At 63.0% G+C, this 57,671-nt stretch carries 45 protein-coding genes (1 of these 45 running past the window's edge); 14 read left to right on the top strand and 31 right to left on the bottom strand.

Going from position 1 to position 57,671, the window contains the following annotated elements:
- Together CKW37_RS22365 and CKW37_RS22360 are read left to right on the top strand one after the other, a co-directional pair.
- Positions 1 to 42, top strand: the end of a protein-coding gene (locus CKW37_RS22365; RefSeq protein ID WP_095158443.1) for a LysR family transcriptional regulator. 852 nt of this gene lie to the left of the window's left edge; the window shows 42 of its 894 coding nt (coding positions 853–894); the start codon falls outside the window, past its left edge; the stop codon is at positions 40 to 42.
- Positions 39 to 995 carry a site-specific integrase gene (locus CKW37_RS22360; RefSeq protein ID WP_095158442.1) on the top strand — a complete coding sequence of 319 codons (957 nt, stop codon included), beginning with the start codon at positions 39 to 41 and terminating at the stop codon, positions 993 to 995. The genes CKW37_RS22365 and CKW37_RS22360 overlap by 4 nt, the downstream gene beginning before the upstream one ends.
- A 1-nt stretch (position 996) precedes the next feature.
- On the opposite strand, the gene CKW37_RS22355 is transcribed toward CKW37_RS22360, so the two are convergent.
- Together CKW37_RS22355 and CKW37_RS22350 are read right to left on the bottom strand one after the other, a co-directional pair.
- Positions 997 to 2,136, bottom strand: coding sequence for a glycerate kinase (locus CKW37_RS22355; protein ID WP_095158441.1), 1,140 nt, complete (start codon positions 2,134 to 2,136; stop codon positions 997 to 999).
- A 170-nt stretch (positions 2,137 to 2,306) separates the two neighbouring features.
- Positions 2,307 to 3,404 (bottom strand): sugar diacid recognition domain-containing protein, encoded by a 1,098-nt coding sequence (locus CKW37_RS22350; protein WP_095158440.1) that lies wholly within the window; start codon positions 3,402 to 3,404, stop codon positions 2,307 to 2,309.
- A 161-nt stretch (positions 3,405 to 3,565) separates the two neighbouring features.
- On the opposite strand from CKW37_RS22350, the gene CKW37_RS22345 reads away from it, so the two are divergent.
- Complete coding sequence (locus CKW37_RS22345) at positions 3,566 to 4,894, top strand: MFS transporter (RefSeq protein ID WP_095158439.1); 1,329 nt, start codon at positions 3,566 to 3,568, stop codon at positions 4,892 to 4,894.
- Between the two features lie 122 nt (positions 4,895 to 5,016).
- Positions 5,017 to 6,024, top strand: coding sequence for an aldo/keto reductase (locus tag CKW37_RS22340; RefSeq protein WP_095158438.1), 1,008 nt, complete (start codon positions 5,017 to 5,019; stop codon positions 6,022 to 6,024).
- Here the strand turns inward: CKW37_RS22340 and nahK are convergent.
- From nahK to CKW37_RS22325, 3 genes are all read right to left on the bottom strand, one after another.
- Complete coding sequence (gene nahK, locus CKW37_RS22335) at positions 6,002 to 8,647, bottom strand: hybrid sensor histidine kinase/response regulator NahK/ErcS' (protein ID WP_095158437.1); 2,646 nt, start codon at positions 8,645 to 8,647, stop codon at positions 6,002 to 6,004. The two genes, CKW37_RS22340 and nahK, sit on opposite strands and share 23 nt — an antisense overlap.
- Entirely contained in the window at positions 8,577 to 9,740 is a 1,164-nt protein-coding gene (gene nosP, locus CKW37_RS22330; RefSeq protein ID WP_095158533.1) for a nitric oxide-sensing protein NosP, read from the bottom strand. Before nosP ends, nahK begins: the two co-directional genes overlap by 71 nt.
- A 193-nt stretch (positions 9,741 to 9,933) precedes the next feature.
- Positions 9,934 to 11,115, bottom strand: coding sequence for a porin (locus tag CKW37_RS22325; protein WP_095158436.1), 1,182 nt, complete (start codon positions 11,113 to 11,115; stop codon positions 9,934 to 9,936).
- Between the two features lie 340 nt (positions 11,116 to 11,455).
- Here CKW37_RS22325 and CKW37_RS22320 point away from each other — a divergent pair, with 340 nt between their 5' ends.
- Both CKW37_RS22320 and CKW37_RS22315 read left to right on the top strand, forming a co-directional pair.
- Positions 11,456 to 12,541 carry an enoyl-CoA hydratase/isomerase family protein gene (locus CKW37_RS22320; RefSeq protein ID WP_095158435.1) on the top strand — a complete coding sequence of 362 codons (1,086 nt, stop codon included), beginning with the start codon at positions 11,456 to 11,458 and terminating at the stop codon, positions 12,539 to 12,541.
- A gap of 16 nt (positions 12,542 to 12,557) precedes the next feature.
- Positions 12,558 to 13,709 carry an acyl-CoA dehydrogenase family protein gene (locus CKW37_RS22315; RefSeq protein ID WP_095158434.1) on the top strand — a complete coding sequence of 384 codons (1,152 nt, stop codon included), beginning with the start codon at positions 12,558 to 12,560 and terminating at the stop codon, positions 13,707 to 13,709.
- A 141-nt stretch (positions 13,710 to 13,850) separates the two neighbouring features.
- Here the strand turns inward: CKW37_RS22315 and CKW37_RS22310 are convergent, their stop codons facing one another.
- The 15 genes from CKW37_RS22310 to CKW37_RS22235 form a co-directional block, all read right to left on the bottom strand.
- Complete coding sequence (locus tag CKW37_RS22310; protein ID WP_095158433.1) at positions 13,851 to 14,729, bottom strand: SDR family oxidoreductase; 879 nt, start codon at positions 14,727 to 14,729, stop codon at positions 13,851 to 13,853.
- A 16-nt stretch (positions 14,730 to 14,745) separates the two neighbouring features.
- The gene (locus CKW37_RS22305) at positions 14,746 to 15,897 is read right to left on the bottom strand and encodes an acetyl-CoA C-acetyltransferase (RefSeq protein WP_095158432.1); all 1,152 of its coding nucleotides are present in this window, start codon (positions 15,895 to 15,897) and stop codon (positions 14,746 to 14,748) included.
- A 3-nt stretch (positions 15,898 to 15,900) separates the two neighbouring features.
- On the bottom strand, positions 15,901 to 16,959 hold the full coding sequence (locus CKW37_RS22300; RefSeq protein ID WP_095158431.1) for an acyl-CoA dehydrogenase family protein: 1,059 nt from the start codon (positions 16,957 to 16,959) through the stop codon (positions 15,901 to 15,903).
- A gap of 9 nt (positions 16,960 to 16,968) precedes the next feature.
- Positions 16,969 to 18,132, bottom strand: coding sequence for an acyl-CoA dehydrogenase family protein (locus tag CKW37_RS22295; protein ID WP_095158430.1), 1,164 nt, complete (start codon positions 18,130 to 18,132; stop codon positions 16,969 to 16,971).
- 9 nt (positions 18,133 to 18,141) lie between these two features.
- Entirely contained in the window at positions 18,142 to 18,894 is a 753-nt protein-coding gene (locus tag CKW37_RS22290) for an enoyl-CoA hydratase family protein (RefSeq protein WP_095158429.1), read from the bottom strand.
- Complete coding sequence (locus CKW37_RS22285) at positions 18,891 to 20,006, bottom strand: nitronate monooxygenase family protein (RefSeq protein WP_095158428.1); 1,116 nt, start codon at positions 20,004 to 20,006, stop codon at positions 18,891 to 18,893. The genes CKW37_RS22290 and CKW37_RS22285 overlap by 4 nt, the downstream gene beginning before the upstream one ends.
- Positions 20,003 to 20,920, bottom strand: a complete 918-nt coding sequence (locus CKW37_RS22280; RefSeq protein WP_095158427.1) for an enoyl-CoA hydratase — start codon at positions 20,918 to 20,920, stop codon at positions 20,003 to 20,005. The genes CKW37_RS22285 and CKW37_RS22280 overlap by 4 nt, the downstream gene beginning before the upstream one ends.
- Before the next feature lie 15 nt (positions 20,921 to 20,935).
- Positions 20,936 to 21,733, bottom strand: coding sequence for a CoA-transferase subunit beta (locus tag CKW37_RS22275; RefSeq protein ID WP_095158426.1), 798 nt, complete (start codon positions 21,731 to 21,733; stop codon positions 20,936 to 20,938).
- A 12-nt stretch (positions 21,734 to 21,745) separates the two neighbouring features.
- Complete coding sequence (locus tag CKW37_RS22270; RefSeq protein ID WP_095158425.1) at positions 21,746 to 22,621, bottom strand: CoA transferase subunit A; 876 nt, start codon at positions 22,619 to 22,621, stop codon at positions 21,746 to 21,748.
- 1 nt (position 22,622) lies between these two features.
- Positions 22,623 to 23,519, bottom strand: coding sequence for a VOC family protein (locus CKW37_RS22265; RefSeq protein ID WP_095158424.1), 897 nt, complete (start codon positions 23,517 to 23,519; stop codon positions 22,623 to 22,625).
- 101 nt (positions 23,520 to 23,620) lie between these two features.
- Complete coding sequence (locus CKW37_RS22260) at positions 23,621 to 24,388, bottom strand: TSUP family transporter (protein WP_095158423.1); 768 nt, start codon at positions 24,386 to 24,388, stop codon at positions 23,621 to 23,623.
- A 51-nt stretch (positions 24,389 to 24,439) separates the two neighbouring features.
- Positions 24,440 to 24,907 (bottom strand): hypothetical protein, encoded by a 468-nt coding sequence (locus CKW37_RS22255; protein WP_095158422.1) that lies wholly within the window; start codon positions 24,905 to 24,907, stop codon positions 24,440 to 24,442.
- Between the two features lie 622 nt (positions 24,908 to 25,529).
- On the bottom strand, positions 25,530 to 29,882 hold the full coding sequence (locus CKW37_RS22250; protein WP_095158421.1) for an RHS repeat-associated core domain-containing protein: 4,353 nt from the start codon (positions 29,880 to 29,882) through the stop codon (positions 25,530 to 25,532).
- Complete coding sequence (locus CKW37_RS22245) at positions 29,879 to 33,922, bottom strand: hypothetical protein (RefSeq protein WP_143502115.1); 4,044 nt, start codon at positions 33,920 to 33,922, stop codon at positions 29,879 to 29,881. The genes CKW37_RS22250 and CKW37_RS22245 overlap by 4 nt, the downstream gene beginning before the upstream one ends.
- A gap of 125 nt (positions 33,923 to 34,047) precedes the next feature.
- The gene (locus tag CKW37_RS22235) at positions 34,048 to 36,351 is read right to left on the bottom strand and encodes a M66 family metalloprotease (protein ID WP_095158418.1); all 2,304 of its coding nucleotides are present in this window, start codon (positions 36,349 to 36,351) and stop codon (positions 34,048 to 34,050) included.
- 504 nt (positions 36,352 to 36,855) lie between these two features.
- Between CKW37_RS22235 and CKW37_RS22230 the strand changes: the two genes are divergently transcribed.
- Entirely contained in the window at positions 36,856 to 38,022 is a 1,167-nt protein-coding gene (locus CKW37_RS22230) for an acyl-CoA dehydrogenase family protein (protein WP_095158417.1), read from the top strand.
- The gene (locus CKW37_RS22225) at positions 38,019 to 39,206 is read left to right on the top strand and encodes an acyl-CoA dehydrogenase family protein (protein ID WP_095158416.1); all 1,188 of its coding nucleotides are present in this window, start codon (positions 38,019 to 38,021) and stop codon (positions 39,204 to 39,206) included. The genes CKW37_RS22230 and CKW37_RS22225 overlap by 4 nt, the downstream gene beginning before the upstream one ends.
- A 194-nt stretch (positions 39,207 to 39,400) precedes the next feature.
- On the opposite strand, the gene CKW37_RS22220 is transcribed toward CKW37_RS22225, so the two are convergent.
- The 4 genes from CKW37_RS22220 to CKW37_RS22205 all read right to left on the bottom strand — a co-directional run bounded on the left by CKW37_RS22220 (position 39,401) and on the right by CKW37_RS22205 (position 42,818).
- Positions 39,401 to 40,000 (bottom strand): hypothetical protein, encoded by a 600-nt coding sequence (locus tag CKW37_RS22220; RefSeq protein ID WP_143502113.1) that lies wholly within the window; start codon positions 39,998 to 40,000, stop codon positions 39,401 to 39,403.
- Positions 40,001 to 40,668: 668 nt separating this feature from the next.
- Positions 40,669 to 41,304: a nuclear transport factor 2 family protein gene (locus CKW37_RS22215; protein ID WP_095158414.1), complete on the bottom strand. Its 636-nt coding sequence runs from the start codon at positions 41,302 to 41,304 to the stop codon at positions 40,669 to 40,671.
- The gene (locus tag CKW37_RS22210; RefSeq protein ID WP_095158413.1) at positions 41,301 to 42,074 is read right to left on the bottom strand and encodes an SDR family NAD(P)-dependent oxidoreductase; all 774 of its coding nucleotides are present in this window, start codon (positions 42,072 to 42,074) and stop codon (positions 41,301 to 41,303) included. The genes CKW37_RS22215 and CKW37_RS22210 overlap by 4 nt, the downstream gene beginning before the upstream one ends.
- Before the next feature lie 9 nt (positions 42,075 to 42,083).
- Complete coding sequence (locus CKW37_RS22205) at positions 42,084 to 42,818, bottom strand: SDR family NAD(P)-dependent oxidoreductase (RefSeq protein WP_095158412.1); 735 nt, start codon at positions 42,816 to 42,818, stop codon at positions 42,084 to 42,086.
- A 257-nt stretch (positions 42,819 to 43,075) separates the two neighbouring features.
- On the opposite strand from CKW37_RS22205, the gene CKW37_RS22200 reads away from it, so the two are divergent.
- Entirely contained in the window at positions 43,076 to 43,909 is an 834-nt protein-coding gene (locus CKW37_RS22200; protein ID WP_095158411.1) for an alpha/beta fold hydrolase, read from the top strand.
- Between the two features lie 137 nt (positions 43,910 to 44,046).
- Positions 44,047 to 45,033, top strand: a complete 987-nt coding sequence (locus CKW37_RS22195; RefSeq protein ID WP_095158410.1) for a ribonuclease T(2) — start codon at positions 44,047 to 44,049, stop codon at positions 45,031 to 45,033.
- A 328-nt stretch (positions 45,034 to 45,361) separates the two neighbouring features.
- Here CKW37_RS22195 and CKW37_RS22190 read toward each other — a convergent pair whose 3' ends face one another.
- From CKW37_RS22190 to CKW37_RS22165, 6 genes are all read right to left on the bottom strand, one after another.
- Positions 45,362 to 46,591, bottom strand: coding sequence for an NADH:flavin oxidoreductase (locus CKW37_RS22190; RefSeq protein WP_095158409.1), 1,230 nt, complete (start codon positions 46,589 to 46,591; stop codon positions 45,362 to 45,364).
- Between the two features lie 61 nt (positions 46,592 to 46,652).
- Positions 46,653 to 48,305 carry a DUF1302 domain-containing protein gene (locus CKW37_RS22185; protein ID WP_095158408.1) on the bottom strand — a complete coding sequence of 551 codons (1,653 nt, stop codon included), beginning with the start codon at positions 48,303 to 48,305 and terminating at the stop codon, positions 46,653 to 46,655.
- Between the two features lie 87 nt (positions 48,306 to 48,392).
- On the bottom strand, positions 48,393 to 50,000 hold the full coding sequence (locus CKW37_RS22180; protein WP_256587841.1) for a FadD3 family acyl-CoA ligase: 1,608 nt from the start codon (positions 49,998 to 50,000) through the stop codon (positions 48,393 to 48,395).
- Between the two features lie 14 nt (positions 50,001 to 50,014).
- Entirely contained in the window at positions 50,015 to 51,037 is a 1,023-nt protein-coding gene (locus CKW37_RS22175; protein ID WP_095158407.1) for a ferredoxin--NADP reductase, read from the bottom strand.
- Between the two features lie 65 nt (positions 51,038 to 51,102).
- Positions 51,103 to 52,290, bottom strand: a complete 1,188-nt coding sequence (locus CKW37_RS22170; protein ID WP_095158406.1) for an acyl-CoA dehydrogenase family protein — start codon at positions 52,288 to 52,290, stop codon at positions 51,103 to 51,105.
- A 437-nt stretch (positions 52,291 to 52,727) separates the two neighbouring features.
- The gene (locus tag CKW37_RS22165; protein WP_095158405.1) at positions 52,728 to 53,183 is read right to left on the bottom strand and encodes a transposase; all 456 of its coding nucleotides are present in this window, start codon (positions 53,181 to 53,183) and stop codon (positions 52,728 to 52,730) included.
- Between the two features lie 173 nt (positions 53,184 to 53,356).
- On the opposite strand from CKW37_RS22165, the gene CKW37_RS22160 reads away from it, so the two are divergent.
- From CKW37_RS22160 to dmpG, 4 genes are all read left to right on the top strand, one after another.
- Complete coding sequence (locus CKW37_RS22160; RefSeq protein WP_095158404.1) at positions 53,357 to 54,130, top strand: glucose 1-dehydrogenase; 774 nt, start codon at positions 53,357 to 53,359, stop codon at positions 54,128 to 54,130.
- 77 nt (positions 54,131 to 54,207) lie between these two features.
- Positions 54,208 to 54,999 carry a fumarylacetoacetate hydrolase family protein gene (locus tag CKW37_RS22155; protein ID WP_095158403.1) on the top strand — a complete coding sequence of 264 codons (792 nt, stop codon included), beginning with the start codon at positions 54,208 to 54,210 and terminating at the stop codon, positions 54,997 to 54,999.
- 22 nt (positions 55,000 to 55,021) lie between these two features.
- Positions 55,022 to 55,945, top strand: a complete 924-nt coding sequence (locus CKW37_RS22150) for an acetaldehyde dehydrogenase (acetylating) (protein WP_095158402.1) — start codon at positions 55,022 to 55,024, stop codon at positions 55,943 to 55,945.
- 10 nt (positions 55,946 to 55,955) lie between these two features.
- Positions 55,956 to 56,978: a 4-hydroxy-2-oxovalerate aldolase gene (gene dmpG / locus CKW37_RS22145; protein ID WP_095158401.1), complete on the top strand. Its 1,023-nt coding sequence runs from the start codon at positions 55,956 to 55,958 to the stop codon at positions 56,976 to 56,978.
- 94 nt (positions 56,979 to 57,072) lie between these two features.
- Here dmpG and CKW37_RS22140 read toward each other — a convergent pair.
- Positions 57,073 to 57,671: autotransporter domain-containing protein (locus CKW37_RS22140; protein WP_143502111.1), on the bottom strand; the 599-nt coding region annotated here is incomplete at its 5' end.

Raw genomic sequence — 57,671 nt, 5'->3', positions numbered from 1 at the left:
TTTCTGACTATCCTTCGTGAATTCCGCGAGACCGCCCCATGAACACGATCGACCAGTACCTGCAAGCCGCCGTCCGCGACAATACCCGTCGCAGCTACCGCTCGGCCATCGAACACTTCGAGGTGACCTGGGGCGGCTTTCTGCCCGCCACCGCCGACAGCATCGCCCGCTACCTGGCGGATTTCGCCGGCGAACACTCCATCAACACCCTGCGCCAGCGCCTTGCCGCGCTGGGGCAGTGGCATGTCAGCCAGGGCTTTCCCGACCCGACCAAGGCGCCGCTGGTGCGGCAGATGCTCAAGGGTATTCGCGCCCTGCACCCGGCACAGGAACGCCAGGCCGCGCCGCTGACCCTGGACCATCTGCAACGCACCATCAGCCACCTGCAACAGTGCGCCGAACAGGCCCAGCGCGATCAGGCGTTGCCAGCGCTGCTGCGCGCCCGACGGGATGCGGCGTTATTGCTGATCGGGTTCTGGCGCGGCTTTCGTGGCGATGAGTTGGCGCGCTTGCGCGTCGAGCACATCCAGGCCCAGGCCGGCGGCGGCATGTTGCTGTACCTGGCGCAGAGCAAGGGCGATCGCCAGGGACGCGGCGTCACCCACCGCATGCCGGCGCTGAAAAGCCTGTGTCCGGTGCAGGCGTACCTGGAATGGATTCGCGTGGCGGGAATCGCCCGTGGGCCGGTGTTCCGCAAGCTCGACCGCTGGGGCAACCTCGGTGAAGAAGCACTGAACAGCGGCAGCCTGATCGCGCTGTTGCGGCGGATCTTCGAAGGTGCCGGGCTGCCCGCCGAAACCTACAGCGCCCACTCGTTGCGGCGCGGCTTCGCCACCTGGGCCAGCAGCAACGGCTGGGACACCAAGGCGCTGATGAGCCATGTCGGCTGGCGCGACATGAAATCGGCGCTGCGTTATGTCGACGCCAGCGCCTCGTTCGGCGAGCTTGAGCTGTCAGCGCCGGTGATCCCGGCGCTGAGCCAGTTGCCGGACTGAATCAACCGCGCCGAGCGCTGTTCCACAAGCGGATGATGTCGCCCGCCCGGGCCGCCAGCAGCGGCGCGGCGTTGGCGCAGGCCTGTTGCAGGGTCATCGGACCGTTGGTGACGGCAAAAGCGGCGTCGATGCCGTGGCCATACAGTTCCTGATAGCCCTCGCCGAGGGTGCCGGCGATCACCACCACCGGTACGCCGTGGCGGCGGGCGATGCGGGCCACGCCGAACGGCGTCTTGCCGCGCAGGGTCTGGGCGTCGAAACGGCCTTCACCGGTGATGACCAGGTCGGCGCCCTGCACCGCCTGCTCCAAGCCCGCCAGTTCGGCGACCACTTCGATGCCCGGCCGGAACTGCGCGTCGAGAAATGCCTTGGCAGCGAAGCCCATGCCACCAGCGGCGCCGCAACCGGGGAAGTCCCGCACATCGCGGCCCAGCAGTTGCGCGCAGTGATCGGCAAAATGGCCGAGGGCGTGATCCAGCAGTTCGACCTGCTCGGGGTTGGCGCCCTTTTGCGGACCGAAGATCGCCGAGGCACCGTTGCTGCCGCACAGCGGGTTATCGACGTCCGCCGCCACTTCCAGGCGCACACCGGCCAGGCGCGGATCGAGGCCGCTGGCATCCAGGCGAGCGACCTGCGACAACGCCAGACCACCCTCCTCCAGCTCGCTGCCCTGAGCATCGAAGGTGCGCAGGCCGAGGGCGCGGAGCATGCCGCTGCCAGCGTCGTTGGTGGCGCTACCGCCGATGGCCAGGATGATCCGCTCGGCGCCGGCATCCAGCGCCGCGCCGATCAACTGGCCGGTGCCGAAGGTGCTGGTGCGGCAGGCGTCGCGTTGTTCCAGGGTCAGCAATTGCAGGCCGCTGGCCTGGGCCATCTCGATGATCGCGGTGCGGCTGTCGGCCAGCCAGCCCCAGTGCGCGCTGACCTCAAAGCCCAGCGGGCCGCGAACATTCAGCGCGCGCTGCTCACCGTGGCAGGCGGCAACGATGGCGTCCATGGTGCCTTCGCCGCCGTCGGCCATCGGGCAGCAAATCAGTTGTGAGTCCGGCAGCACCGCGGCGATGCCCTCGGCAATGGCGGCGGCGACCCCTTCGGCGCTGAGGCTGTCCTTGAACGAGTCAGGGGCGATGACGATTTTCATGAGGAACTCCTTTTGCAGATGCCTGCATGCTGCCAGTTGCCGCAGTGGCGGGCCTCGGTCGAGTGCACAAGATCGGCGGTGGTTGTTTGGTCAGTTGGACAACAGCCGCTGCCTGAGGTGTAGGAGCGAGCTTGCTCGCGATCCGCCAACACCCTGACAAGCCCCCCTGCTTACTCCGCCGCCAACAACTGCAACCCCAGATACAAACTCAACATCCCTTCGAGCCGCAACGGGTCCACCCCGCTCAACTCGCCGATCCGCTCCAGCCGGTAACGCAGGCTGTTGCGGTGAATGCCCAGCGCTTCGGCGCAGGCCTGGCTCTGACCGTCATGGGCACACCAGGCGCGCAGGGTGGCGAGCAACTGGCCGCTGACGTCCTTGACGCGGATGCGCTGCAAGGGTTCCAGCAGTTCATCCAGAGCGTCATCCTGGCGATGGCGCCAGAGCAATGCCGGCAAGCGGAAACGGGCCAACGTCAGCAGGCGCTCATCAGGCACGACGTCTTGCCCGTAGGCCAGCAGGTCGCGCACGCGGCGGTAACCTCGGCGCAGTTTGTCCACGCCATCGGCGACGCCGCCCACTGCCAGGCGCTGTACCTGCCAGCCCTGGCCCTGGAGCTTTTCCAGCAGCCGCGCTTCATCCAGCACCAGCGTCGCCGGGCGGCACCAGAGCAGCGATTGCCGCGCCGGGCTTACGCACCAACTGTCCGGGTAACGCTGCATCAGCCACACCGACAGCGCTTCCGCGCCCGGACCTTCGTCCAGTTCGAACAGGCAGGGAATCCGCGGCAGTTGCGGTTTCAGGCCCAGTTGCCGGGCTTCGTCCACCAGCCGCGGCGCGTCGCCGCTGCCGCCCAGCAACAAGGCCAGCAGGTCGTCGCAGCGCTGGCGACGCCATTGCTGTTCGACTTGCAGGTGACGCTGGGCCAGGAGCATTTCCGCGGTCATCCGCACCAGTTCGGCGTAGGTGCGCAGTTGCTGCGGCTCGCCGGTGATGCCGAGCACGCCGATCAGCCGGCCATCGAGCATCAGCGGCAGGTTGACCCCCGGCTGCACGCCCTTGAGGCATTTGGCGGCTACGCTGTCGATTTCGACGATGCGTTCGTTGGCCAGCACCAGTTGCGCGCCTTCGTGACGGGTGTTGATGCGCTGGCGCTCGCCACTGCCGAGGATCAGGCCCTGGCTGTCCATGACATTGACGTTGTGGGGCAGAATCGCCATCGCCCGGTCGACGATGTCCTGCGCCAGGTCATGGTCCAGTTCGAACATGCGCGGTTCCTTGAAGGTCTACAGGTTGGTCGGCAGCACAGCAGTGCGCCGTAAATGCTGTGCAAAAGCACAAAGACAGGGCTCCTGCGCTGGTCGAGACTTCGTTGAAGCGCCCGCCTCGCCGCGGGATGCCGCACAACCATAACAACAGAGAGAGAATCATGTCATCCAGCCCTGCCTCTGACCACGGCCACGACATCAACCGCGACGCGCTGTACCGGCGCATCACCCTGCGGCTGATCCCCTTCATCTTCATCTGCTACCTGTTCAACTACCTCGACCGGGTCAACGTTGGCTTCGCCAAGTTGCAGATGCTCGATGCCCTGAATTTCAGCGAAACCATCTACGGCCTCGGCGCCGGGATCTTCTTCATCGGTTATGTGCTCTGCGGCCTGCCCAGCAACCTGGCGCTGAACCGTTTTGGCCCGCGGCGCTGGATCGCGCTGATGATGATCACCTGGGGCACGCTGTCGACCTGCCTGTTGTTCGTCACCACGCCGACCGAGTTCTATGTGCTGCGCCTGTTCACCGGCGCCGCTGAAGCCGGGTTTTTCCCGGGTATCGTGCTGTACCTCTCGCAGTGGTTCCCGGCCCAGCGCCGCGGCCGCATCATGGCCCTGTTCATGTCGGCGATCCCGGTGTCGGGGCTGCTTGGCGGGCCGTTCTCGGGCTGGATCCTCAACCATTTCGCCGCAGGCCAGGGCGGCCTCGCCGGCTGGCAGTGGATGTTCCTGATCCAGGGCCTGCCGACCGTGGCGCTGGGCTGCATGGCGGTGTTCCTGCTCAGTGACGGCTTCACCAAGGCCGGCTGGCTCAGCCCGGCCGAGCGCCAGGCGGTGGCCGCCGACCTGCAGCAGGACGCGGCGAACAAGCCGGGCACGGTCAGCGATGGCCTGATGTCGGTGCTGACCAACCCGCTGATCTGGACCTTCGGTTTCGTCTACTTCTGCATCCAGAGCGGTGTCTACGCGATCAACTTCTGGCTGCCGTCGATCATCAAGAGCCTCGGTTTCAGCGATGCCCTGCTGATCGGCTGGCTGAGCGCCATTCCGTACCTGCTGGCCGGCGTATTCATGTTGCTGGTGGGCCGCTCGGCGGACCTGCGCAATGAGCGGCGCTGGCATCTGGTGGTGCCGATGCTGATGGGCGCCATCGGCCTGCTGATCGCGGTGAACTTCGCCCATAACCCGGTCATCGCCATCCTCGGCCTGAGCATCGCCACCATGGGTGCCCTCACCGGCCTGCCGATGTTCTGGCCGATGCCCACCGCCCTGCTCAGCGCCGGCACGGCCGTTGCGGGCCTGGCGATCATCAACTCGGTCGGGCAGATGGCCGGTTTCCTCAGCCCGTACCTGGTGGGCTGGATCAAGGACCAGACGGGCTCGACCGATGCGGCGCTGTATTCGCTGGCGGGATTGATCGTGTTTGGCAGCCTGGTGGCGTTGCGGGTGTCGCGGAATCGGCAAGGGGCGGCGGTTACTGCCCGGTAGGGTTTGATCCAGGAGAGCCTCATCGCCGGCAAGACCGGCTCCCACGGGTAGGGAGCTGGCTTGCCAGCGATGCTTTTCCCCCTGTACAACACCCCTTCCATACCGCGAAGGGGCTTTCGATCATGATCTACCGTCCTCTCGGCCGCAGTGGCCTGCAAGTCTCCGCCCTGACCCTGGGCAGCATGATGTTCGGCGAGCAGACCCGTACCGAGGATTCTCTGCGCATCATCGACAAAGCCTGGGACCAGGGTGTCAATTTCATCGACACGGCGGACGTCTATAACGCCGGCCGCTCGGAAGAAATCGTCGGCGAAGGCATCGCCCGCCACCGCCACGACTGGGTCCTCGCCACCAAGGTCGGCTATGGCCCGGCAGACGGCGTGCCGAACCGCAGCGGGCTGTCGCGCAAGCATATCTTCAACGCCATCGAAGCCAGCCTGACCCGCCTCGGCACCGATTACCTGGACATCTATTACCTGCACCGCGAAGACCACGCCACGCCGCTGGACATCACCGTCTCGGCCATCGGCGATCTACTGCGCCAGGGCAAGATCCGTCATTGGGGCGTGTCCAACTTCCGTGGCTGGCGCATCGCTGAAATCTGCAACCTGGCCGAGCGTCTCGGCGTACCGAAGCCGGTGGTCAGCCAGCCGCTGTACAACATCGTCAATCGCCAGGTCGAGACCGAGCAACTGGCCGCGGCGGCGTTTCATGGTCTCGGCGTGGTGCCGTTCAGTCCGTTGGCCCGCGGCGTGCTCAGCGGCAAGTACGCGCCCAATGCCGAACCCGAGGCCGGCAGCCGCGCGGCGCGGCAGGACAAGCGCATCCTCGAAGTGGAATGGCGGGCTGAATCCCTGGCCATCGCCCAGAAAATCCAGGCCTACACCCAGGCCAAAGGCGTCGGCATCGTCGAGTTCGCCATCGCCTGGGTGCTGAACAACCAGTCGGTCAGTTCAGCGATCGTCGGCCCGCGCACCGAAGCCCAGTGGGACACCTACGGCGGCGCGCTGGAGGTGAAGATCAGCGCCGAGGACGAAGCCTTCATCGATTCGCTGGTCACTCCGGGCCACCCGTCGACCCACGGTTTCAATGACGTCGCCCACTTCGTCAGTGGACGCCTGCCACGCTGAGCTCGTTGCCCAGCAGGTGACTGATCGCGGCCTTGAGTTTCATTGGCCGCACCGGTTTGTGCATCAGGGTGTGGCCCAGTTCACGCACCTGCTGTTTGAGTTCGTTGCTGTAGTTGGCGGTGATCATCAGTGCCGGCAAGGGTGAAACCCGCCGCGCATTGATCGCCGCCACCGCTTCCAGGCCGTTGCGGTCGTGGTCCAGGTGGTAATCCACGATCAGCAGCCCGGCTTCGGCTTCGTCCGCCGGTAATTGTCCGGCCAGGTCTTCCTCGTTCAACGCCGTACTGACCCGGCAGCCCCATTGCTCCAGCAAGGTGCGCATGCCGGCACAGATGGCCGCGTCGTTATCCAGCACCCAAATCCGCGCGCCTTCCAGACGCTCCAGCAGCGGCATCACCTCCGGCACCGGCTCCCGGGCCCGTGGCACCTGGCGGCTGAGCGGCACCTCGATGGAAAACACCGAGCCCTTGCCCGGCGTCGAGCGCACCTGGATACGGTGGCCGAGAATCCCGGCGATTTTCTCGACGATGGCCAGGCCCAGGCCGAGGCCACGGTCCTGGTCCGGACGCTGGGAATCGCCGCGCTTGAACTCCTGGAAAATCTCTTCGCGCTTGTCCAGCGGAATGCCGATGCCGGTGTCCCAGACTTCGATCCACAAGCGCCGTCCGCGCCGCCGGCAGCCCAGCAGCAGGCGGCCTTGCGGGGTGTAGCGAATGGCGTTGCTGAGCAGGTTGCGCAGGATCCGCGCCAGTAGCTGGATATCGCTGCGCACCCGCAGGCCGGTCGGCACATAGTGCAGGCGCAGGCCCTCGCTGGCGGCGGTGGCGGCGTATTCGGCAGCGAGGTTGTCGAGCAGGTCGCTGACGGCAAAGGTGGCGACATCGGCCTTGATCACCCCGGCATCCAGCTTGGAGATGTCCACCAGGGTGCCCAGCAGCGATTCCACATCATCCAGCGCGTTGCTGACGTTGCGCACCAGCGCCGGGCTGTTGCTCTGCTCCTGCAACGCGCTGGTGAACAGGCGCGCGGCGTTGAGCGGTTGCAGCAGGTCGTGGCTGACTGCGGCGAGGAACTTGGTCTTCGACAGGTTGGCCTGGTCGGCCTCCTGCTTGGCATCGCGCAGCCGCGCCTCGGCGCGCCGGCGCTCCTCGATTTCCTTCAGCAATTGCTGGTTGAGCTGAGTCAGTTCGGTGGTACGCTCGCGTACCCGCACCTCCAGGTGCTGGTATGCCTGGTGCAAGGCCTCGGCGGTGCGGCGACGTTCGGTGATGTCGCGGATCAGCACGAAAATCCCGACCACCTCGCCATTGGGCAGGCTGTTGGGCACATAGGAGCGCAGCATGTAGCGCTCCTGGCCGTGGGCGTTGGTCTCGGCGAACTCGAAGGTCACGCTCTCCCCGGCCAGGGCCTGGCCGATGTAGGTTTCCAGGCGCTGGTAATGCTCGGCGCTGTGCACGTCGCGCAGGCGCTGGCCGAGCATCGCCGCGTGCGGCCAGCAGTACCACTGCTCGTAGACCTTGTTGGTGAATTCGTAGACCAGATCGGCATTGAGGTAAGCGATCAGCGCCGGCACCTGGTCGGTAATCAGGCGGATCCAGCGCTCGCTTTCGCTCAGGGCCTCGGCGTGCTGGTAGCGCTCGGTGATGTCGGTGAAGGTGTTGACGAAGCCGCCGGTGGGCAGCGGATGGGTGCGGATTTCCAGCATGCGTCCGTCGTACAGGCGCTGCTCCAGTTCCCGCGTTGGCCGGCCGTTGCAGTCACGGGTGGCCGGGGTCAGCAAGGCCAGCTCGCTGTCGCCGATCACGTCGGCGAACTGCCGGTGCGCGGCGATCGGCGCCAGCCCGCTGAGTTCCAGGAAGCGCCGGTTCCACAGCTCCAGCACGCCGTCGGCATTGACCATCGCCACGCCCTGGGACAGGTTGTCCACCGCGCGCTGCAACAGGTGGGATTTCTGCGCCACCGCTTGCTCGCGGCGCTGGGTTTCGCTGTGCTTGACCTCGGTAATGTCGGTCAGCAGCACCACGCGCCCGCCGCCCTGGGTCGGGCGTTCGCTGACCTGCAGCCAGCGCCCGTCCTTGAGCCGGTACAGCAGGTTTTCGTCGTTGATATTGCGCGGCTCTTCGGTGAACAGCCCGGTGCGCAGCATCAGCCGGCGCACCTCCGACAGGTGCATGCCGCTGATGATGCGGATCCGGCTGTTGGCCCAAAGCGCCTTGAAGCGCTGGTTGAACAGGACGATGCGCAGGTCGGTGTCGAACAGCACGAAGGCATCGGAAATGCTCTCGATGGCGTCCACCAGGTACTGGTGCGCGGTCTCGGCGCGCATCCGCGCATCGCTGAGCAGATGGTTGCTGGCCTTGAGTTCGGCCATGGCCTGGTTGAGTGCGTCGGTACGTTCGCGCACTTGCTCGGCCAGGGTCACCGAGTGCTGGAACGCCGCGTAGGAGTCGTCCGGGCGCGCCGCCCCCGACTCCAGGCGCTCGATCAACGCCGCGTTGATGCGGCTGAGCTTGTGGTTTTCGTGACGCAGTTGCTCGATCAGCAACCGCGCTTCAGTCAAATCGCCGGGCACGGGACCGTCCGATGGCAACGCCGGTGAAGGTCTGGTTGATGTGCATGCCATTGAACTGTTCTCCGTAGGAGTTGAAACCCACCACCGCGTGCTTGCGCAGGATCGCCTCGACGTGGTCGGTCTGCGGCGTGCCGTCCAGTTCCAGGCGGCGCAGGAAGCAGTCGCAGCCGATGGTCAGCAGCAGGTCGCCGAGCCGCTCGCAGAGGCCGTCGAACAAGGTATTCAGGTTCGGCACCAGCGGCCCGGGGCTCATGGCGGTGAGGACGATGCCGTTCTCCACGGCGCAGTAGAAGCTCAGGCTGAAATCGTCGTGCACCCGCTGGATGGCGCGCACGTAATAGCGCTCGTTGATCCGCACCGCCAGCGGGTGGGCGGCGAAGGTGCGCAGGTCGAGCTGGTCCACCGGCACGCCGATCAGTTGCGCGTATTCCAGGGCGGCGGGCTCGGCGTTCAGTTCGTAGACCCGGCGCAGGGTGCGGTCGGCGCGGGTCACCACCAGTTTTTCGGCGCGGGGCTGGATGTGGTGGGTGGTGAACACTTCGAAATCCAGCCAGGTGTTGACCAGCAGCACCACCGCCGCGCTGTTGTGGAAGACGCCGTCGTAGTAGACGTGGGTGCGGTTGAGGTAATTGTCGTCGCCGGCCGAGCCGCCAAAGTGCGGGATGTCGCCCAGGGCGGCGTTGAGCGCGGCGAGGAGCATTTCTTCGCGACTGGACAGGCCGTCGAGCAAGGTCAGGGCGAAGCTGTGGCCCTTGATCGGCGCCAGGGTGTTGCCACGGCACTCGTTGACCAGCCGTTCGACGCAGCGCTGGGCGTCGATCAGGCTGAAATCGTGCATCGGCGCGATCAGTTCAGCGGCGATGGAAAACTGCCGATGGTCGAAGCCCAGTGCGGTAATGCAGCCGCGACCATAGCCTTCCGGGGTGATTTCACCGGCGCTGGTGCAGCCGGCCAGGCGGATCCCGCCAAAACTTTCCTGCAGCGCCTGGGCCAGGGCCGGCAGGTCGTATTCGGCGGAACAGAAGAACAGGACGAAGCCCAGGTGCGGGTGCATCAATTGCCGGGCGAGGTCCTGGGCAGCCTCCTCGGCGTCAATGGCACGGGATACAGCACTGAGGACGCCTTCGGCGTTGGACTGCGACATAAGCAGCCTCCAGCGTATTGGGAATGGATGCCGGCAGTGTACGAAGCGAGGGGATGGGGCCGAATGCTACTTGGGTAGGGGGTGGTGGTGGCATTGGTTGTAGAGCGCAGGCCGGGGAAAACACCGCGCAACAGAACTCCAGCCGGCAGGATGCGCCTTGCCGAGCTGAAGCCCTGTCACGCGGTGGTGGGGTTTACCAGGTCAGAACAGCACCGACGGCGAAGGTGTCGGTGTCTTCGTTTTGCGTGTTGCCTTCATGGCCGTTGATTTCGAACTGGTTGTACTCGGCCACCAGCTTGAGGTTGTCGTTGATGGTGTGGAACAGCGCGATACCGCGGGTTTCGTAGTCGGCGCCGGTGTTCACCGCGCCGTTGCCGTCGTCCTTGGTCTTGCCGTAGGACAGTGCCAGGCGGTTTTTGCCCAGGGTGTACGAGCCCTGCAGCAGGTAGCCCTTGCTGTCCACTTCGCGCAGCGTGGCTTCGCCGGCGTTGTTGGTGAAGAACGGGTTGATGCCTTTGGCGGTGAAGCCGGAGCCGGTCAGCGAGAAGTCACCCATCTTGGCCTGCACGCCGTAACCCACGCCTTTGGAGGTCACGCTGTCGACGTTGTGATCGGTGTTGTCCGAGGTCTGGTAGCTGCCGTTGAGCCAGCTATAGATCTTCGCGCCACCCAGATCGAACTGGTAGGTGATCTCGCTCTCGGTGCGTGGGTTCTTCTGGTAAGCCTTGCCGACCGCGCTGTCGTCGTTGGTATCGACCGGGTCCATGATGCCCACGGCAACCCGCAACCCTTCCATCACCGGCGTGCGGTAGGTGATCTGCGACGTCGGGAACGGGTACGGGTAGCCGCTGCCGATGTTGCCGAAGGACACGCCGCCGCCGTCCACCAGGCCGAGGGTGTCGCTGACCTGGCCATAACCGGCCAGCAGTTCGTCGAGCAGGATGTTGGAGCGGGCGAACAGGCCGAAGTCCTTACCGATCAGCACTTCACCCCACTCGGGGTTGGCCACGGTGCCGTAGAACTGACGAACGTCGATGGCGGTGTCGGTGCCGTTCTGTTCGCTGTCGTTGATGGTTACCCAGAACGAGGCGCGACCGCCCAGCTTCAGGTCGCCCATCTGCTTGGTCATGTTGAAACCCAGGTAGTTGGGCAGGAAGCCCATCTTCACCCGCGACTGGCGACGGTCGTACTGCTCGCCATCACGGTCCACATCGCTGTTGACGTAGAAGGCGTTGACGTAGCCGTCGGTGGAGAAGGTCGTCTCATCCTTGTCGTACAGCATGATTTCGGCTTGAGCCAGCGGGACCAGGCCAAAGGTGGCGAGGCCAGCCAAAAAGGGCAGGAAACGGGCATTGGCATTCTTATTGTTGTGCATGACGCTCTCCGCGAACGTTGGGGACGGTTGTCGGGAGGGATTATCGAAAGCCGACAGCCGGTGCCCTACGCTGCATTGGACGCAAGCGGGCGCTGCTTTGGCCGGGGCCGGGAACGCGCCGGCCGAGGGAACTAATCCCCTGTGCTAGCGGGTCACAAGGCTAAAGTGTCGACACCGCTGACGAAGGTCGCGGTTGCACATGCAAAAATGCAGATTGCTATTGCAGTTTTGCGGATTGAACTCGGCAAATTTGCACTGTTACGATCCGGACGATCCTTGACCGCTCGTCCACACCGTGACAAATCACGTGGAAAATCAATAACAAAGCAGGGAGACAGCGATGACCGCGCAAGCTCAAGCACCGGCCACTTCAGACACCGACAACGCCCAGGTACTGGCCGACGTCCGCAACCATATCGGCCACCTGACCCTCAACCGCCCCGCCGGCCTCAACGCCCTGACCCTGCAGATGGTTCGCAGCCTGCGCCTGCAACTGGAAGCCTGGGCCATCGACCCGCAGATCCACGCCGTGGTGCTGCGCGGCGCGGGGCCCAAGGGCTTCTGTGCCGGTGGCGATATCCGCTCGCTGTACGACAGCTATAAAAGCGGCGCCACGCTGCACCGCGACTTCTTCATCGAGGAATACGACCTCGACCAGTTCATCCACCACTACCGCAAGCCGATCGTGGCCTTGATGGACGGTTTCACCCTCGGCGGCGGCATGGGCCTGGCCCAGGGCGCCGAGTTGCGCGTGGTCACCGAGCGCAGCCGCCTGGCGATGCCGGAAGTCGGTATCGGTTACTTCCCGGATGTCGGCGGTAGCTATTTCCTGTCGCGCATCCCCGGCGAACTTGGCACCTATCTGGGCGTCACCGGCGTGCAGGTGCAGGCCGCCGATGCCCTGTATTGCGGCCTGGCCGACTGGTACGTCGACAGTGACCAACTGGGCGCCCTCGACCAGGGTTTCGATGGCATCAGGTGGAGCGAATACCCGCTCAAGGACCTGCAAGGCGTGCTCGCCAGCCTTGGCACCCAGACCCTGGTCGATCCGCCGCTGGCCGACTTGCGCCCGGCCATCGACCACTTCTTCGCCCTGCCCGATGTCGCCAGCATGATCGAACAACTGCGTAGCGTGACCGTCGGCGACAGCCATGAGTGGGCGCTGAAGACCGCCGACCTGATGGAGACCCGCTCGCCGCTGGGCATGGCGGTGACCCTGGAGCTGCTTCGTCGGGGCCGGCGCTTGAGCCTTGAAGAGTGTTTCAGAATGGAGCTGCACCTGGACCAGCAATGGTTCGATCACGGCGACCTGATCGAAGGCGTGCGCGCCCTGCTCATCGACAAGGACAAACAACCGCGCTGGAACCCCGCCACTGTCGCCGGTCTGAAGCCTCAGCGGGTCGACCAATTCTTCGAAGGCCTGTGAGGGCTGGAGTACGCACATGCAAGACCTGGAACTGACTGAAGAACAGATCATGATTCGCGACATGGCGCGGGACTTCGCCCGTGGCGAGATCGCGCCCCATGCCCAGGCCTGGGAAAAGGCCGGCTGGATCGACGATGGCGTGGTCGCCAAGATGGGCGAACTCGGCCTGCTCGGCATGGTGGTGCCGGAAGACTGGGGCGGCAGCTACACCGACTACGTCGCCTACGCCCTGGCGGTGGAAGAAATCGCCGCCGGCGACGGCGCCACCGGCGCACTGATGAGCATCCACAACTCGGTGGGCTGCGGTCCGCTGCTCGCCTACGGCAGCGATGAACAGCAACAGGCCTGGCTGCCACGCCTGGCCAGCGGTGAAGTGATCGGCTGCTTCTGCCTGACCGAACCGCAGGCCGGTTCCGAAGCCCACAACCTGCGCACCCGCGCCGAACTGCAGGATGGCCACTGGGTCATCAATGGCGCCAAGCAGTTCGTCAGCAATGCCCGCCGGGCCAAGCTGGCCATCGTCTTCGCGGTGACCGACCCGGACCTTGGCAAGAAAGGCATCTCGGCCTTCCTCGTGCCCACCGACAATGCCGGCTTCGTGGTCGATCGCAGCGAACACAAGATGGGTATCCGCGCCTCCGACACCTGCGCGGTGACCCTGAACAACTGCCGTATTCCCGAGGCCAACATCCTCGGCCAGCGTGGCAAGGGCCTGGCGATTGCCCTGTCCAACCTCGAGGGTGGCCGCATCGGCATTGCCGCCCAGGCCCTGGGCATCGCCCGCGCCGCGTTCGAAGCGGCGCTGGTGTATTCCCGCGAGCGCATCCAGTTCGGCAAACCGATCAACGAACACCAGAGCATCGCCAACCTGCTGGCCGACATGCAGGTGCAGATCAACGCCACCCGCCTGCTGATCCTCCACGCCGCCCGCCTGCGCAGCGCCGGCAAACCCTGCCTGAGCGAAGCCTCCCAGGCCAAGCTGTTCGCCTCGGAAATGGCCGAGCGCGTCTGCTCCATGGCGATCCAGGTGCATGGCGGTTACGGCTATCTGGAGGATTACCCGGTGGAGCGTTACTACCGGGATGCGCGGATTACCCAGATCTATGAAGGCTCGAGCGAGATTCAACGGATGTTGATTGCGCGGGAGTTGAAAAACTATCCGCTGTGACCACGACCTCCCCCCTCCCGGTAGGAGCGAGCTTGCTCGCGAATCGCTATCAGCGGCGGTGTTGCTGATGGACTCATCGCTGGCAAGCCAGCTCCCAGAGGACCGATCCCTGTGGGAGCCGGCTTGCCGGCGATAGCGCTCTCAGCTCCCCCACACCTTCTGCGCCTTGGGCGCCTCGGCGAGAATGGCATTCACCGCGGACCCGACCTCGTCCACCGACCACAACGCGCCCTTGTCGCGGGTCACGCCGGTCCGCCAGCCATCGCCCAGCGAAATCCGTCCGCCCTGGCTTTCGAACACCTGGCCGCTGACATGCGCCGACTGTTCGCTGCCCAGCCACACCACCAGCGGTGCGACGTTTTCCGGGGCCCAGGCGTCGAAGCTGCCGTCATCGGGCTTGCGCACCACGTCCGGCATGGCGCTTTCGGTCATTGCGGTACGCGCCGCCGGGGCCAGGGCGTTGGCGGTGACGCCGTAACGCGCCAGTTCCGCCGCCTGCACCAAGGTCAACGCGGCAATCCCGCCCTTGGCCGCCGAGTAGTTGGACTGGCCGATGGAACCCTGCAAACCCGCCCCCGAGCTGGTGTTGATGATGCGCGCGGCCACCGGCGTGCCGGCCTTGGCCAGGTCGCGCCAGCGGCGACCGAGGATGTTCGCCAGGCAGTAATGCCCTTTCAAATGCACGCGCATCACCAGGTCCCAGTCTTCTTCCGACAGGCTGATAAACATGCGATCCCGCAACACGCCGGCGTTGTTGACCAGCACGTGCACTTCGCCAAACGCCGCCAGCGCCGCGTCGACGATGCGCTGGGCGCTGTCGAGGCTGGTGATGTCGTCGCTGTTGGCGATGGCGCGGCCGCCATTGCCGACGATTTCCCCGGCCACATCCTGCGCCGCTTCGGCACGGATATCGTTGATCACTACATTGGCGCCCTCGGCCGCGAAGGCCAGGGCGTAGGCGCGGCCGAGGCCGCCGCCGGCACCGGTGATGATCACCGTCCGGCCGTTACAGATAGCCATGGTCTGACTCCTTGATTCAAAGACGTTCGATGATCGTGACGTTGGCCTGGCCACCGCCCTCGCACATGGTTTGCAGGCCGTAGCGACCGCCGCTGCATTCCAGTTCGTTGAGCAGCGTGGTCATCAGCCGTGCACCCGTGGCGCCCAGCGGGTGACCGAGGGCGATGGCGCCGCCGTTGACGTTGGTCCGCGCCGGGTCGTAATCCAGTTCCTTGGCCCAGGCCATGACCACCGAGGCGAACGCCTCGTTGATCTCCACCCGGTCGATGTCGCTCATGCGCAGCCCGGTCTTTGCCAGGGCGCGACGGGTCGCCGCGATCGGCGCGGTGAGGTGCCAGATCGGGTCGTCGCCGAGCACCGTCAGGTGATGGATGCGCGCCCGCGGGGTCAGGTCGTAGCGTTTGAGCGCCGCCTCCGACACCACCAGCAGCGCCGCCGAGGCGTCACAGGTCTGGCTCGATACCGCGGCGGTGATCGACGGGAAACGCGGGTCCACCGGTTGCAACTCGGCCATTTTCGCCAGGCTGGTCTGCCGTGGTGTTTCGTCTTCGCTCAGCCCTTCACAGGCGACGATTTCCCGAGCGAAGCGCCCACTTTCCCGTGCAGCCAGAGCGCGCTGGTGGCTTTCCAGGGCGAAAGCTTCCATCTGCTCGCGGCTGATTCCCCAGTGATCGGCGATCCGCTGCGCGGCGTAGAACTGGTCCACCGGTTGCGTACCGAAACGGGCGCGCCAGCCGTGGCTGCCGGAAAACGGATCGGCGAAGCCCAGCGGCTGGCCGGCCAGCATCGCCGAGGAAATAGGGATGCGGGTCATGGTCTGCACGCCGCCGACGGCGACCACATCCTGGGTGCCGCTCATCACCGCCTGGGCGGCGAAATGCACGGCCTGCTGCGACGAACCGCACTGGCGATCCACCGTGGTGCCCGGCACCGACAGCGGCAGGCCGGCGGCCAGCCAACTGGTGCGGGCGATGTCGCCGGCCTGGGCGCCGATGGTGTCGACGCAACCGAAGATCACGTCGTCATAGTCTTCCGCCGGGATCGCATTGCGTTGCACCAGCGCCTTAAGCACATGGGCGCCGAGGTCGATGGCGTGCACCTCGGACAGCGCGCCCTTGCGCTTGCCGGTGGGGCTGCGCAGGGCATCGACGATATAGGCTTCTGGCATCGCTCAGTCCTCGAAGGTGTGGCCCGGCCCCAGCCGGGCGGCATCAGCGAACAGGTACTCGCCGACACGGGATTTATGGAAACCGCGATCGCCCCACGACGCATCGAGGGCCCAGGCGCGTTTCATGAACATCTGCAAGTCGACTTCCCAGGTGTACCCCATGGCGCCATGCACCTGGATGCCTTTGCGCGCCGCCAGCCAACTGGCTTCGCAGCAGGCCAGGCGCGCCTGCGACACCCACAGCGAGGCCGAGGCATCGCCGCGCGCCAGACCGTGGGCGGCGCGGTAGAGCACCGGTTTGGCCTGTTCGATCTGCCGCGCAACGTCGGCCAGGTGGTGCTTGACCGCCTGGAAGCTGCCGATCGGCTTGCCGAACTGCTTGCGCTGGGCGACGTAGTCCACCGACAGGTCGAGCATGCGCTGGGCGAGGCCGAGCAGTTGCCCGGCCACCGACAACGCGCCGCGGTCGAGCAATTGCGCCTGCACTGCCCTGCCCTTCGCGCCACCGACCAGCAAGGTCGCCGGCGTCGGGTTCCAGGTGACTCGGCCGAGCCGGCGCGAGGCATCGATGCTCGGGTTGGCCTCGACGTCCACCGCCGCCCGCTGCAGCAGGTGGATTTCATCGCCATGGGGCAGGATCAGCACCTCGGCCAATTGCGCGTCGCTGACCAGCGGGTTGATCGGATGCCCGATGGCCAGGCGCAGGCTGCCTTCGCCGATACGCGGCAGCAGGCTGGCCCGGGCCGGATGACCCGGGTCGAGCGCGGCCAGCAGGCCAACGGCGACGTAGGCGGTATCGGCCAGGGAATCGGGAATGGCGTAGTAGCCCAGTTCCTGGGTCATCAGTGCCCAGGCCACGTCGTCCATGCCCAGGCCGCCGTCCTCTTCGGGAATCGACAGGGCGGTGAGGCCCTGGGCGGCAATCTTGTTGCGCAGGTCGGGCGAACGCCCGGCGTCGGTTTCCCAGATCTCGCGGAGCATTTCCGGAGCGGCTTCGGTCATCAGGAAACGGCTGATGGCCTCGCGGAAGGCGAGCTGGTCATCGTTGAAAGTGAAGTCCATGGCCGCTCCTTACTTCGGCAGGCCGAGCATGCGCTCGGCGATGATGTTGCGCTGAATCTCGTTGGTGCCGGCGTAGATCGGCCCGGCCTGGGCAAACAGGAAGCCCTCCAGCCAGTGCGCCGCGTCGCCGGCGGCCGGTGCGCCGGCAATCAGTTCGGCACGGGCGCCGAGCAGGCGCATGGCGGTCTCGTGCATCTTCAAATCGAGTTCCGACCAGATGATCTTGTTGATGCTCGACTCGGCGCCGATCTGCTCGCCGCGGCCCAGCCGGCCCACGGTGTGGTAGGCCGACAGCGCATAGGCTTCGGCGCCCATCCAGCACTCCAGCACCGCGTCGCGCAGCCCCGGATCACGCTCGGCGGCGGCGGGCTCGGCCTTGAACAGTTCGACCAGCTTGCGCGCGGTGTACTGGAAGCGGGCGGGCGAACGCAGCAGCAGGCCGCGCTCGAAACCGGCGGTGGCCATCGCCACGTGCCAGCCCTGCCCTTCGGCGCCGATCAGGTTGCCCACCGGCACCCGCACATCGTCGAAGAACACTTCGGCGAAGGCGTCCTTGCCGTTCAGCGCCTTGATCGGGCGAATGCTCACGCCCTCGGCATTCAGCGGCACCATCAGGAACGACAGGCCATGGTGGCGGCTGGAGCCCGGCTCGCTGCGGAACAGGCCGAACAGCCAGTCGGCGAAGGTGGCGCGGGTGGACCAGGTCTTCTGGCCGTTGATCACGTAGTGATCGCCGTCGCGCACCGCCTTGCTGGTGATCGCCGCCATGTCCGAGCCGGCGTTGGGCTCGGACCAGCCCTGGGCCCACATGTCGACGCTGGCGGCCATGCGCGGCAGGAAGTGTTTTTTCTGCGCCTCGGTGCCGAATTCCATCAGGGTCGGGCCCAGCAGCAACTGGCCGTTCTGGTTGACCCGCATCGGCGCGCCGGCGCCGTAATACTCTTCCTCGAAGATCAGCCACTCGATCAGGTCGCAGCCGCGCCCGCCGAGTTCGGCCGGCCACATCACCATCGACCAGCGGCTGTCGAACAGCTTCGCTTCCCAGGCCCGGTGTTGTTCGAAACCTTCGCGGGTGTCGTAGCTGGCCAGCGGTTCGCGTGGCAGGTTATTCGCCAGCCAGGCACGCACTTCGGCGCGGAAGGCTTGTTGTTTGGGGGTATAGGTCAGTTCCATGGCGCCTCCTCAGAACTTCGCTTCGCGTTTTTCGACGAAGGCGCGACGGGTTTCCGCCGAGTCCGGGCTGGTGTACGCCTGCAGGGTGAAACCCTGCTCCCAGCGGTACTTGTCTTCCAGGTTGCCGTCCTCGATGCCGTTAAGGGCCTCCTTGGCGATGCGGATCATGCCCGGGCTTTTCGCGGCGATGCGCGCGGCGATTTCCAGGGCGGTTTCGCGCAGTTGCTCCTTGCTGACCAAGCGCTCGATAAAGCCGTATTGCATGGCTTCGCGGGCGCCGATGGTGTCGCCGGTGAAGAACAGGTAGCGAACCTTCTGCAGCGGGAACAAGCGTTGCAGGTGGGCGCCGCCGCCCATCGCGCCGCGGTCCACTTCCGGCAAGGCGAAGGTCGCGCATTCGGCGGCGACGACGATATCCGCCGCGCCGGTGATGCCAATGCCGCCACCGAGGACGAAGCCGTGCACCGCGACGATCACCGGCACCGGGCAACGGTGCACGGCCTTGAAGGTGGCGTAGTTGCCGGCGTTGACCTCGACGATGCGCTCGGGATGGGCGTCCAGTTCCTTGATATCGACGCCGGCGCAGAAGCCGCGGCCTTCGGCACGGATGACGATGACCCGGACCTCGGGGTTGGCCCCGAGGCTGTCGATTTCACGGGCCAGGGCGTTCCATTCCTGGCTGTCGAGGGCGTTGACCGGGGGTTTGGCGATCACGAGTTCCGCGATCCCCTGTTGAAGCTGAGTGCTGAATGCCTGGGTCACAGGGGTTCTCCAATACTGATGGGCTGATTCGCTGGGCGTTGGCTGCCTTGTCGGGCGAGCAAGCTGTCGAAGCACTGTTCGGCCTCGCGGGCGATGCCTTCGATCACCTCTTGGCAACTGAGCAGTTCACCGATGGCAGCGGCCACCTGGCCGCTGGGCAGGATGCCGTCGTCGGGCTGGCCGTCGACCATCGAGCGCTGCAACAGCACCGGCTGGTTGGCGGCCATGACCACCTGCGACAGCGCCGACGGGTCTTCCCGCAGCGCACGCAGGAACACCCCGGCCATATGGCCGAGGCTCATGCCGGTGTGCTGTTTCCACTGCCAGGCACTGCCGAGGGCGATGCGCAGGCGGCCGAAGGGCCCGGCCTGTTCGAGGTGATTGATGAAGCGGTTTTCGATCATGCGGTGGCGCATGCCGTCCACCGCCGTGGTGACCCGCACCTGTTGCGGGTCGTTGACCTTCAGGTAGCGTTCCAGCGTCGCTTTCGGCGTCGGTGATTCGCGGGTCATCAGAAAGCGCGTGCCCATGGCGATGCCCGCCGCGCCGGCCGCCAGCGCCGAGGCCAGGCCGCGGCCGGTGGCGAAACCGCCGGCGGCGATCACCGGCACCGTGACCGCGTCCAGCACCTGGGGCAACAGGATCGAGCTGGGCACGCCGCCGGTATGACCGCCGCCCTCGCCGCCCTGAATGGTGATCATGTCGGCGCCCAATTCCACCGCCTTGATCGCATGCTTGAGCGCGCCGACGGTGGGAATGCACAGCACCTGGGCGGCCTTGAAGCGAGCGATGGTCTGTTTGTCCGGGCCGCGGCCGTAGCTGACCGCACGCAGGCGATAGGCGATGGCGAGGTCAACGCACTGCGCGGCGTTGTCCTGGAACATATGGAAATTCAGGCCGAAGTTGCTGCCGCCGGTGGCGTCGATCACCTGGCGGATTTCTCCCTCCAGCTCATGGGCGGGAATGGTCGCCCCGGCGAGAAAGCCAAAGCCGCCCGCGCGGGTGGTGGCGATCACCAGATTGGCGTCGGCGACCCAGCCCATGGCGGTCTGCACGATGGGATAACGGCAGCCCAGCGCTTCGGTCAACGGAGTCTGCAGCCAGCCGCTCATGCGCCATCGCTCCCGGCGGCGGCCGCCTGTTTGTTGGCCTGGGCCATGCCCTTGGCGTCGAAGCCGCCGAGCTTGTCGCCCGACAGCAATTCGTTATGGGCGTGGGCGAAGTGGTGCCAGGCGAACGCCGCGTCCATGGCCGTGCGCTTGCCTTGCAGGTCTTCGACGTGGTTGATCGCCTGTTTGGTCAGGGCCAGACCCATGCGCGGCTGGCGGGCGATGGTCGCCGCCATGGCGTAAGTGGTGTTTTCGAGGTCGTCGCGGGGCACCACGCGGTTGAGCATGCCCATCTGGTAGGCGCGCTCGGCGCTCATGCGGTCGCCGCAAAAAAGGAATTCCTTGGCGATGCGCGGGTTCAATTCATAAGGGTGGGCGAAGTACTCGACCCCCGGAATACCCATGCGCACCACCGGATCCTGGAAGAACGCGTCGTCGCTGGCGACGATCAGGTCGCAGACCCAGGCCAGCATCAGCCCGCCCGCGACGCAGGCGCCCTGGACCATGGCGATGGTCGGCTTGGGCAACTCGCGCCAGCGCCGGCACATGCCCAGGTAAACCTCCTGCTCGCGGGCGTACAACTGCTCGCCGCCAGGCTTGTTGGTGTGGTCCCACCACAGGTGGGCGCGCTCGAACGGCTTGTCGATGTCGCGCCCCGGCGTACCGATATCGTGGCCGGCGGAAAAATGCCGGCCCGCGCCGCGCAGCACGATCACCTTGACCCCGTCGTCGTCCACCGCCCGGCGCAGGGCGGCGTCGAGGGCGTAGGTCATCTGCGAGTTCTGCGCGTTGTTGAAGTTGGGCCGGTTCAGGGTGACGCTGGCGATGCCGTCGGCCACCTCGTACAGCACCGGCTCGTCGGTCTCGTAGGCCGACCGGTCCTGGCGCACGACGAATTCGCTGTCGTTGCTGTGCATGTTCGCGCTCCTGTCTCAGGCGGTACGGATGCCGGGCGGGTTGCCCTTGAGCGCGCTGGCGCGCAGGTCGTGGGGATCGAGCCGGCGGATCAGCGCCAGTTGTTCGGCGGTCGGGTGCGCGGTCTGTTTCAGGTGCGGCGACTTCAGCAGCGGGAAGCCGGTGTTGTCCTGAACCTGTTCGAAGCTCACGCCCGGGTGCAGGCTGCGCACCTGCACGGCGCGCTCGGGGCCGTCGAAGTCGAGGACGCAGAGGTCGCTGACCACCACGCGGATATCCATCAGGTCGCGGCGCGCGCCTTCGGGCCAGCGATCGGCCTTGAAGCCGACGCCGGAAACCATGTCCACCTCGCCGCTGACAAACACTCGGGTGTTGTGGTTCGGCACGAAGAACGAGTTCAGGTGGTTGATGCTGTTGCCCGGCAGGCCGCGCACACCGAGGATCGCGGTCTTCGGCTTGTGGTAGTCGCCGACGCAGGACAGGTTGGTCTGGCCCCAGCGGTCGATCTGGGTCGGGCCGATCATGGCGTGGCGCCGCCCGCCCCAGACGCATTCGAAGACCCGCTCGAAGGACATGTAGCCCGAGTAGCGCGGCTGGTAATCACCGCGCGGGCCCAGCGGCACCGGCTCTTCCACCAGGAAGGCCTCGCTGTCGGTCATCAGCAGTTCCGGGCTGTGGCTGAGCTTGGCGACGCTGGCCCCCAGGCGCGGAATCACGCCGAGGCCCGAGGCGATCAGCTCGCCGTTGCCGCGCCAGGCTTCGGCGGCGGCGACGATCAGCAGTTCGGCGAGGGTGAAATCACAATTGGCAGACATTCTTCGCTCTCCTCAGAACACGGGAAGGGGCAACGCGCCCATGCGCTCGGCACCGCCGTTTTGCGCTTGATAGGCCTGCTCGCCGCCGGCCACGTAGGTCTGCAGGTACTGCGCCCAGCCGCCCTCCTCGCTGGCACTGGCGACGTACTGCTTGAGGTGCTGCAAATCCCAGCCGTAGTCGGACGGGCATGAGGTCGGATGCGCGCCCAGCGGTGCGTGGATCACGCCGGTCACCAGGTAGCGCTCGAAGGTGTTGAAGCGGGCGCTTTCGGCGGTCAGTTCCAGGCGCTCTTCGAGCTTTTCGCAAGAGACAAAGCACTGCTGCGCGGCGCGGGCGAACAGGTGGTCGAAGTACGGATCGGGGCCGGTCACCAGGCAGTTGCCCAGGCGGTCGGCGACGTTGACGTGAAGGAACGCGACGTCCAGGTTCAGCGCCGGCATCGCCAGCAGTACCTCGCCGTCAGCGTAGGGCGAGCGGATTTCCTTGATCTCGGGGTTGAGCCGCGCCACATCGGTGGCCAGGCCGCAACGGGTCGGCAGGAACGGCAGGCGCATGCCGGCGGCGCGCAGGCCCCACTGGAACATGCCTTCGTCCAGTTCCATCAGCTCCAGCTCACCGGCTTCGCGGGCCTTGCGGTAGTAGGGTTCCAGCGGAATGGCGTCGAGGGTGGCGAAACCGAACACCAGCTTGCGCACCTTGCCGGCGGCGCAGAGCATGCCGACTTCAGGGCCACCGTAGGCGACCACGGTGAGGTCTTTTACCGGCGAACGAAGGATCTCGCGGACGATTGCCATCGGCTTGCGCCGCGGGCCCCAGCCACCGAAACCGATGGTCATGCCGTCGCGCAGTTGGGCGACCGCATCGGCCGCCGTCAGTTGTTTGTTCATGTCAGGCTCCTTGCTGGCCGACCGAGAAGTCATGGCCCCAAATGCTCACGCGGGTGAACTCGAAGGCCGAATGTTGCGCCCAGTCCACTTGCAGGCCGCCGAAGCCGTATTCGAGGTCGAAGCCGGACGGGGTCTGCATGTAGAAGCTGGTCATGCGGTCGTTGAGGTGCTGGCCGAGGGTGGCCGAGAGCTTCACGCCTTGGGCCAGATGGCGGTCATGGGCGCGGCCGACTTCGGTCATCGAATCGACCTCGACCATCACGTGCACGCAGCCCGATGGCACCGGGTACTCGGCCAGGGCCAGGCTGTGGTGGCGGGCGTTGCCGCAGTGCAGGAAGTGGATGCGCACCGGTGGGGCCGACGGGTCGGGGCGGAAATTGAAGATGTCCGACAGGCCGAAGCCGAGCACATCCTTGGCGAATGCCAGGGTCGCGTCGAAGTTCGGCGCCGGCAGGACCGTGTGGCCCAGGCCCATGTCACCGGTGATGAAACGCGGCACGCCCTGGGGCGAGACGAATGGCAGGCAGTCGGAGCGATGGCCCCAGCTCAGCTCATGGCGGTTGCCCGACGGATCGACCACCGACGCCAGCGCCTGCACGCCGCGCTGGTCGATGTCCTCGGCGCTGCCGGCCTGCCATTCCACGCCCTGCTCGTCCAGATGGCGCAAGGCGGCGTTGAACGCCTGCTCCGAGGCCAGCTCCCAGCCCGACGCGACATAGCGCGCCGCGCTGCCTTCGACGATGAGCATGCGAAACGGCCGCTCGTCCATCTTCACGTACAGCCCGCCCGCCGGTGCCGGCCGGACCTGCATGCCGAGCACACCCTCGGCGTAGCGCTGCCATTGGCTGAGGTTTTCGACCTGTGCGACGAAATAGCCCAAACCGCGAATCTCGATCATGCCCCTGTTCCTCGATGGCTGAATTCGGTATCGAGGTCATTGTGCGCAGCGGCACTGGGGGCATCATCGTCCGTTGAGACTAAGCGGGTTGGGCGGGCGGACTAGCTGAAAATGGACAAGGCCATCCTGCCGATCAGGAAGACCAGCAGGATCAGGAAGAACACGCGAATAAAGCCGCTGCCATAGCGCAGCGCCAGAAAGGTGCCGACGAAAGCCCCGGCCATATTGCTGAGGCACACCAACCCGCCAATGGCCCACAGCACATGGCCGGACGGGATGAAGAACAGCAGTGCCGCGCAGAACGTCGCCAGATTGACCAGCTTCGCCGACGCGGAGGCGTTGAGGAAATCGAAACCAAAGACCTTCACGAAGGCAAACAGCAGCAGGCTGCCGCTGCCAGGACCGAAGACGCCGTCGTAAAAGCCGATCAGCGCGCCGAGGCAGATGCCCCACGCGACGGTTCGCCCGCTACGGTGAACGTGCGCATGCGTCCTGCCGAGATCCTTTTTGGCAAAGGTGTACACGGCCATCAGTACCAGCACGATGAACACCGCGTACTCCATGACCGACCGGGGAATCAGCGACACCGAAAAGGCGCCGAGAAAGGAGCCTGCGAACGCCGACACCATGGTGGGAATCAAGAGCCACCAGACGATCTTGACGCGCTTCGCGTAGCTGAAGATCGAAGCGAGGTTACCCGCCAGCACCGCCAGCTTATTGGTGCCGAAGACGGTAGCCAGACTGTATTGAGGTAGCGCATGCAGGAGTGCGGGAACCTGTACCAGCCCGCCTCCGCCTACCGCGGCATCGATCAGGCCTCCGCAGAAAGCAAATAACGCCAGAATGACCAGGGCATTTTCAAACGCCATCAAAACCTCGTTCAAACGCGGGAATACGAAAACCTTTTTTAACGTTCCGAGCTATTTGCGGATTACATAAGCACATCGCACAAAGCGCAAAAAGCCGCTCCGACACGTTTGTTGTAATCCAGGCATGGACACTGCGTCAGCGGATAGACGCATGATGATTTTTGCCGAGACCAGGCTGGTTGTTTTATGAAGTTCATTCCAGCCATTGAAAAACTTCAAGACGCCGTCGTCAGCGTCGGTCTTGTTCAGGAAGGCCCTGAATGCGGTCTCGGCATAGCGCTGTGCAGTCTGCGTGATGGGGTCGTCAAGAACATTGCGCATTGCCTGTTTGATACTCGTCACATGCTCAATTTGTGCAAGCAAGGGTCCTCTGCGCATGCCTTCCGTTATTGCCCGTCCTGGAATTTTTAAATGGGCGATATGCTGGGGAAGCGTCTTGATGAAACTCAGTCCAAAGCCGTGCATGGATTTGGCGCCCACAAAGCCCTCAACGCCGTGCCCTTCAAACATGGAACTCATGCTTATCTCCTTGAAGTGAATCGAAAAGAGAGACCCGCAGAAAATTCGAACTCCTGGCATTAAAGCCAGTACCGCACGATTAACAAACCTTCAGAGTGCCGCATCAATACTGCGTCAACACTAGCCAACTCCAAGATGAGAACAAGAACAAAAACCAATGAAATGTCTCGCAATCACGTAGGAGACTTCTCCATCGAGAGATTGCGAAGAATCTTATGCAAGGTCGAAGTGCCGGAGCGGTTTAATAAAACTTGCGCCCTGCAGGAGAAGTACACGCTGATTCTTGCGCCTGGATCGACCAAGGACAACGACGGTAACCGAGATCCGGAGACGCATCAGACAATGCCTGTGGTTATGTCATGACGGACGCAGAGCACTTGGCCCAAGACTGAGACCGGGCGAGCCGATGTCGCCTGACAATGGTCAATACGCTGTAGGGACTGGAGTCGATTGGTGCGCTACATCGAGGCCGGCTTCTTGCAAGTCGACAACAACCGGTTTTTTAGGGGGCGACAGCAGTTGCTATCGAGCATGCAGACGCAATATACCTGCAGGATATGGTTACCAGGGCAGCGCCCTGGCAACCATTGCGACACATGCAAAAACCTCTTGAATTATTAATTTAAATGCCATGTAGTCCGGAAGCGCCGGGACGCGGAAAAAACTTGACAGGACTGTATCTGAAATTCAACCACAGGTCATAGTGCACCGGATCAAACATATGAGACTGGTTAATCGGATTAAAAGGATTCACTTTTGTAATCCTGAGCGAATCCATGTTGGCAATTAATCCATTAATTACTTTTCCACCTCCAAACTCCCCTAGAGCAAACCCCAGACCGACTTCATTCGCCGTATAGTTCGAATACACACCCCCCACATACCCTTTCACCTTGGAACGCGTGAGGTCAGCAAAGCGCTGGGCAAAGGAATTACTCAATCCATCGGCCGAATGGCACATGATCAATCGAATATTGGGATATTTTTCAAAATCGACAAAACCCCTGAGCTTTCTATATACGTCATCCGCCAACTTCAAGCCATTATCCAGCGCCATCATCCCACTGTTACCAACCAGGCCTCCATGGGCGTGTATATTCAACCGCGGAGCCCCTTTGTATGTATCTTCAAATATATACCCCAGGTCACCAGCGAGCCGGGCATTCCTGCCGTCACGCCCCATCTTTTCATATACAGTTACCGAGGCGCCGGTTCTCCCACCGGCGGCAACTTTCCCGCCGGTACGTCGAGCAGTATCCAGATAACGCCCGCTACGCGACGCTTTAAACAGCGCACTGACGCCCTGGAGTTTCACGAAATGGCGCAAACTGCGCAGCGCCTGAATGCCCGCGCGTACGCCTTTGGCGATCAGCCCGGCTATTTTCCCAAAGACCGCCCCCGAAGCATCGAAGAAGCTGAGCGCTGTCGATGCCCACCCCAGCTTGTCAGACAACGCCGGGTTGCTTTGCTTGAGTGCCAGTGATGCTGCGCCCAGTGCGAATCCCGTCGCGCCAACGGCCAACAACACCACACCCAGCACACCGCCGGTCATGATCGAGCCGATAACCGCAAGCGCACCAAACACCCCGATCAGCATCCATTCCCACCACTCCGCCGGCTCATGAGTGGGTGGCGTCGACTGCCGGATCATGTCGTCCAGTGAGGCCAGGCTTTGCGCCTGGGCCCGGCGATTGATCATGATGTGCCCGTCCTTGTCCCACCAGTTCACCGGGTCTCTGCCGGCGCAGTAGGCCCGGTCATTGAGCCCGCCTTTGCCGAACGGGCTCAGGCTGTCGCCCTGATAAAACGCCTGGTGTTGCGGATCATAGACCCGGTAGCCATGCCCTGGATGGTAGTTGCCGGTCACCGGATCAACGCGCTGGCCGTTATAGCCCAGGCCGCTTTTCATGGCGTTCAGCTCTCCCAGAGGGGCCTCTCCCCAAGGGGTAAAGCCGACGAAGCGGCTTTCCCATTCGCCCTTGGCGTTTAACCAGAACTCCTCTCCACCGCCATTCTGTGGGTCGGCCAGGATGAACAGGGTCTCGGTGGTTTCGCTCGCACCCTGACCTTCACGCATCTGCACCACCAGGCCTGCTTCTTCATCGAGGACGCGCCGCTTGATAGCATCGCCCTTTGCATCCAGCCAGACTTCGCCGCACAACTGATTGTCGCTGTATTGCAATACCCGGCGCTGCTTGTTCGCCTCATCCCACTGGGCCGCCAGGCGTCCCAACTCGTCATATTCATAGGTTGCAAGCGTGGCTCCGTTCTCTGTTGAGGTGACAGATTGCAGTTGCCCCGTGTGGGTATAGGCGAATACCTGCTTCCGCTCGGTATTTTTTTGGTTACCGCTGTTGTAATAGTCCAACTGCGTTTCTATCGACTGGCTGGCAGGTTCATCTTTTGGGGTCCGTATTACGGTCACGCGGGTTCGCAGAGTCGGTTGCTTGAGATTACCGTAACTATAAAGTTGTTCTTCTTTGTCTTCATTCGCGAATGTTGTGACGCAGCTCAGAAGACTTCCCAGCGCCGTATAGGTATACGACTGGCTAATGAGCACATCGCCCTGCGCATTCTTGATTTCATGGCCCGCGGTTGCATTGACGGACCAGAAGCACAACTCGTCTCGCCAAGTCAGATAAGCAAAGTTCTCCGTTCTGGCAGGGGTGCTTTCCCCATTTCGATACCACGTCTTGCTGGATAACTGCCCTATCGCGGTCCAGGTCTGGACGTAGCGACTTTTGACGATCCCGTCCAGGCGGTAAGTGCGTTCCACCTCCCGGCCGTGTTCATCGTAACGGTACGCAATGGTTTGTTTACGCCCGGTACGCATGTCCTCGACGGCGACATATTCGCACTCACCTTGCGCGCCATACCGGTAGCGGTATTCCAGTTGGCCGCGTCGCACCCGGCTGCGCCGGTTCTGACTATCCGTCCAGGCCCGACTGAAAACACCGCTGGGGTGCAAGCCTCCCGCCTCACTCCCACGCAGCGAATGCTGGCTGCACCTCGATTGTGTAACGCCACGCACCACCCGGTTGGTACGGTGTAGCCCCAAAAGCTGCGGCGACAAACATTCACTGGTAATGGCGCTTTGTAGATTGTCCTTGGTGGCGAGTCGGTTAGCCTTGATCCCCCGCGTGAGCGGGGTGTATTCGAATTTGACCAGCAGCGTTGATTCGTTATGTTTTTGGGCATACCAGTAGGTCGTGTTGCCGTCTTCACTGCTCCCGCAATAGAGGCGCGTTTTGTCCGGGCGAACATGTCCCTCGTCGTCATATTCGAAAGTCAGTGGTGAGCCCTCTGCGCCCACCGTCCGTGTCTTGATCTCGTCGCCCTGATTACCTGCGCCGCGCAGGGTTTGTTTGCCCATCACTACTATCGAGCCGCTGGAGCCCTTGATGCTGATTTTGGTAGGCGTGGTGCTCAGGCCCTCATATGCCCATTGCACCCCCCGGGTATCAGGCGCAATGACTTCTGTTCGCCGCCCAAGTTCGTCAAACGTGGTGGTCCATTTACGCGTCACTGGCTCAGTACCGCTTCCAGGCAGGGTTTCCGTGAGGCTGACACGCTGCCCCTTGGCATTGACGACCTCTTCGGTGACCACGCCGGTGCCTTTCAATTTATCGGTGCCCGCCTCCCAGCTTTTCTGGGTCTGCGTCAACGTCACCTGCCCGTCCCGGTGATTGCGCTGCTTCGTCTCCAACGCGTGCTGCGGGCCTTTGAGCACGGTGCCGGTCAGCCTTTCGGTCGTCAGGCTATCGCCCTGCTCCGCATCGGTCTTGCCGGTAGTTTTTTCGGACGTCCAGAACCAGTCGCGCAGGTTGTCCGGCAAGGCGATGCCGTCACTGCGCAGGCATAACCCTCCGGGGAAATAGTCATACACGCACTGCTGTGCGACTTCACCATCGGCACCGTAGGTCATTTCCTGGAGACAGACATAGTTGCTGTCAGCGTGATCAGCGCCGGCCGTGCGTTGCAACTCCCAGCGTACCGGGCGCTGCAGGCCGTCCAGCAGCACTCGGCCACAACGACCGTCCGGGCCGGTCGTACTGACCCAGGTGCCGCTGTGGGTATCCGTCCACGTGATTGTCTCGACGGTTTGCCCTTCCTCTGGCATTGAACCGTCCAGAAAGCTTTCTTCGTCATAAGGACAGGTTGTGCTGCCGAGCAACCGGTCTCGGGCATCGTAGGTGTGAAATAGCATTCTTTCCGGGCGACCCAGGTCATCCTGCTGCGTTTCGCGCACTGTCCGACCGCTGCGCGCAGACCGGATGTGGTGTGACAAGACGGGGCTCAACTCAAGATTTTCAACCTTCAATGTGGTTGCACTTTTCGCCCGCAACGTCCCTTCGTCGTGATCTGCTGTCAGGGTCTCCACCAATTTCCGGGTCTGGCGAGCCGCGTTGTCCTTGTACCAGGCAGTGGCGGTGCTCACGGTTGTCAGCACGTCGTCGTCTTTTTTACGCTCGACCTGCTGCAAGCCGACCGACAGTCCTGCTCGTCCCGTTGCTTTTGTCACGGTCCAGGGCACGGTAGCGGTATCTACTGTCACCCCCTCCAGACTCAAAATCGTATCCGGAATCAGCACGCCTTCCTGGTTCAGGCTTGCCTTGGCATACCCGTACACCGTCAGCGTAGCGTCGGACACGCTGCCGTCAGGAAATGCCAGAAACTGATACTGCGCCATCAGCGGCGGTTGCGTTGTGTCATGGATCACCGGGCACGTCAGCGCCATGGCCGTTGACAAGGGCGTTGCGTCACTGTTTTCCAGTTGCAGGCCAGTGATCAGGCCTGACACTTGGGGGGCCTTGTCACTGTGATCCGGCTTACTCGCAGTGGCAGCCACGGGGTAATAGCAAAAATGAGTCGTCTGGCCGTCTCCTGCCACGACCTTCGTCGGCAGTCCTAGCGCAGGATCACAGGTCACGAGGGTGGTTTCTGTTACTGAAGTGCTTGCTGTTGTCTGACTCATGACAGTTTCTCCTGCGCAGCGGGAGCCGAGGGTGTCGTCTGCAGATCTTCCGTGGTCACGCTGACTTTGACGGGCTGGGTAGCCCAACGGTATTTGGCCGCCAAGGTGTCGCCACTGACCGTGTCCGGGTATTCCATGCGGGTTGTAGTGCGGGAACTTCCCGGAACTTCCTCCACAATCTCCGTTTCAAGACAATGGCTGTTCTTGAGCGTCCAGGTGCGTCGAGTGAACGGGCCGCTGACGCCATCACCCAGGTCCAGGGTTTGCGTAGAGGAAAATGAATCGCCCTCTGCTTGCAGCGCGTTATTAATGCCACTCCACTGCCAGGTGTGACTGATCACGGCCTGACCGGCCCCCGGCACCAGGGTATGGCGCCCAACCTGTGGCAGCGGGGTGTGAAGACTCTTACTGGGATCCCAGGTTTTCCAGGCCGTTACATAGCTCACCACCTCCAGCGAGCCGTCTTCCTCAGCCACCGAGTTCAGCACTCGGTCCAGTACCGGGTCATCGCAATAGCCGAAGACTACGGTTTGCGTTGGCAAGGCATCGTTTTTGCCTTTGCGGGTCAGTCTGGTCAGCAGGCAATCGGTGATATCCAGCGTGACGCTGTACTCCTCCTCCGTGCCCGGCCAAACGGTGAACGTGCTGGTGTACTTTCCGCTGGCGACGGGGGCGCCATGCGTGGCAGTCAACAGGTTGACCCCGTAGTAACTGATGGTGTTCAGCCGGACATGGCCGTCTTTTCCTTCCCACGCCAGGTACAGGCTTTTGCCTTGTGGTGACGTGATAGTGGACGGCACCAGTATCAGGGACGTGCGCTTCATCTCTGACTTGAGGTTGCCGAGTGCTTTGATCTCGTCTTTGATCTCCTGAGTGGATTCGCTTGAGACGCCGCTCTCCCTCTGCCATTGCTCCAGATTCTTTCGGTAGCGATCCAGCTTTTCCACATACGCCATCTTGTAGTGCTCACTGGCCTCTTTGTTGTCGTGGGTACCCGGTACGGCTAGCACCTCCTGTCGTCCGGAAGGGAATATCACCGTGAGGTCGGTCAGTTTGTCGAACGAGCCTTTCGCACCCGTCAAGGTCACGCCGTTGATGGGCAGGCGCTTTTTATCTGTCGCATCAGCGATATTGGCCGCGGTCAAGGTCAGCGTCTGGCCTGTGGCAAGCGTCAGGCGGTGCAGACGATTGTCATAAGAGGAGAAGCGAAACGCCCAGCCGTCCCCAAGAGCGCTTTCATTGGCCCGGGTGGCCGAATAGTGCAACGTGAGGTCGATGTTGGGGCCTGTGTCGTAAAGCCCGCGGATCACCCCCACCGGATAATGCGCGTGAAACAGCCCGGTTCTGGGATCGACACCGTTCTCGACAGCCCCACTGACGTCATAAACCTCTGAGCCGGGGGTGTTGGCGTAGTCGGCACAGAGCGAATCACTGGGAATAAAGCGTTTGCCCGTGATGGGTGGATCGATAGTAAGTGCTGAAGCAGCAGCGCGGGTAATACCAGCCTCGCTGATGTAATTTGCGCACGCGAGCGGATGGTTTGACGTTATCGTCATCCCGTCAGGGATATGGAGGTGAATGCCACCACTTCGATGGTAGTTCTCCTGCAAGGGAAGTACGTTGATAGGTGTTGTTCCTGGTATCAATTCGGGAGCACAGAAAGCAAACCGGATGCCCGACTCAACGATATTTGGCAGCAATTGCAGGTCCAGCGTGATTGTTTCAAAAAACTCAAATTTCTTGAGAATTCGAATAAGCTCTAACGTTGCAGGCGTGGTCGTCACCTCGAAACCTTTTAAACCACCATCGGCATTAAACCCTACGGAACCAAGTTCAAGCATCTCAAGTATCTCGGTTACACTTAGCCTTTGCAGAACATCTTCCTTCAGCCATAGGAATAACTTCAGAGTCTCGTATTGAATCATCTCTTCCCTGCGATATTTCAGCCTTGACAGTATCGCGTACAGTTGACTTTGTGCGCACTTTACCAGTGCTTTCCTTAGTGTGCACTTTATTGGTGTAAGCGAATCCTCCCCCGGGATCTCGACACTTTGTTCCAGCGCGCTAACACTCAGCCCATGAGAAACAGTAACGCTCAGTACCATATGGCTCTCAGTACAAGATAGACACTCTTTAATCCGATATGCAGAAGGCAACCGCAACTGCCAAAGTTCCACTTCCTCGGAGGGGATATCTTCACGCGCAACGCGAGAGGCTGGCAATGCAGAAATATTTTGCTCAGCCAGTTCGGACCTAAAGATACCCTTAGCATATATTTCATTCGAAACACAGTTCCACCATATATCTGAAAGAGCTTTTGTTGTCCAGACATCACCACCCAAGGCTTCTTTGACTATCTTTTCAACCCTAAGCCCTGCAATGCCCTTGCCATAGTGTATAAATCCTTCATCACCGCTCCACGCGTGCAGCTGACGAAAGTAGTGCGCCGCCGAGTACTTCGCTCTGTCATACGGTTCAGCGAGGCCTAGTATTTCCCCCATAATCAACACTTCTTCAGCCACCAACTTGTCTCTCAGAAACATCAGCTTGGTGCCCAATTGAACAGGGACTACCTTATTTTTGTTTACCCTAGCGACCCACAGTTCTGCATGCAGTACCCCCTCTGTCTCCGGCGGCAGCCACAGGGTCCAGGTTTCAAACTTTTTATCTGTATCAATGGGCACACTCGGTTGAGCGTTGTTCTCACCGCACCCCACAAACGGCGCATCGGTGGCGAATTTCGAACCGAGGAATACACAAAGCGCCCTAACCCAGGCATCCTTTGTTGCCTTGTCGGCAACGCTCGGTTCAAATGCCCAAGCCTGTGCGATCTGACCACTCCACCGATCACACAGCGTGATACGTACGCCGTCTTTGTACTTGTCAAACAACTCACCCAGCGTCAGTGCTGTACCGTCCAGGTTTTCCAAGGCTTTTTCATGTGCCGAGGTGATACCGGGTAGTCCCAGTGTCACCACCCTGACGGGCAGCCCCATGACCCATAGGTTTGAACTATTGGGCTTGCCGAAGTCTGGCTCGGCAGTGGCAGTTGCTCCGCCCAGTCGCAGGTAACTCCCCAAGGGCGAGCTCTTCAGTCCGGCTGCAAGCGAGGTCATGCAGCTTGCAAAGTCGCTTCCCTTCACCGTGTGACTGAACGGCGAACCTGGCAGTTGCGCATTGGAATAACGGTCATAAACGAAAAACTGAATGACGGCGCCGTCAGTGGGTTTGAATGTCTCCACGGCTTTGTATTTTTGCCAGGTAACAGGCTCCAGTTCCACGGACAGATTTGAATACTGGGGTATCCAGAGTGCATTACCCGTTTTACCGGGGGAAACGGACACCTTGTCGTCGCCCTGTTTACCAGCGCGCAACATGCCATATGTACTGTCGGCTTTCTTTTTGATTTCGTCGATATGCTTGCAGAGTGCCTCTGGCCAGTCAGTTGCCTTGCGTAGCGTGTCTGCCGGGGCAAACAAAAAAGTTTCATATAAATGCAGGTTGGTTCTGTCACGCACTTGAACCGCAATACTTTCACCCGCCGCCAGATCAAGGTCCGGCATCGGGGTTGCAATGACCTGGTTGGCAATGAACGGCGCGGACGTAAAGACCCGACAACCACTATCGTAGTACCAGAGCCGATTGACTTCGGCCTTCTGCGCGGATGTCATATCGGAGAATGCTTTTGAAGATGGGCTGCCGGTGGCGGAAACTTCAAGCGCACCGTTATTGCTGAATTTCCCCGCGATCAAATAACGCGGTTCGCCACTGGGTACCGGCGCGGCGTTGATGGCATTGAGAAAGGCGGCCGGCCATTTGGCAACTACCCGGTTGTCTTTATCTGCGGTAAAGGCAACGGTTTTCATGACCCGCCCGTCACGCTCCCTGATAACCCAGGCATGTATGCGTTCTCCGACACTCAGGTCACGGTCCGCCAAAAGATAACCCGGACTCCGCCAGCGGTGTTCACCTGCCCCTACACTACTCACTTCGAAACCGACCATCGAAGGCAGGAAGTCATCAGCGTCATGATTCAACATGTATTGCACTCCGCGTTTCAGGCCCTGTACGACATGCAACCGCACTCGCCCATGCAGCGTTGAAAAGGGGCTCATGGGTGAGCCCCGTCGAAATGCTCATCTACAACCCGCCAGGTCGAACGCGGCTACTGTCGCCCGGTGATCGTGACGCGCGCGTTTCCGGTGGGCGGGTCGAGATCCACTGCCCACGCTAAAGCGCCATCTCGATAGAGAGTGGCCTTGGTCGGCGAAAAGGATGAGGGGACGTTCACATGGAACCGGTTCGGTGTAGTGGCTTGTACACGGGATGACCTCAGCACGAACTTCAGCGTCTGGTTATTAGCGTTCCTGACTACCAGATAACACTTGGCCGCATTTATCTCGACATCCCGATCCGCCGAATAACTGTTCCCGTGGGCGCAATGAAGTGCAGGAAATATATAGTTGTTGTATCCGGCCCGAGGGTCATAGTAGCCAAGCAGCGTTGTGACCGGAATGCCCTGTTGGGCAGGCTTGCGGACAACATTGAAAGAGAAGTCCTTGACCTCGACCCACGTCGAGCCATTGGACTCATAATTCAATACCGTCCCTCTGACCAGCGGCACGGAGGTGCCATTTATACGCAACGTGGCGCCCCAACTCGCGTAATGCACAACGTGTATGCCTTTGGACTTATTGGCGGCCGCCGCGGCCGGGATGAATACGTCATGTGCGTGGTGGTTATCGTACAAGGGTATTTCAACCAGTCGGTAGTCGTTGAGCAACCGTGTCATGGAACTCAAATCAAACTCGTCAGCGGCAGCACTATGGAACTCACCCCATTCCTCCAGTTTTTTTGATGTTTCATTCCACTTCAGGTAGCCGGTACTGGAGGTTTTATCAAAGATCGCCTTGCTTTCCATAAACTGCTGGATGTGATGGTGGGTATGCGGTGTGCAAAGCGTATAGCCATTAGTCGGCGTACACATCGGGAATCCACCCGCCATGGTGTCGGTGCCGAAGCTATGCCCGTGAAACGGCGCTTGGCATGTACCTTCATAACAGGTAGGCAGGTTGAAGCGTGACTTTTCGAAATTAGGGATGAAGTAATGTTTGTTACTATCCCAGCCCCAGCTTGAATTGATCGCTTCAGAAGAACGGTGTACCGACCCGGTGAACTTCTCTGGGTAATGACCGATCCCGTAGTTATGACCCAGCTCATGGCTGAATTCATTGCCCACGCAATCGACCAGCGTCACGATACTGCCGCCGCCCGACAGACCATGGACAACCCGACCATTACTGTAATTACCGACAGACGTGTGCGCCGTGAATTGCGCCGCCGCAAAATGTTTATTCAGGCCATCCTCTCCCGAACCCGGTGAACTGTGAATGCCGTAGCTGGCATTATTGATGCCCAGGGAAATCAGTTCTTTTCCCGTGTACTGCCTGAGGTCACCGTTATGAACATCGCCTTTATCGGTGGAGGCGCCACTTATCACCTCGCCACTGGGCAACTTTATTTCCTTCCAATACACCGGTTCATATTGGTTGACCACCAGCCGGCTGATGGGCGTTTGCTGAAAATATTGACGCTGAAGCTCAGCGCTGAAGCGGGATGAAAACACATCGTTATTGGGTGTCAACATGCCAATATCGATCGTATTCAGCAGAAGTTCGCTTGGCGCGCCAATATTGATAGAGTTGTACGACCCGCTAATATTAGCGGCGTCAAAGCGTAGCGTGATCCCGGGTTTTACATGCTGCCAGGGAATAATGCAGCTCCGGAGGTCAGGCGCGTAATCGATGGTTTGAAACTCAAGATCGATTCGTTCCCCCCACACGCCCTGTCTGTTGAAAAAAACCAACTTCTCGCCTCTTCTCAAGCGCACCGTACTTCCACCATAATGCACCCGCGATTCAAACACCGCATCGGAGTGAAACACTATCTTTTTACCCTTCAGTGACGTGGAGTGTCCTGGCAGATAGAAGTCCGAAGCCCAACGTTCATTTGCAAGTTTCACGTTCAGGGTATTGTGCGTCGAGAGCAGTGTCTTGAAGTGGCTAGCGTCAGGATCATGCCCGATCAAATCGATTTCTGCCTGGGTTTCGATGACCCGATCATACTGCCCTGGCTCGATGAAATCCGCCTGACCAAACCCTTGAACTTTCCCGGCCATTGTTGGTCTCGCCATGAAGTCATGCAGTTTGACCGAATACAATGGATTATTCTCGAGAAGGACCTTCATTATAATTCCTTCTTTAAAATCGATAGCACTGCCTATTGGCCTGAACATCACCAGCGTATTCCTGAGCGCAACCAGCCTCGGCTTCTTGTCACCCGGTAATGACGTCGACTGCGAGGGTATGATTATGGACTGGGCAAACTCTATGCTGGCTTGCATTCCATTTACCAAATCATTTTTCAAAGGCCGCTGATTAAAAAATACAGTGGGCTCGACACGTTCCATGACGCACCTCGTTAATCATACGAAAAGAGTAACTACTTTGATGGCGACGCTGCTTGTTTCAGCCTAGCCCGGCAAACTTCTGATATTTAGAATTTTTGGTAATAATATGGCCGGCACGCTACCTGGCATTTTTGTCAGTTGTCGGAATACCGGGCGACTGTCATCGTAATGATTTTTCTTGCAGCAACTAGGCTCTGTATGAAAAGCCTTGAGACGAAGGTCAGGCAAGGCGAAAACAGCCGAGGAAGCGGAGTTTACGGGTTGTAAATGAGCATTCCGAGGCTGTTTTCAACGCAGCATCACCGAGTATCAAGGCTTTTCATACAGAGCCTAACTTGAGGACACTGAAACTTCATAAGGCCCACATTAGTAGCGGTGCCTGTTCAACACCCGCGGAACGCCATCACCGTACTTCACAAAGCGCCTAGTCCGTTTCAATGATTCGCCCGTAAAAGCGCCACCCCTAGACTGCGGCATCCTTTCGTCCCGCAGAGATCCGTCCTCATGGAGTTCGCCTTTACCGAAGAGCAGTTGATGATCCGCGACAGCGCCGAGCGCTTTCTGGCCCAGGCCAGCGACTCGTCCGCCGTACGCGCGGGCATGGCGCGTGTCGATGACTATGACCCGGCGCTGTGGCAGCGCATCGCTCAGGAGCTGTACTGGCCGGCGCTGATGGTGCCGGAAGCGTACGGCGGCATGGGCCTGGGCTTCGTCGAGTTGGCCGTGTTGCAGGAACAGTGCGGGCGTTTCCTGCTCGGCTCGCCGCTGTTCGCCACCGCGTGCCTGGCGACCCCGGCCCTGCTGCTGGCCGATAACCCGCCGTTGCAGGCCCACTGGCTCGGCGCGATCGCCGCTGGTGACACCCGCGCCACCCTGGCGTGGGGTGCGGGCATGGACGCCGACAGCGTGCGGATCACGGCCCGCGCCGAAGCCGGCGGCTATGTCCTCGATGGGCTTTGCGCGCAGGTACTCGACGGCGCGCTGGCTGACCTGCTGATCGTCGCCACCCGTGAACCGGGCAGCCAGGGCGAACACGGCATCAGCTTGTTCGCCCTGCCCGCCGATACCCCGGGCATCATTCGCAACGCCCTGCCCACCCTCGACCAGACCCGCCGCCTGGCGCGGGTCGAACTGCATGGCGTGCGCGCCGCTGATGCCCAGTTGCTCGGCGTCGTCGGCCAGGGCTGGCCGTTGTTGCGCGACGTGCTGAGCATCGCCGCCATTGGCCTGGCCGCGGAACAGACCGGCGGCGCCCAGCAGGTGCTGGACCTGACCCTGGCCTACGTTGCCGAACGCAAGCAATTCAACCGCCCTATCGCCAGTTTTCAGGCGATCAAGCACCGCTGCGCCGACATGATGTTGCAAGTCGAATGCGCCCGTTCGGCGTTCTGGTACGCCGCCTGTGTCGCCGGCGAACGTCTTGCCGTCGAGGGCGACCCGGCGCTGGCCAGCGAACTGCTCGCCGCCGCCGCCACGGCGAAGCTGCACGCCAGCGAAACCTTCTTCCATTGCGCGGCCGAGTCCATCCAGTTGCATGGCGGGGTCGGCTTCACCTGGGAATACGACCCGCACCTGTATTTCAAACGCGCCCGGGCCGGCGAACAGTGGCTTGGCACCCCGGCCTGGCACGCCGAGCGCCTGGCCGCGCAACTCCTGGAGCAACGCCCATGAAGATCGGATTCAACAGCGCGGACGAAGCCTTCCGCAAAGACGTCGCCCAGTGGATGGCCGAACACCTGCGCGGCGAGTTCGAGCCCCTGCGTTTTCGCGGCGGGCCGGGCGACGAGCACAGCTTTCCGGAGCAACGCAAAGCCTGGGAACGCGAACTCGCAGCGGGCGGTTGGACTGGCGTCGGCTGGGCCACCGAACACGGTGGCCGCGGCCTGAGCATCAGCCAGCAAGTGATCTTCCACGAAGAATATGCCCGCGCCGGCGGCCCCGGACGCATGGGCCATATCGGCGAAGGACTGGTCGGCCCAACCCTCGCCGCCTTCGGCAACACTGATCAGAAACGCCGGCTGCTGCCAGGCATCCTCAGCGGCCGTGAGTTCTGGTGCCAAGGCTATTCCGAGCCCGGCGCCGGCTCGGACCTGGCCAATGTGCAGACCCGCGCGCGCCTCGACGACAGCGGCGAGTACTGGCTGATCAGCGGGCAGAAAGTCTGGACCTCGCTGGCCCATGAAGCTGATTGGTGCTTTGTGCTGGCCCGAACCGAACCGGGCAGCAGCGGTCATCACGGGCTGTCGTTCCTGCTGGTGCCGATGGCCCAGGAACAGATTCGCGTGCAGCCGATCCAGCAACTCACCGGCACCAGCGAGTTCAACGAAGTGTTCTTCGACCAGGCGCGGACCTCGATCGCCAACCTGGTCGGCGAGCCCGGCGATGGCTGGAGGATCGCCATGGCCCTGCTCGGGTTCGAGCGCGGCGTCTCCACCCTTGGCCAGCAGATGCAGTTCCACAACGAACTGGACGAGGTCATTCGCATCGCCCGCAACAACGGCGCCAGCCGCGACCCGTTGCTGCGCCAGCGCATCGCCCGCGCCTGGGCCGGGCTCAAAGTACTGCGCTACAACTCGCTGCGCATGCTCTCCGGCCCGCAAGACGGCAGCCTGGCGCGCGAAGCGATGATCTATAAATTGGCCTGGTCCACCTGGCATGCCGAACTGGGCAAGTTGGCGATGGATGTGCTGGGACCGCAAGCGGAGGTTCTCGACGGCGCGCCTTATGAGTTGAGCCGGTTGCAGTCGCTGTTCCTGTTTACCCGGTCGGACACCATCTACGGCGGCAGCAACGAGATCCAGCGCAATGTGATTGCCGAGCGGGCGCTGGGGATGCCGCGGGAGATGCGCAGGTAGCGGGGAGGACATCCAGGAGGCAACTGCAACGTGGCCTCCTGGATCTGTACTTTTTACTCACGCAATAAGATGGATTGTTCCCTGGTGATACGTGTTGGAAGTCAGTTCGTAAAGAACAGGATTAAACACGCCCGGCTCTGCAGAAGGCGTGATGGTGAAGATGTGTGCAGTCGCGCTTACTCCCCGGACTTCTTTCAACAACCGCACGACCCAGTGCACTTCAGCAAAAGGTACCGGTATACCCTCCTTGTCGAAAAACCGGGGGGCTGCCACGACGATAGTTTCCCTTCTGTTGGAATAGTGACCTGGTCGGACGGCAGAGGGATGATGTAAAGGCTATCAACGACTACCTTGCGAACGTCGAGCAGGTTAAGCGTTGCGGTAGCGACGATGTCGCCATTCTGAATGGCAACAAGCTCAAACTTGGCGGGCCATGGGCCTTGATAGCTATTCATGAATTCGTTGGTAAACAGCAAAGCGTCTTCTGAAAAAATATAGATCCCTGCAGTGTTGTTGTCACCGTTGACACGAAAAGTCAGATCAAAGTGTTCTCCTTGGGGGGCAGTAAACTCAAAATGCAGCAGCGCGTTTTCATCAATTACGGGGGGATAAAAAGAGTCATGTTCGAACGTGATCGCCACATCGTCCCTCGCCGCTGTGAGGGTTAGCGTGAATGGCTGTTCCAGGCCCTTCGACTCACTGACCATCACCTCCACCGCCCCCGCCTGGGCATCAGGTCCGACCAGTTGCAATGGCGGAAGTGGCGCTCCCCATTCGGCGCGTAGCGAGAACATCCCACAACTGGCAGAAATATCAGGTTGGCCGGATTCCCATGGCGGAACAGCTCATGAAAGGTACCGTCATAGGGCACCCACAGGGTGGTGACTGAACAAAGTTTCAGTGACTGGCTCAGAACCTGTGGGAGCCGGTCTTGCCAGCGATGAGGCCAGCCGAGGCAACGCTGTTGCCAGGGCGGGCGCCATCGCTGCATGGGTATCTACCCATCTTTCGATCATGTGGTGACTGGAAGGCGCTTGTCATAAGGCCGAGTAATGGCCACCAAGCGCTAGCCGACAGGTTTTCAGAGCCCTTGAGATCGAGCGCCGCCCGCGCGGCGCATCGCGAGCAAGCTCGCTCCTACATCGGTTGCAACGTGCCATGGCCTGACAGAGAGGTGTTGCCCGCACTTGGCGCTTGGCGATGAATCGCGGGGAGGTTGTTGATGTCGACTCGATACCGCGTCGTACAAACAAGGCGTTCAACCATGGCCTGACAGGCATAGGTACGTTGCAACCGATGTAGGAGCGAGCTTGCTCGCGATGCGCCGCGCGGGCGGCGCTCGATCTCAAGGGCGCTGAAGACATGTCGGCTGACACATGCATAAATTGTGTAGATGCCAGCGATGAGGCCCGAGAGGACAACGACAAAAAAGCCGTCAATCGACGGCTTTTCTGCTCCTCTCTCACCGCACCCGAATCTTCGGATCCCCCGCCCCCCGTCGCATTGTCTGCAAGAACCCCTCCAGCGGTGCCGGCTCGGCGATCTGCGGCAGTGCGTCCTTGTCCGGCCGGTTGGCCCAGAACCCGTCCCACGACGGGAACAGCTCATGGAAGGTGCCGGCATAGGGTTCACGCCCCGGCCAGCGCATTTTCAGGCCGCCGATCGGCGGTTTGTTGAGGTCGGTGGCGTACCAGTAGCACGGCAGCCGACGGCGGAAGCACCAGCGTCCGTCGATGCGCTCGTAATCATCCCAGTAGAGCATCTGCATGATCACCCACTCGGGCCCGGTCTCATGCTCGTTCTTCGAATAGACCACGCCGGTGGCATGGTCCGGGTCGCTGAATTCGATGATGTGCTGGCCCAGGTGGTGCGAGGTGCCGTGAAACTGCTTGCGCATGGTTTCGTCCAGCCACGCCTTGAGGTGCGCGCGGCCGCTCTTGTCGCGCCCCACCCGCACGTCGGCGGCGAAGCAGTTGGCCATGGCGTCCATGTCGCGCATGTCCAGCGCCAGCGCGTACTTGCCGGCCAACTGGCGGATGGCGTCGAGCGATTCCAGACGGTCGATGCGCTGCAGCAGCGAGGCGTCGTCCTGGCTCATTCCAGCACCGTGTACAGGTCGGAGCTGCGCCCGCCGTCCACGCTCAGGCTCGCGCCGGTGACATAGGACGCTTCGTCGCTGGCCAGGAACAGGATGGCGTTGGCCAGTTCCACCGGCAGGCCGACCCGTTTCATCGGGATGACCTTCTCGGTATTGGCGCGGGTCCGGGCATCGCTGAGCATGCCGGCGGTGGCCGGGGTGTCGACCACGCCGGGGATGACCACGTTGCAACGCACCTTGTGCGGCGCGCCTTCGCTGGCAGCGGCGCGGCTGAAGTTGATCACTGCCGCTTTGGCCGCCGAGTAACCGGCCATCCAGGCGGTGCCGAACAGGCCGCAGATCGAGGCGATGTTGACGATGGCGCCGCCGCCATTGGCCTGCATCAGGCGCATGGCGGTGCGGGTGCCCCAGAAGGTCCCGTCCACCGTGGTGCTGAAGTTGGCGTGCCAGTCGGCGGTGGTCATGCTGTCGATGCCGCCCCAGGTGTAGGCCATGGCGTTGTTGACCAGAATATCCAGGCGGCCATGGCGCTTGGCCGTGGCTTCCAGCGCGGCGACATAAGCGTGCTCGTCGCTGACATCGGCCACCGCGACTTCGGCCTGGCCGCCCAGTGCCTGGATTCGTTCCTGAAGATCCTGCAGTGGTTCGGGACGCCGCCCGCAAAGCACCACGACGGCGCCTTCCTCGGCGAAACGCAGGGCGGTGGCTTCACCGATGCCGGAGCCGGCACCGGTGACGAAGGCGATTTTTCCTTGCAGACGCTTGCTCATGGAAACTCCTCAGATAAAGGCCATGCCGCCGTTGACGGCGATGTTCTGGCCGGTCATGAAACTGGCGTCTTCGCTGGCCAGGAACACCGCCACCCGGGCGATCTCGTCGGTTTCGCACATGCGTCCCAGCGGCACGTTTTTCAGCAGCGCCTGCATGTGTTCGTCGGGGATGCCGGCCATCATCGGCGTGTTGGTCGGGCCCGGCACCAGGGTATTGACGCGGATGCCGCTGGCCGCCAGTTCGCGGGCGATGGAACGGGTCAGGCCCATGACCGCGGCCTTCGACGCGCAGTAATGGCTGGGGCCTTCGCCGGTCAGCGCGGCGGTGCTGGAGAGGTTGATGATCGCGCCCTGGCGCTTGCCCTTGAGCATCAGCCGCGCGCCTTCGCGGGCACACAGGAAGGTGCCGCCGAGGTTGACGTTGATGACCCGCGCCCAGCTTTCGTCGGGGGTATCGAGAAAGCTGTCGAGGGCACCGACGCCGGCGTTGTTGACGACGATGTCGAGGCCACCGAAACGCGCCTCGACCTGGCCCATCGCATCGGCCACCGACGCGCTGTCGGCGACGTTGCAGGACAGCGCCAGGACGTTCTCGCCGAGGTCCGCCAGGCTGGCGGCCAGGGCCTGTTGATCGAGGTCCACCGCCACCACTTTCGCCCCTTCGGCGACGAACCGGCGCACGATGGCCTGGCCCATGCCCTGCCCGGCGCCGGTGACGAAGGCCACCTTGTTCTGCAGCTTCATAGCGTTCTCCTTGGAAATGTTCGACGCGACCCGCGGACAGCGAGCCCTCCCCGGCATGATTGGCCCGGCGCCCCGGGGCGAACATCGTCCAACAGGACTAGCGGCGCCGCCGGGCCATGTGGTCTGAACGGACGATGTGGCAACGCCGCGCAGGGCCGAGCATCCCCTGGCGCACACTGGCCGGGTGTGGCTTACCCCTTCGCTCATCCACCACACCCGGCCGGTCTGCGCGTCCATCCGCAGACCTGGAGAACCTCATGAACCAATCCGTAGACCTGCCCTTGCCCGTCGGCCATTACCAGACCCTGCCCGGCGGGCTGCGCCTGCACTACCTGGACCAGGGCGAAGGTCCCGTGGTGCTCTGGCTGCATGGCAGCGGCCCGGGTGCCAGCGGCTACAGCAACTTCAAAGGCAACGCGCCGGATTTCGTCGCCGCCGGCTACCGCAACATCCTCCTCGACCTGCCCGGCTTTGGCCGCTCCGACAAGCCTGATGACGTGCAGTACAACCTGGATTTCTTCGTCGATTGCGTGGGGACGTTCCTGCAGCAGATCGGCGTCAATCGCTGCACCCTGCTCGGCAACTCGCTGGGCGGCGCCATCGCCCTGGGCCTGGCGCTGCGTCACCCGGAGCTGGCGGAAAAACTTATCCTGCTGGCACCAGGCGGCGTCGAAGAGCGCGAAACCTACTTCCAGATGCCGGGCATCCTGCGCATGGTCAGCCTGTTCAATGCCGGCCCGATCGGCATGGAAGAAATGCGCAGCATGATGAGCCTGCAACTGTTCGACCCTTCGATCCTGCCGGAAGACCTGCTGCAGGAACGGGTGGCGGTGGCGGTGACCCAGCCGAAAAACCTGTTCAGCACCATGATGGTGCCGAACATGGAAAGCCGGCTGGGCGAGATCCAGTGCCCGATCCTCGGTTTCTGGGGCAGCAACGACAATTTCAACCCGGTCAGCGGCGCCCAGCGCATCATCGATGGCGCAACCAAGGCACGCTTTATCGTGCTGAACCAGTGCGGACACTGGGTGCAGGTCGAGCACCGGGCGTTGTTCAACCGCAGTTGCGTGGAGTTCCTCCAGTTCGGTTGAGTCAGGACACCGCCCGGAGCAGCAAACACTGCTCTCGGGCACGCCCCTTTTCCCCTTGGTTTCTCCGCGCCATCAGGCCACGACTACGCTAATCTCCCGCGTCAACAGGCACCCGTTTGCTGACACAGGACCTAACCATGGATCGTCTGGCCTTACTCGCCCTCACAACCTTGCTCACCTTCGTCAACGTCGATAACGCACTGGCCGTGGAAACCAGCGCGGGCACCTTTTCCGTCTCGCAGCGCTGCGAAGCCTTTCAATCGTTCAAGAACAGGACCAACCCTGGCGACCTTTCCGTCGAGCCGGGGCAGACCTACCGGATCGCCGAGGTCAACCGCGAGCAGTACCAGTGGATCAGGGTCAAGGTCGGCGCGGGGAAGAACGACCTGCGCTGGGTTTCCGCCGACTGCGGCCAGGTCGACGGGCTGGTGATCTCCGAAGCGGGATCGCAGGCGTGCCGGATTCCCGACCAATACGACAGCTATGTGCTGGCCGTGACCTGGCAGCCGGGCTTTTGCGAACACGACCAGGGCGGCCCGGCGAAACCGGAGTGCCAGGCCATGAAAGACGGCGCGCTGACGGTCAACCACTTCACCTTGCACGGGCTGTGGCCGAACAAACAGGAATGCGGGATTGACTACGGCAAGTGCGACGGCGCCGACCTCGATCTGACCGCCGACACCGTGGACTACATCACGCCGTGGATGCCGAACTTTCATTACGGCACGCAGTTCGGCAACTACGAATGGAAGAAACACGGCGTGTGCCAGACGGCCATGACCGATGACGCGTACTTCCGGTTCGCGGTGGACTTGCTGAAGTCCTTCAATGACTCCCAGGCCGGTGAATACATCCGTGGCAACGTGGGTGGAGAAGTGTCCAGGGAGCAGTTCTATTCGAAACTGGCCGATGAGTTTGGCAGCAAGGATGTGGGCAATAATTTTCTGCTGATCTGCAGCGGTGACTACCTGGAGGAGATCCGGGTGTCGCTGCCGAAGGACTTCAAGGGCGAGCGCACGTTGAAGGGCGTTATCGGCCAGGCATTCCTGCCCCGCCAGGCGACTGACCGCGGTGAGTGCCGAGCGGACCGGATCCGGATCGAGGCCAGTGGCTCGGGCGTTTGATAGCCGCAGCGCCTGAACGCGCATGCATGTGCATGCATGTGCATGTATGTGTAGGAGCGAGCTTGCTCGCGATAAGGCGACCACCTTGGGCCTGGGTGTTGGCGCTAGCGCTGTGAGCTTATCCATTCAATGTGGCGAAGCCGCCGGCCCCTTTCGCCTTTACGGCGAGTCCATTTTGTCTTCGCAAAATAGACGAAAACCGCTGGCTCCTGCATCCGGCCCTACGCTGCGCTTCGGGTCCCCTGTGGGAGCCGGCTTGCCGGCGATAGCGTCCTCAGCTTCCCCAGACTTTATCGAATAGATAAGCCCACAGCCCCAGCCCCATCACCTAGCCCGCCGCCGGCACCCGATTCAACGCAGCATCCCCCGGCTGCCCCAACACGCACGAGGTCCCGCCCGGCGTATACATCATCGCCACGCAACGGTTGCACGCCGTGCATTTGTTGCTGCGCCCCTCGCCATTGGCCAGTTTGTTCACATACCCCGGCTCGGCGATCAGTGCCCGGCCCATGGCAACCAGGTCGAAGCCTTCACTCATCAGTTGTTCGATGCTGCCCAGGCTCTTGGCGCCGCCCAGGTACGCCAGCGGCATTTTCACCGCGGCGCGGACCTTGCGCGCGTGTTCCAGCAGGTACAGTTCGCGGAACTCCACCACCGGGTCGGTCATGCGCTGGATGGCCATGGCCAGGGCGATCACCGGGTTCTTCTGTTGCACGCGGTTTTCCTTGGGGAAGGACGAGCCGAACATGGTGGTGATGGACTCGGCGTTCATCCCGGCGCTGAGCACCAGCAGGTGCGCGCCCTCTTCTTCCAGCAGGCGCGCGATGCGGGCGCCGTCTTCGGCGCTGTTACCGGCGCGCACGCCTTCGGTGATGCTGTATTTGCAGATCACCGCCAGCTCGTGGCCCACCGCGTCGAGCACCGCGCGCAGCACCCGGCGCGGGAAGCGCAGGCGGTTTTCCAGGTTGCCGCCGTATTGATCGCGCCGTTTGTTGTACAGCGGCGAGATGAACTGGCTGAGCAGGTAGCCATGGCCCATGTGGATTTCCACCGCGTCGAAGCCGGCCTCGCGGGCCAGTCGCGCGCCTTGGGCGAAGTCCTCGACCACCTGCTGCATGTCGCGCTCGGTCATGGCTTGCTTGAGGAACATGCCGCTCATCATGCCGATCTTGTTGAAGCCGCCGCTGGCCGAAAGCGGTCGTTTGGTCGAGCGCTCGCGGATGAAGGTGAAGCAACCACCATGGGTGATCTGCGCGCTGGCCAGGCCGCCCTTGGCGTGCACGGCCTCGGTCAGGGCCTTGAAGTGCGGCAGGCTGGACGGTTCGAGGATCAACTGGTTGGGCAAGGTGCGGCCGTCCTTGCTGACCGCGCAGTAGGCCACCGTGGTCAGGGCCACGCCGCCGCCGGCGAGGTTGGCGTGCAATGCCGCCAGTTGTTTGGAGGGCACGCCGTTGGCACTCATGCCTTCGTTGGTGGCGGCCTTGATAAAGCGGTTTTTCAGGGTCAGCGGGCCGATGGTGACGGGGCTGAACGGCGATGGAGCTGAACGGGTTTGCATGACAGGCCTCGACGTTTGGACGAACAAAACCGGCCACGCCGCCAGGGCGTGGCCGATTGCGTCAGAAGGTGTATTTGGCGTTGAACGACAGGTAATCGCGGTCGGCCATCAGGCGGCCCTGGGCGATATCCGGCGAATTGAGGTAGGCCACGTAGGTCAGGCCGACCTGGAAGTTGCCCAGGTACTTGAAGTCGCCGCCCACGGTCAGGCGCTTCTCGTCGCGGCCCAGGCCCTGGTAGGCGCTGCCGTCGACGTTCTGCGTCCACACCACTTTGGTGGTCAGGTCCAGGCCGTTGGCGATGGACGGGTAGTCCATGTAGGCGCCGATCCCGAGGAGGGTCGAGCCGCGGGTCTGGGTGGCCGACTCGAAGTTGTCGTATACGCCATCGACGCCCGCCCCGCCGCCGCTGACCACCAGCTTGTCGACGCTCTCGATGCGCTGGTGCACCACTTCACCCATGAAGGTGGTCTGCTGGGCGATAAAGCTCGGGCCGAGGATGTACGACGCGTTGAGGTTGCCTTGCCAGATTTGCCCGGTGGTCGGCGCGCCGTTGTCCAGGTACACCGAGGCGCCGTCGCGGTAGCTGAGGTCGCCGGCGTACTGCACCGAATCGCCGATCTTCGAGCTGAAGCTGATACCGGTCAGCGCGACGTCCTCGAAGTAGCCGAGGCGATAGGCCGGCGCCGACTCCACGCCGCTGTGCCGCGCCAGGCGCTTGAGCGACGAGTATTCGGTGGTGCCGCTGAAGTCGAAGAACATCGAGCCGACGCGCTCGTGGTAGCGGTAGTGGAACAGCCCGACTTCGGTGTTCTCGGTGATCCGGTAGCGCACGCCCAGGCCCCATTGGCCGCTGTCGCGCGGCTTGAGTTCGCCGGCGTAATTGACCCCGGTGAAGCTCTTGTCCGGCAGGTTGGCGATCACCCCGGGCGCGAGGCGGAAGAACTCGGCGCCAGGGCCGAAGGTGTCGCTGCCGAAGTAGTCGCCCACCGGGTTGAGCTGGGTCTTTTCCCACTCGTACTGGTAGAAGCCCACCAGCGCCAGGTCTTCGTTCAGCGACCAGGACCCCGAAACCTGCCCCACCGGCAGGTAGGAGTCCTTGGCCTCGGTGCCCGGCACGTTGAATTTGGTGGCGTCGACCGGCGCCTGGCCCTGGCTGATGTTGGCCCAGAACAGGCTCTCGCCCCAGGCCACCAGGTGACGGCCAGCCTTGACCGACAGGTACTGGGTGTCGCCGATGTCGAAGTTGCCGTAGACATAGGCGTCCAGCAGCCGCGCCTTGCTGCCGCTGAGGCGGCGGGTGTCGTCGCTGAAACCGTCGGCGCGGCCGACCTTGTTCACCGTGCCGGGCGAGTCGTTGTCGTTGCGCTGGTGATAGACGTCGTCGTAGAAGTGGCTGCCGCGCAGCACCGCGCCGAGGTTGTCGTGCTTGAGCAGCATTTCGCCGAACAGGCTGACGCGGTTGTTGATCAGCGCGCCGCGCTTGAAGTTGCGCGTGCCGTCGTCGTTGTTGAGGTCGTTGAGGTACTCGTGGGCCGGCTTGCCGGTACGCATCGAGGCGGTGTAGTTGACTGTCAGCGAGGTGTCGAGGGTGGTGTTGTCCCCCAGCTCGAAGCTCGGGCCGGCGCTGGCCGCGCCACTGGCAAGGCCGACGGCCAGTGCCAGCAGGCTGCGACGACGAACATCACGGGTGGCGATTCGCTTGGGCAAAGACATGCTCCTTTCTCCTTTCTTGTTGTTTTGGGGCTTGCCGGCGCAGCCTGGAACAGCCCCCGCGCCGGCACATCGTCCGTTTGGTGAAAATCAGCCGTTGCCCACCAACGCACGCAGCTCGTTCTTCGCCACCTTGGCCGAGGCGTTGAGCGGCAGCGCCGGGAACAGCCGCACGCTGCGCGGCACCTTGTAATTGGCCATGCGCTCGCGGCTCCAGGCGATCAGCTCGCCCTCCTCCAGTTGCCGGCCTTCGCGCAGCACCACGCAGGCGCAGCCAACCTCGCCCATGCGCGCATCGGGGATGCCGATGACCGCGACCTGGGCGATGGCCGGGTGGGCGATCAGCGCCGCCTCGATTTCCGCCGGGTAACAGTTGAAGCCGCCGACGATGTACATGTCCTTGAGGCGGTCGGTGATCACCAGGTTGCCCTGCGGGTCGAGCCGACCGACGTCGCCGGTGTGCAGCCAGCCGTCGGCGTCGATCGCCTCGCGAGTGGCTTCGGGGTTCTCGAAATAGCCCTGCATCACATGGAAGCCGCGCAGGCAGATTTCCCCGCTGTCGCCCTGGGCCAGTGCCTGGTTCTGCGGGTCGCGGATGCTCACTTCGGTGCCGGACAACGGCCGGCCGCTGGTGCCGGCGATGGTCTCGGCACTGTCGCCGGGGTCACACAGGGTCGCCAGCCCACCGCATTCGGTCAGGCCGTAGGCGGTGGTCACCACGCTGAAGCCCAGCTCGTTACGCATCCGCTCGATCAGGCTTGGCGGAATGCTCGCCGAGCCGGTCACGGCGATACGCAGGCTGGACAGGTCCGTCTCGGCCAGCCGTGGGTGGGCCAGCAGCGACAGGTACAGGGTCGGCGCCCCCGGTAGCACGCTGATGCGTTCGTTGGCGATGCGCTGGAACACCGCGTCGGCGTCGAAAACCGCGTGGGGCAGGATGGTCGCCCCGGCGATCAGGCAGGTCAGCCAGCCGGCCTTGTAGCCGAAGGCGTGGAAGAACGGGTTGACGATCAGGTAGCGGTCCCCCGGCACCAGGCCGATGACCCGCACGTATTCGCCAAACGCCCGCAGGTTCTGGCCGTGGGCACTCATCACGCCCTTGGGTTTGCCGGTGGTGCCGGAGGTGAACAGCAGGTCGCACATGGCGTCCGGCCCGATCGACAAGGCGCGGCGCTCGGCGGTGAGTTTTTCGATGGTCAGGGCGCCGGTGAGAAACTGGCCGAAGCCGAGGTCACGGGCGTCGGTGGTACGCTCGACATCGAAGATCACCTGATGCTCCAGGCTCGCCGGGCGGTGGGGTTCGAGCAGCGCGGTGTAATCGACATCGAGAAACTGCCGCTGCACGAATAGCACGCGGCAGCCGCTGCGTTCGAGAATGTCGGCGGCCTCGGCGCCCTTCATGCGCGTGTTGACCGGCACCAGCACCGCGCCGGCGCAGTGAATACCCAGCGCCGCGAGGATCCACTGGCGGCTGTTCGGCGCCCACAGGCCGATACGGTCGCCGGCCTGGATGCCCAGGGCCATCAGGCCGCGGGTGATGGTCAGGACCTGCTCGGGCAGGTCGGCATAGTCCAGGCATTCGCCGTTTTCTTCGATGGCGCTGCGCCCGGCGAAACGCCGCGCGCTGTCGAACAGCATCCGGGCGATGCTGGCGGGCGCACCGGTATCGGCTGCGACTGGGTTCTGGCTCGGGATCATCATCGACTCGCTCATCATTCGGGGAAGCGGATACGCAATTGCGCGGTAGTGGGCACGGCCTGGCAGGCGAGAATCCAGCCCTCGGCCAGCTCGCCTGCGTCCAGCGCATCGTTGTGCAGCAGGTCGACCGCGCCGCTTTCCAGGGTGCACATGCACGAGGCGCAGCCGCCGACGCGGCAGGCGCTGGGCGGGTTGAGGCCGGCGCGCTGCATGGCGTCGAGCACGGTTTCGCCGCTGTCGCAGGGCAACTCGTAGTCCTCGCCGTCCAGACGCACCGCCAGTTGCGCGGCCATCGCCGCCTCGCTGACCACCAGCGGCAACGCTTCGCCTTCGCCCGGCAGCGAGACGAAACGCTCGACATGCACGCGGCCAGTGGGCATGCCGAGGCTTTTCAGCGCGGCCACCGCGGCATCCATGAACGGCGCCGGGCCGCAGATAAAGGCCTGGGCATCGATAAACGGACGCGCCAGTTCGGCCAGTTGCGCCGTGGCCGGCACGCCTTGCACCGAGTCCAGCCAATGGACGATCTGCAGGCGCTGCGGATGGGCGTTGGCGAGGAAGCGCAGCTCGTCGCGGAAGATCACCGACTGCTCGTCGCGGTTGGCGTAGATCAGCAAGATCCTGCCAGTGCCGGCGAGCAAGGCCGAGCGCAGGATCGACAGCACCGGTGTCACGCCGCTGCCGCCACCGAACAGCAGCAGATCGCTGTCCAGCGAGCGCGGCACGAACACCCCGGCGGGCGGCAGCACTTCCAGGGTCTGGCCTTCCTGCAGTTCTTCGCACAGCCAGTTGGAGGCGCGGCCCTCGCGCACGCGCTTGACGGTCACCCGCAACGGCTCGTCCAGCAACGGCGTGCTCGACAGCGAATAGCAACGCGGCAGCCAGCCGCCTTCGAACGGCACCCGCAGGGTCAGGAACTGCCCGGGTTGATAACGAAAACGCTCGGCCAGGTGCTCGGGGATGTCGAACACCAACGAGCGGGCGTCGACCGTTTCCTCGATCACCCGCGCCACGCGCAAGCTCAGATAGTCATTCATGGTTCAGGTACTCCGGGCGACCTGCCTGTGCGGCACAGGCAGGCGGACGCGCGATGGGATGGGCCTCAGACGAACGGGTCCGGGTTGGGCAGGCCCAGTTGCACCGCGCCGAAGCTGCGCCCGTAGGCCATGAAGTTGTTGGCGATGTGGCCGCGGGCCTGGTGCAGGTCACGGAACAGCCGCGCCACCGGGTTGCTGTTGTACAACCCGGACGCGGCCATGCTGCGCAGCAGGTCGTTGACCCGGTCGGCGCAGACGTTGGTCACATAGGACGATTGATAGCGATACAGCAGGCGGGTTTCGGTGTCCGGGTACTCGCCGGCGCAGGCCAGGCTCATCAGGTGGTCGTAGTTGCGCTCCAGCACCAGCTTGAGGGCATCGACGGTGATCACCGCCTCGGCCACCGAGATTTGCGCCACCGGGTCGTCCGCGGTACGCGCACCGTGCTTGCCGATGTGCGCGGCGGCATTGGCGCGGAACTCGTTGATCGCCCCTTGCAGCGCGCCGATGGCCGAGGTCGAAACCGCGCGGGAAAACACCTGGGCGAAGGGAATGGCGTAGATCGGGTTGGTGTTGACCAGGCGGCCCGGGGTGGCTTCGATCCGCCAGTTGTTGGTGCGCTGCACGCGGTGCGCCGGGACAAACGCGTCCTCGACCACGATGTCGTGGCTGCCGGTGCCGCGCAGGCCGAGCACGTCCCAGTTGTGCTCGATGCGGTAGTCCTGGCGCGGCAGCAGGAAGGTGCCGTGCTCGCTGGTGAAATCGCCGTCGGCCGGCAGGATGCCGCCGAGGAACACCCACTGGCAGTGCTCGCTGCCGCTGGAGAAGCCCCAGCGTCCGCTGATGCGGTAGCCGCCCTCCACCACCGTGACCTTGGCCGACGGCATGTAGGTGGAAGAAATCAGCGCGCCGTGGTCATTGGCCCAGACCTCGCGTTGCGCCTCGATCGGGTAGCGCGCCAATTGCCAGGGGTGCACGCCCATCACGCCGTAGATCCAGGCGGTGGACATGCAGCCCTCGGCGAGGATCATCTGGATTTCGAAAAAGGTCCGCGGGTCGACCTCGTAGCCGCCGAAAGCGCGGGGTTGCAGCGCGCGCAACAGACCGGCGGCTTGCAGCTCGATGATGCTCTCGTCCGGCACCCGCTGCTCGCGCTCGGCCTGCGCGGCGCGCTCCTTGAGCAACGGCACCAGGCGTCGTGCCCGCTCGATCAGCTCGACTTCTTCTTCATTCTTGTCACGCATGCTGTACATCGCTCGACTCTCCCGATCTGGTTGCGCCCTTGCGCAAGCTGAGGGGGATGATCGGATTCGCGGGCGGGGTCGTTCATCGTCAAAGCGGACTAGGGCTTTTTGGTATCGAGGGCATGGCGGGGGATTTCAGTGCTCTTGAGATCGAGCGCCGCCCGCGCGGCGCATCGCGAGCAAGCTCGCTCCTACCCCAGCCTGAGCCCCTACCCCACCTGTAGGAGCGAGCTTGCTCGCGATGGCCCCACAGCCACGCTGCATCCCAACGCAGATAATCACCCAACCGCTGCACAAGCCCGGCCCTCATAGGAATCACCCTCCCGGCGCAACAGAGGGATTTCAGCGTTCTTTAGATCGAGCGCCGCCTGCGCGGCGCATCGCGAGCAAGCTCGCTCCTACCCCCCCATCCCCAACCTGTAGGAGCGAGCTTGCTCGCGATGGCCCTACAACCACACGGCATCCCAATGCGGATAATCACCCAAGCGCTGCACAAGCCCGGCCCTCAAAGGATTGGCCACGATGTACCGCGCAACCTCGAGAATATCGTCCTCCCGGCGCAACGCCCGATCATGAAAGCCCGGCTGCCACAGCCGCCCCTGGCGCCCGCCCGCCGCGTTGACCAGGCGGGCGCTACGCGACTTGAAGCGCTGCATCAGCGTGTTGAGGCTGGTCTGCCGCAGCTCTATCAACCAGTGAATATGGTCAGGCATTACAACCCAAGCCAACGAATTCGCCAGCCCCTCATCCTGCACTTGCCGGAACTGTACAATTACCAGTCTCGCCAGGCACATCTCCCGAAAAATCGGGACCCTGTCCGCAACCGTAGTGGTCAGAAGATACAAACGCCCCTGCTCGGAAAAACGACCATGGCGCAAACGCTTGTTGTGTGGACGATCCATATCAGCCTCCTGCAATAGAGACCCCAACCTAGTGCACCGCCGGATCAACGGCCGAGCATCAGTGGTTCCACATATTTCACTCCATCCCGCTAGTCCATTGAGACGATGCCCCCAAATCCCCGCCCCGGCCATAGTCCCTTCCATCATCCAAACCACAGGAGAAGGGACAGCCCATGACTATCCTCAAGCGATTCCAACTGGACGGCAGCGTCGCCATTGTCACCGGCAGTGGCCGTGGAATCGGCCGCGCGATTGCCCTGGCCTATGCCGAGGCCGGGGCCGATGTGGTCTGCTCGGCGCGCTCTCTGGTGGACGTCGAGGCGGTGGCCGCGGAGGTCCGCGCCCTCGGCCGGCGCGCCCTGGCCATCGCCTGCGATGTCAACGACAGCGAACAACGCCAGGCCCTGGTCCGCCAGAGCCACGAGCAACTGGGCCGCATTACCCATCTGGTGAACAACGTTGGCGGTGGCGGGCCCAATGACCCGCTGCAGTTGAGCCCGGAACAGTTCGACGAGATCCTGCGTTTCAACGTCTCCACCGCCTACGCCTTCTGCCAGCTCTGTGTGCCGCTGATGCGCGAGGTCGGCGGCGGCAACATCATCAACGTCAGTTCGGTGGCGGCGCGTTATTCGCAGCGTCACTTCAGCGCCTACGGCAGCGCCAAGGCCGCCCTCAGCCACCTGACCCGTCTGCTGGCCCAGGATTTCGCCCCGCAGGTGCGGGTCAACGCCGTGGCGCCCGGCCCGACCCTGACCGACGCCCTCGCCGGGGTCATGCCCGCCGCCATGCGCCAGAGCATGGAAGCCAACACCCCGCTCAAGTGCCTGGGCACCCCCGAGGACATCGCCGCCGCCGCGCTGTACCTGGCGAGCTCGGCCTCGGCCTGGGTCACCGGCAAGATCATCGATGTCGATGGCGGCGCCGATTCCAGCGTCTGGGTCGGCTGACACCGCTTCCCCTTTTTGGCCGGCACCTTGAACCCGTTGGGGCCGGCCTTTTTTCTTCCTGCAGAAAGAGCCCCGTCATGGACGCCCATTTGATCGATGCCCTCGGCGCCGAGCTGTTCCACGCCCTGCGCAGCCGCAAGACCCTCGCGCCGCTGAGCGAGCGCTTTCCAGATATCACCCTGGATGACGCGTACCGCATTTCCCTGCGTTTCCTGCAACGTCGCGAAGCCCTCGGCGAGCAGGTGGTGGGCAAGAAAATCGGCGTCACCAGCCGCGCCGTGCAAGAGATGCTCGACGTGCATCAGCCCGATTTCGGTTTCCTCACCAACGCCATGCAAGTGGCCGATGGCAGCGATGTCAGCCTGGCCCGCTACCACCTGATCCAGCCCCGGGCCGAGGGCGAGATCGCCTTTGTCCTCGCCGAGGACCTGCACGGTCCCGGCATCAGCGCCGACGACGTGCTCGCCGCGACCGAGTCGGTGATGCCGTGCTTCGAGATCGTCGATTCGCGGATCGACAACTGGCAGATCCGCATCCAGGACACGGTCGCCGACAACGCCTCCTGCGGCGTATTCGCCCTCGGCACCCAGCGTATCGACCCGCGCGAGCTGGACCTGGCCCGCGTCGAAATGCACCTGCTGAAGAACGGCGTGCCCGCCGGCAGCGGCTTCGGCTCGGCGGTTCAGGGGCATCCCTGCGCGGCGGTGGCCTGGCTGGCCAACACCCTGGGCGAACTGGGCATTCCGTTTCGCCGTGGCGAAATCATTCTTTCCGGCGCCCTGGCGCCGCTGGTGCCGGTCACCGCCGGTGATCGCATCAGCCTTTCCATGAGCGGGCTGGGCCAGTCCAGCCTGCGCTTCATACCTTGAGCACCCTGGGGAGCCACAGACGATGAGCAAGAAAATCAGATGCGCGCTGATCGGGCCGGGCAATATCGGCACCGACCTGCTGTACAAACTCAAGCGCAGCGAGGTACTGGAACCGGTGTGGATGGTCGGCATCGACGCCACCTCCGAAGGCCTCGCGCGCGCCCGCGAACTGGGCCTGAAAACCACCGCGGACGGCGTCGACGGGCTGCTGCCGCACGTGCTCGACGACAACATCCAGATCGCTTTCGACGCCACCTCGGCCTACGTCCACGCGGAAAACAGCCGCAAGCTGAATGAGCTGGGCGTGCTGATGATCGACCTGACGCCCGCGGCCATCGGCCCGTACTGCGTGCCGCCGGTCAACCTCGAGGCCAACCTCGGCCTGGGCGCGATGAACGTCAATATGGTCACCTGCGGCGGCCAGGCCACCATTCCGCTGGTGGCGGCAGTGTCCAGCGTGCAGCCGGTGGCGTATGCAGAGATCATCGCCACTGCGGCGTCGAAATCGGTGGGCCCGGGCACGCGCAAGAACATCGACGAATTCACCCGCACCACCTCCAGCGCTATCGAGAAAGTCGGCGGCGCGAAAAAAGGCAAGGCAATCATCATCATCAACCCGGCCGAGCCGCCGCTGATCATGCGCGACACCGTGCACTGCCTGACCGAAGGCGAACCTGACCAGGACGCCATTCGCGCGGCCATCGACGCTATGATCGCCGAGGTCCAGCGCTATGTGCCGGGCTACAAGCTGGTCAACGGGCCGGTGTTCGACGGCAACCGGGTCTCGGTGTTCATGGAGGTCGAGGGCCTGGGCGACTACCTGCCCAAGTACGCCGGCAACCTCGACATCATGACCGCCGCCGCCGCGCGCACCGCCGAGATGTACGCCGAAGCCATCCTCAAGGGCGAGCTGCAATTGCGCGCCGTCCAGCCCGCCCACGCCTAAGGAGAACACCATGGACCTTCGTGGCAAGCGCATCACCGTACACGACATGTGCCTGCGTGACGGCATGCACCCCAAGCGTCACCAGATCAGCCTGCAACAGATGAAAGACATCGCCTGCGGCCTCGATGCCGCCGGCATCCCGCTGATCGAAGTCACCCACGGCGACGGCCTCGGCGGCAGCTCGGTGAACTACGGTTTCCCGGCCCACAGCGACGAAGCCTACCTGTCGGCGGTGATCCCGCTGATGAAGCAGGCGAAAGTCTCCGCCCTGCTACTGCCCGGCATCGGCACCGTCGATCACCTGAAGATGGCCCATGAACTCGGGGTTTCCACCCTTCGCGTGGCTACCCACTGCACCGAGGCCGATGTCAGCGAGCAGCACATTACCCACGCCCGCAAGCTGGGCCTGGACACGGTCGGGTTCCTGATGATGGCCCACATGAACAGCCCCGAGGGCCTGGCGAAACAGGGCAAGTTGATGGAGAGCTACGGTGCCAACTGCATCTACCTCACCGACTCGGCGGGTTACCTGTTGCCCGAGGACGTGAGCGTGCGCGTCGCCACCCTGCGTGCCGCGCTCAACCCGGAAACCGAAATCGGCTTCCACGGCCACCACAACCTGTCGATGGGCGTGTCCAACTCGATTGCCGCCATCGCCGCTGGCGCCACCCGCATCGATGCCGCCTGCGCGGGGCTTGGCGCCGGTGCCGGTAATACGCCGATGGAAGTGTTGGTAGCGGTGTGTGAACGGATGGGGATCGAGACCGGCGTCAACCTGTTCCAGATCCAGGACGTGGCCGAGGATTTGGTGGTGCCGATCATGGACTTCCCGATCCGCAGCGACCGCGATGCCCTGACCATGGGCTTTGCCGGGGTCTACGGTTCGTTCTTGTTGTTCGCCAAGCGCGCCGAGAAGAAATACGGCGTGTCGGCGCGGGAGATTCTCGTGGAGATGGGCCGACGCGGGATGGTCGGCGGGCAGGAGGACATGATTGAAGATACCGCGATGACGCTGGCGCGGCAGCGCGGTTAAGAGCATCGCCGGCAAGCCCGGCTCCCACAGATACTGCACAAGTCTCAAGTTCAGTGCTGAATCTGTGGAAGCTGGCTTGCCAGCGATTTAGGCCCTAGAAGCCCATGCTGAAGCTCACAGTCACTGCATGGTCCCGGCTATCGCTGGACAATTGCCCCGAATAGCCAACACCCAGCTTGCCCGCCGCGCCAACACTCACATCCAGCCCCGCCTCGACCACGGCGGCATCCTTGGCGATCGGTACGCCTTGGGTGCTGAACGCCGCACCACCATCGACAAAGCGCAGATCAGCATCCGGCGTGGTATCGCCGAAGGCATGCCGCCAGCCGAGGCTGCCGCGCGGGGTCAGGGTGGTGCCGTTACCCAAGGTGAATTGCTTGCCGGCGCGCAGGCCGACGGTGGTGAAGGTCGCGTCCTGTTTCGAACTGGCCTCCAACGCACCCGCCCCGCCTTTCTCGCGGCCGGTGTCGCTGTCGTAGTTGACGTAGGCGATGCCGGCGAACGGTTCCAGTGCCACGCCGCCAGCCTCGACGGTGTAGCCCACTTCGCCGAAGACCTGCGCGGTGCCGGCCTTGTACTTGGCTTTCAGCTCTTCGTTGTAGCTGCCCGCCGCGACATGACGTTTGCTGTCGATGTCGTGCCAGCTATAACCGGCGCCCATGCGTGCGGCGAAGGCGTCGAGTTGGTAGCTGA

It is taken from the genome of Pseudomonas sp. Irchel 3E13 (genome assembly GCF_900187455.1).
Classification (GTDB): Bacteria; Pseudomonadota; Gammaproteobacteria; order Pseudomonadales; family Pseudomonadaceae; genus Aquipseudomonas.
Note: the sequence above shows the minus strand (reverse complement) of the source record. Positions and strands in the feature narration are given on the sequence as shown.

Excerpts from the sequence above, each read along its gene's own strand:
- CKW37_RS22360 (WP_095158442.1), top strand. The coding sequence starts at position 39 with ATGAACACGATCGACCAGTACCTGCAAGCCGCCGTCCGCGACAATACC.
- CKW37_RS22355 (WP_095158441.1), bottom strand. The coding sequence starts at position 2,136 with ATGAAAATCGTCATCGCCCCTGACTCGTTCAAGGACAGCCTCAGCGCC.
- CKW37_RS22350 (WP_095158440.1), bottom strand. The coding sequence starts at position 3,404 with ATGTTCGAACTGGACCATGACCTGGCGCAGGACATCGTCGACCGGGCG.
- CKW37_RS22345 (WP_095158439.1), top strand. The coding sequence starts at position 3,566 with ATGTCATCCAGCCCTGCCTCTGACCACGGCCACGACATCAACCGCGAC.
- CKW37_RS22340 (WP_095158438.1), top strand. The coding sequence starts at position 5,017 with ATGATCTACCGTCCTCTCGGCCGCAGTGGCCTGCAAGTCTCCGCCCTG.
- nahK (WP_095158437.1), bottom strand. The coding sequence starts at position 8,647 with ATGGCATGCACATCAACCAGACCTTCACCGGCGTTGCCATCGGACGGT.
- nosP (WP_095158533.1), bottom strand. The coding sequence starts at position 9,740 with ATGTCGCAGTCCAACGCCGAAGGCGTCCTCAGTGCTGTATCCCGTGCC.
- CKW37_RS22325 (WP_095158436.1), bottom strand. The coding sequence starts at position 11,115 with ATGCACAACAATAAGAATGCCAATGCCCGTTTCCTGCCCTTTTTGGCT.
- CKW37_RS22320 (WP_095158435.1), top strand. The coding sequence starts at position 11,456 with ATGACCGCGCAAGCTCAAGCACCGGCCACTTCAGACACCGACAACGCC.
- CKW37_RS22315 (WP_095158434.1), top strand. The coding sequence starts at position 12,558 with ATGCAAGACCTGGAACTGACTGAAGAACAGATCATGATTCGCGACATG.
- CKW37_RS22310 (WP_095158433.1), bottom strand. The coding sequence starts at position 14,729 with ATGGCTATCTGTAACGGCCGGACGGTGATCATCACCGGTGCCGGCGGC.
- CKW37_RS22305 (WP_095158432.1), bottom strand. The coding sequence starts at position 15,897 with ATGCCAGAAGCCTATATCGTCGATGCCCTGCGCAGCCCCACCGGCAAG.
- CKW37_RS22300 (WP_095158431.1), bottom strand. The coding sequence starts at position 16,959 with ATGGACTTCACTTTCAACGATGACCAGCTCGCCTTCCGCGAGGCCATC.
- CKW37_RS22295 (WP_095158430.1), bottom strand. The coding sequence starts at position 18,132 with ATGGAACTGACCTATACCCCCAAACAACAAGCCTTCCGCGCCGAAGTG.
- CKW37_RS22285 (WP_095158428.1), bottom strand. The coding sequence starts at position 20,006 with ATGAGCGGCTGGCTGCAGACTCCGTTGACCGAAGCGCTGGGCTGCCGT.
- CKW37_RS22280 (WP_095158427.1), bottom strand. The coding sequence starts at position 20,920 with ATGCACAGCAACGACAGCGAATTCGTCGTGCGCCAGGACCGGTCGGCC.
- CKW37_RS22275 (WP_095158426.1), bottom strand. The coding sequence starts at position 21,733 with ATGTCTGCCAATTGTGATTTCACCCTCGCCGAACTGCTGATCGTCGCC.
- CKW37_RS22270 (WP_095158425.1), bottom strand. The coding sequence starts at position 22,621 with ATGAACAAACAACTGACGGCGGCCGATGCGGTCGCCCAACTGCGCGAC.
- CKW37_RS22265 (WP_095158424.1), bottom strand. The coding sequence starts at position 23,519 with ATGATCGAGATTCGCGGTTTGGGCTATTTCGTCGCACAGGTCGAAAAC.
- CKW37_RS22260 (WP_095158423.1), bottom strand. The coding sequence starts at position 24,388 with ATGGCGTTTGAAAATGCCCTGGTCATTCTGGCGTTATTTGCTTTCTGC.
- CKW37_RS22255 (WP_095158422.1), bottom strand. The coding sequence starts at position 24,907 with ATGAGTTCCATGTTTGAAGGGCACGGCGTTGAGGGCTTTGTGGGCGCC.
- CKW37_RS22250 (WP_095158421.1), bottom strand. The coding sequence starts at position 29,882 with ATGAGTCAGACAACAGCAAGCACTTCAGTAACAGAAACCACCCTCGTG.
- CKW37_RS22245 (WP_143502115.1), bottom strand. The coding sequence starts at position 33,922 with ATGTTGAATCATGACGCTGATGACTTCCTGCCTTCGATGGTCGGTTTC.
- CKW37_RS22235 (WP_095158418.1), bottom strand. The coding sequence starts at position 36,351 with ATGGAACGTGTCGAGCCCACTGTATTTTTTAATCAGCGGCCTTTGAAA.
- CKW37_RS22230 (WP_095158417.1), top strand. The coding sequence starts at position 36,856 with ATGGAGTTCGCCTTTACCGAAGAGCAGTTGATGATCCGCGACAGCGCC.
- CKW37_RS22225 (WP_095158416.1), top strand. The coding sequence starts at position 38,019 with ATGAAGATCGGATTCAACAGCGCGGACGAAGCCTTCCGCAAAGACGTC.
- CKW37_RS22220 (WP_143502113.1), bottom strand. The coding sequence starts at position 40,000 with ATGTTCTCGCTACGCGCCGAATGGGGAGCGCCACTTCCGCCATTGCAA.
- CKW37_RS22215 (WP_095158414.1), bottom strand. The coding sequence starts at position 41,304 with ATGAGCCAGGACGACGCCTCGCTGCTGCAGCGCATCGACCGTCTGGAA.
- CKW37_RS22210 (WP_095158413.1), bottom strand. The coding sequence starts at position 42,074 with ATGAGCAAGCGTCTGCAAGGAAAAATCGCCTTCGTCACCGGTGCCGGC.
- CKW37_RS22205 (WP_095158412.1), bottom strand. The coding sequence starts at position 42,818 with ATGAAGCTGCAGAACAAGGTGGCCTTCGTCACCGGCGCCGGGCAGGGC.
- CKW37_RS22200 (WP_095158411.1), top strand. The coding sequence starts at position 43,076 with ATGAACCAATCCGTAGACCTGCCCTTGCCCGTCGGCCATTACCAGACC.
- CKW37_RS22195 (WP_095158410.1), top strand. The coding sequence starts at position 44,047 with ATGGATCGTCTGGCCTTACTCGCCCTCACAACCTTGCTCACCTTCGTC.
- CKW37_RS22190 (WP_095158409.1), bottom strand. The coding sequence starts at position 46,591 with ATGCAAACCCGTTCAGCTCCATCGCCGTTCAGCCCCGTCACCATCGGC.
- CKW37_RS22185 (WP_095158408.1), bottom strand. The coding sequence starts at position 48,305 with ATGTCTTTGCCCAAGCGAATCGCCACCCGTGATGTTCGTCGTCGCAGC.
- CKW37_RS22180 (WP_256587841.1), bottom strand. The coding sequence starts at position 50,000 with ATGATCCCGAGCCAGAACCCAGTCGCAGCCGATACCGGTGCGCCCGCC.
- CKW37_RS22175 (WP_095158407.1), bottom strand. The coding sequence starts at position 51,037 with ATGAATGACTATCTGAGCTTGCGCGTGGCGCGGGTGATCGAGGAAACG.
- CKW37_RS22170 (WP_095158406.1), bottom strand. The coding sequence starts at position 52,290 with ATGTACAGCATGCGTGACAAGAATGAAGAAGAAGTCGAGCTGATCGAG.
- CKW37_RS22165 (WP_095158405.1), bottom strand. The coding sequence starts at position 53,183 with ATGGATCGTCCACACAACAAGCGTTTGCGCCATGGTCGTTTTTCCGAG.
- CKW37_RS22160 (WP_095158404.1), top strand. The coding sequence starts at position 53,357 with ATGACTATCCTCAAGCGATTCCAACTGGACGGCAGCGTCGCCATTGTC.
- CKW37_RS22155 (WP_095158403.1), top strand. The coding sequence starts at position 54,208 with ATGGACGCCCATTTGATCGATGCCCTCGGCGCCGAGCTGTTCCACGCC.
- CKW37_RS22150 (WP_095158402.1), top strand. The coding sequence starts at position 55,022 with ATGAGCAAGAAAATCAGATGCGCGCTGATCGGGCCGGGCAATATCGGC.
- dmpG (WP_095158401.1), top strand. The coding sequence starts at position 55,956 with ATGGACCTTCGTGGCAAGCGCATCACCGTACACGACATGTGCCTGCGT.